This window comes from Lentzea sp. NPDC004789, from assembly GCF_053601075.1.
This window is the reverse complement of record NZ_JBSGBE010000026.1, coordinates 57,672-113,665: the sequence shown is the minus strand read 5'-3', so window position 1 is coordinate 113,665 and position 55,994 is coordinate 57,672. Positions and strand designations below refer to the sequence as shown.

Genomic DNA, 55,994 nt, shown 5'->3' with positions numbered 1-55,994 from the left:
CTCCCATTGGGAAGCGCCCTTTTCGCGGAACTGCGTCTAGCGGTTCGGCCATTCCCAGCGGATGCCGAACACACCCGGACCGAAGCCCAGGGCCACGGCGTGCACGCCGCCCCCCGAGTCCAGGGTCAGGTTGCGCCGTCGCGACGGGGTCTCGTCGCCCGCGGGCACGCTGTACTGCTGCACGCGGGACGGGAGGTTGGCCTCGTCGAAGCGGACCTCGATCACGTACTCGCGGACCGGCAGCCGGAACTTGCGCGCGAACGTGTTGTTGCCCTTGGGGGCGTGGCCCTCCGGGAACACCAGCTGGTATTCCATGATGAGGGTCTCGCCTCGGGTCAACGGGCGTTCGAACATCATCTCCGCGACCATGATGTTGGCTTCGTGGTCGCGGGCGATGCGGCCCAGGTGGCAGTTGCGCACGTTCACGATCTCGGGGAGGACGTCGCTCTCCTCGGTCTCGAACACGAGCGCCCAGCGGTCCGGGCCGTCCTGCTCCGCGCGGAGGATCTGGCGCACCCACACGGATTTCTGCCCGCCGTCGGCAGAGATCTCGATGCGGTCGTGCTGACTGATCCTGCCGAGCTTCAGGTCCGACGACGTGTCGACCTTCGAGAGCAGGTTCGCGACCCGCTCACGACGCGCCCAGAGGGCGTCGATCGGCATCATCGTGGTCGGGCGGCAACGGCGGCCTCGCGGACGAGGTGGGCCGAGCAGCGCCGACAGACCCGACGCAGGCACGCCCAGGACCGACTCGAGGTGCCGCAGCGCCTCCAGTGATTCAGGGCGTTCAGGCCTTCGCCGTCCTGACTGCCAGTAGCTGAGCGTCGCGACGCTGATGGTCACGCCGCGCAGTGCCAACCGGTGCTGGATGCGGTCGAGGCTGAGACGGCTCGCCTTGATCGCGGCCCTCAACGCCTCCGGGAACGGTCCCGTGGTCAAGAGCTGCGTAAGGCTGCCGTGGCCCGTTGAGTCAGTGTCGTCAACGGTCAGTGTTGGTCGACCGGCAGCAGTGGTCATGGTGACTCCCCGCTGTCATAAGATCACGCCCCAGTGACCCTACCCGTCCGTGAACATCGCTGGTCGAGACCGGATGGAGTCAATGGTTAATCCATACGGTTGACGAGTTCACGCTTTCGAGACTCATCTGTCAAGCGTTTCGAACCGATCAGTAACATAGACGTGCAGTTCACGCCTCGTATCGAGATGGCTCTAGTGTGTGCACGGTGAACGACCTCGACGTGCTGACGTCGGTGGCCGGCGCGGTGCTCGGACCCGGTTCGCACGCGGTGGTCGACCTGCTCGACGTGGTTCCCGGCGTCCAGGTGGACGCGGTGCGGGCCACGGACGACCTGCTGCCGCGGCTCGCGCACGAGGAGTCCCTCGAGAACATCCTCACACTCGCCCACGCGTCACTGCGGCCCGGCGGGGTGTTGGTGGCGGCCGTTCCCGAGCTCGACCGGCTCGGCGCGCTGCGGCCCACCGCCCCTCCGCCGAGGGTGCACGGCGACCGGGTCACGGTGCAGCTCTGGGACTGGGCTCCTGACGGCCTGTCGTACGGCCTGGAGGTCGTAACGCTCCTCCGGGGTACCTCGGGGTGGGAAATCGCCGGAACGGCCTCCACGCGCCACAGGGTCCTCTCCGCGGCCGAGATCCAGCAGGCGCTCGGCGTCGCCGGGTTCATGAGCGTCCAACGACTCGCGCCGGGGGAGAGCGGCTACCGCGTGCCCGTGTGGGTGGCGGTCGCGTGAGCCGGGTGCGGCCGGTTCCGGGTGGACGGGCCGTCGAGGTCGAGCCCGAGCGGATCGCGGGGTGGATCGGCAGGTTCGCCGACCGGCACGGCGCCGTCGAGACCCGCGTCGAACCCGGTGCGGTCACCATCACGGCGGCGGACGGCGCCACGGCCTCGTTCGCCACGCGCGGTGGCGCGTCGATGGAAGAAGTGATCGAAGGTCTGACGACCCCGCGGCGCATCGGCCTGATCCTCGTGCGGCTCGGCGGGCACAGCGTCGGCGTGGCGTTCGGCGGCAAGGTCGAGGTGTCCGCCACCGACCGCAAGCAGGTGCACGGGCGCATCCGGGCGGGCGGCTGGTCGCAGCAGCGGTTCGCCCGGCGCCGTGAGGGGCAGGCCCGCGTCGCGCTGCAGGCCGCCGCGGACGACGTGGCCCGGGTGATCGTGCCGAGACTTGCCCAGCTGGACGGCGTCGTGCTCGGCGGCGACTGGCAGGCGCTGGACGTCCTGCGCAACGACCGCAGGCTCACGGACGTCTTCAGCAAGGCCGAGGACCGGGTGCTGGACGTCCCCGAACCGCGGCGCGCGGTCCTCGACGAGGCCGCGGAACGGGCCAGATGCGTCGAGATCGTGATCCAGGACACAGGGGCAACCGGACTTGAGGCCGACCGCATGGATACGGGTGAGGGTGCCTGACCGAGGCACCACCGAACCTGCTGGAGTCGCAAGTGCGCAAACGAATGGTGATCGTGGCGGGAGCCGTGGCCCTCGGGACCATCGGCATCGCGGTGCCCGCGCTGGCGCTGAGCGGCGGCGGCAACCCCACCCCGCCCACGACCTCGGCTCCGCAACCGCCGGCGACCACGGTGACGACGTCGCCAGGAGCACCGTCGACGACGGTGGCCACCTCGCCGGGCGTGCCGTCGACGACCACGGTCACGACGTCGCCGGGAGCGCCGTCGACGACGACGGTGACCACGTCGCCGGGGGCGCCGTCGCCGACGACGTCGATCCTGCCGACGCCGCTGCCGACCCAGTCGCCGACGACCTGGACCCCGCCGGTGCAGACGAGCCCGCCGCTGCCCACGACGCCGCCGATCCCGACGACGCCCGCGCGGTAGGGAGTCACCGCTGAACTGGGAGGCCGAGTTCACCGACTGCTTCGACCGGTGCGCCGACTCGATGCGCTTCACCGCGTTCTTGTTGTGCGGCAACTGGCACGAGGCGGAAGACGTGATGCAGTCGGCGTTCTTGAAGCTGTACCTGGCCGGGCCGAAGCTCAGCGACCGGTCGGGACTCGAACCGTACCTGCGTCAGATCGTCGTGCGGACGTTCCTCGCCGAACGCCGGAAAGTGCGCTGGCGCAGGGAGAAGCTGACTGACACACCCCCAGAGGGCCTGTCCTCCGTCGCAGCGGCGGAGGACAGGCTCGTGGTGTGGCAGGCGCTCACCGCCGTGCCCGCACGGCAGCGCGCTGTCCTCGTGCTGCGCTTTTGGCACGATCTCAGCGTCGAGGAGACGGCCGCCGCGCTGAACTGCTCGACCGGCACGGTCAAGTCGCAGAGCAGCAAGGGCCTGGAGACGTTGCGGCGCAAGCTGGGGCCGGAGTTCGATCATCTGAGGCTGGAGGTGTGATGGTTCGCGAAGACGACCTGCGGGCGACTTTCTCCGCTTTGCACGCGGAGGAGGCGCCGGCGCGTGCCGTCACGGCCGCCGACCTGATCCAGCGCGGCCGGGCCGTGCGGACCCGGCGGCGCACCATCGCCGTCGTCGGCACCGGGCTCGCGACCGTGGGCGTCGTGGCCGTGGCACTGGCGGTGCTGCCGGGCGCGAAGCCGCCGGAACCGCTGATGCCGGGCCCCTCCACGACGACCACGACGGTCCCGGCGCCGCAGTCGAGCCCGGCCGTGCCGCCCACGGCACCGCAGACCACGGCCACGTCGCCGGGCTCGGTCCAGCCGCCGGCGCGGTCGACGACGTCACCCGGTTCGCCGCCGACACCGGGCACACCGGAGACCTCCATCAACCCCACCTCGACGACGACCAGCACGGAGTCGGTGCTGCCGACGTCGAGGTGAGGCCGTTCAGCTCCGGCTGGACGCGACCGTGAAGTGCCGGTCCGCGCCCGGTTCGGTGAGCTCGTCGACGACGGCCGCGGCGAGGTCCTCGGCCGAGATCGAGGAAGGTCCGGTGAGCAGCACGTCCGTGCCACGCCGGTAGGTGCCGGTGCGCTCGCCGGGTTCGAGCAGCGCGGGCGGGCTGAGGTAGACCCAGTCCGCCGGGTGCGCCCGGCACACCTCCAGCTGCCGCACGCTCGCCGCCGCGATGGGACGGATGTGCGCCGGCACGTAGCGGTCGTCGTCGAGCACGAGGCCGCCGTTCGGTGATCGCAGCGGTGCGGCACCGCCCACGACGAGGATTCTGGTCCGCGTGGCGTGCGCGGCGTCGAGCAACGCCCGCGTGGCGGGTTCGGCGGTGTGCTCCTCGCCGGGGCGTGGCCGGGTCGCGGCCACGACACCGTCCACTCCGGACAGCAGGTGGTCCATCAGCTCCCGGTCGGTCGCGTCACCGCGCACCCCTTGCCGTCCTTCGGGAACCTCGCCGCGGAACACCGCCGTCACGTCGTGCCCGCGGCGCAGGGCCTCGGTCACCACTCGCGACCCGACCATGCCGGCGGCACCGATCACCGCGATCTTCACCGCAGAACTCCCCTGGTGAGCACGGGTGCCGGCCGCTGGCTCGCGACGATCGCGGCGAGAGCGAGGGCGAAACCGGTGAGCTGGACGGGATCGAGCGTCTGGCCGAGCACCACCACGCCGAGCAGTGCGGCGACCATCGGCGAGAGCAGGCCGAGCATCGAGACCGACGTGACCGGCAGTGTCGTGATCGCGCGGAACCACAGGACGTAGGCGAGCAGACCGCCGACGCCGCCGAGCCACAGGTAGCCGATCAGGGCGCCGCCGCCGATCGCGGGCGGTGCTCCCTCGAACAGGAACGTCACCGGCACCAGGAACAGCCCACCCGCGGTCAGCTGCCAGCCCGCGAACGCCATCGGGCTCACGCCGGACGGGCGGCCCCACTTCTTCGTCAGCGTCACGCCGAGCGCCATGGTCGCGGCGCCGCCCAGCCCGGCCAGCACGCCGATCAGATCGAACCCGGCGGCCGGGCCCAGCACCACCAGCCCGACGCCGACCATGCCGAGCACGCCCCACGCGAACCGCCACGCGGACGGGCTTTCCTTGAGCACGCCCACGGCCAGCAGCGCCACCACGAGCGGTTGCGCGGCGCCGAGGGTCGCCGCGACGCCACCCGGCAGGCGTTCGGCGGCGATGAACAGGAACGGGAAGAACAGGCCGATGTTGAGCACACCGAGCGTGGCGGCCCGCCGCCACCAGGAACCGTGCGGCAGCGTCCTGGTCAGCGCCAGGGCGACCAGCCCGGCGGGCAGGGCGCGCATCAGTCCGGCGAACAGCGGGTGCCCGGCGGGCAGCAGCTCGGTGGTGACGACGTAGGTCGAGCCCCAGACCACCGGCGCGAACGCGGCGAGCGCGAGGCGAAGTCGGTTTCTCACGTCGTCCAGTCTTGGACGGCGCGATCAATGAGTCCAACACATGCTTTTCATGTGATCTATCGTGATTCGCGATGGAACTTCAACAGATGCGGTACGTGGTGGCGGTCGCCGAGACCGGCAGTTTCACGCAGGCGGCCAGGCGGTGCCTCGTCGTGCAGTCGGCCCTGAGCCACCAGATCGCCCGTCTCGAACGCGAACTGGGCGCGCGGCTGTTCGACCGCACCAGCCGCAGCGTCCGGCTGACCCCGGCGGGCGCGGCGTTCCTGCCGTCCGCCCGGCAGTGCCTCGACTTCGCGGAACGGGCGGCGGCCGAGGTCGCGGCGGCCGTGGGGGAGGTGCGCGGCCGGGTCGTGATCGGGGTGATTCCCACCGTCGCCGCCGTGGACCTGCCGGCCGCGCTGAAGGTGTTCCGCGAGAGGTATCCGCAGGTGCGGGTCGCGTTGCGGATGGCGCCCAGCCACGAGCTCGTCACGCAGATCCGCGGCGGTGTCCTCGACCTCGCGTTCCTCGGCCTGCCGCCCGGCGTGAAACCGGAGGGCGTGCGCGGGCACGAACTGGCGCGCGACGAGCACGTCGCCGTGGTCGCGCCCGCGCATCCCCTTGCGCGGCAAGCGGAAACGGATCTCGAGACGCTCGCGGGGGAGCTGTTCGTCGACTTCCCCTCCGGCTCGCCCGGACGCACCCAGGCCGACCAGGCGTTCGCCGCGGCCGGGGTGCACCGGGAGGTCGCGTTCGAGGTGACGACGGCCGAGCTGATGGCGGGGCTCATCCGGGAACGGCTCGGCGTCGCCGTGCTGCCCTCGCGGTACACGCCGCAGCTCAACGGGGTGGTGACCCTGCCGATCACGAACGGGCCGTCCCGGGTGGAGCACCTGGTGTGGAGCACGGCCGGTCTGACACCGGCCGCCGCGGCGTTCCTCGACGTGCTCGGGGTGCCCCAGCAGTAGCGCTCAGAGCCCGGAACCGCCGGTCGCGTCGATCACCCGGCCGGTCACCCAGCGGGCGTCGTCGGAGGCGAGGAACGCCACGACGCCCGCCACGTCCTCCGGCTGCCCGACCCTGCCCAGCGCGGCCACGGCCGCCGCCCGGGCCTGCGCCTCCGGATTTCCGCGCAACCACCCCGCGTTGACGTCCGTGTCGACGATGCCGGGAGCCACCGAGTTCACGGTGATGCCTCGCGGCCCCAGTTCCTTGGCGAGGTTGAGGGTGAACGTGTCGAGCGCGCCCTTGGTGGCGCCGTAAGCGATGATCTCCGGCATGGCGAGGCGGGCCGCGCCGCTGGAGATGTTGATGATCCGCCCGCCGTCGCGCAGCCGCTTCAACCCTTGCTGCACGATGAAGAACGGCGCGCGCACGTTCACCGCGAAGACCTCGTCGAAGTCGTCCTCGGTCAGCGAGTCCAGTGCGGAGCTGCGGCCGATGCCGGCGTTGTTGACGATGATGTCGACGCCTTCGCCGGGCGCGTGGGCGTCGAAGACGGCCCACAGCGCGGCCGCGTCACCGTGCCGTCCCAGTTCCGCGCGCAGGGCGAAGGCCAGGCCGCCGTCCTCGCGGATGCGCCTGACGACCTCGTCCGCCGCCGTCTCGTCGCGGGCGTAGGCGACGGCGACGGTCGCGCCGTCCCGGCCGAGACGGCGCGCGATGGCACTGCCGATGCCGCGGCTGCCGCCGGTGACCAGGGCGATCTTTCCTTCGAGCGTGCGTGTGCCCATGTCTCCTCGATTTGTTGGTCGGACACTCAACAAATAAGCTAGCACGGGTTCTTGAGCGAACGCTCTAAAATTGGTGACGTGACTGACACGCGCGCCAAGCGGGGGCGGCCGAGGACGTTCGACCGCGCCGCCGCACTGACCGCGGCCACCCGGCTGTTCTGGGAACGCGGCTACGAAGCCACGTCGGTCGGCGAGCTGACCGAGGCGATGGGCATCAGGCCCGGCAGCCTGTACGCGGCCTTCGGGGACAAGAAGTCCCTGTTCAAGGAAGTGGTGGACACCTACGGGCGCTCACCCGTGGGCGCCTTCGTCGGCGTTGCCCTGGAGGAGGAACCCACGGCCTTCGCCGCGTTCGCCCGCATCCTGCGCGAAGCGGCGGTCATCTATCCCGACCCCGCCCACCCGGCCGGGTGCCTGACGATCAGCGCGGCCACCAACGTCGCCGCGCAGGACGCCGACATGGAGGCGTTCCTGCGCGATCTGCGCAACGGCAACCTGGCCGTCTTCGAAGCCCGCCTGCGGACGGCACAGCGGGCCGGGGAGCTGCCGGAGGCGGCCAGTCCTCGTGCACTGGCCGCCTACTTCGGCGCGGTCATCCAGGGCATGTCGCAACGCGCCCGGGACGGGGCCACCGCGGCCGAGCTCAGCGAGACCGCCGAACTCGCACTGGCCGCGTGGCCCGCGTGATCGTCAGCCCGCGGTGCCGGTCGCGAGCAGGCCGCCGTCGACGCGCACGGTCTCGCCCGTGATCCACGAAGCGCTGTCCGAGCAGAGGAACGCCACGAGCGCGGCGACGTCCTCCGGCGTGCCGAGGCGCTTCATCGGGTACTGCTGCGCGGCTTCGTCTTCGCGGCCGACGTAGAGCGCCTCGGCGAACTTCGTCTTCACCACGGCGGGCGCGACGGCGTTCACGCGCACCTTCGGGCCGAGCTGCCACGCCAGTTCCTCGGTGAGGCGGATCAGAGCCGCCTTGGACGCCCCGTACGCGCCGATCACGCCGGTGGACCGGATGCCGCCGATCGACGCGACGTTCACCACCGCGCCGCCGTGCTCGCCCATCCACGCCTTCCACGCGAGCTGCGTGAAACCGAGCGCTGCCACCACGTTCACGTCGAAGATCTTCCGCACGGCGTCGAGGTCGGCGTCCATCAGGAACCCGAACTGCGGGTTGATGCCGGTGTTGTTCACGAGCACGTCGAGGCTGCCGAACTCCTCCACCGTGCGCGCCACGACCTCCTGGCGCGACGCGTCGTCGCCCGCGTTGCCCTGGATCGTGAGCACCTTGCCGCCGAGTTGTGCGGCGGCCTCGGCGAGCTGGTCGGCCTTGCGGCCGGTGATCGTGACCGAGGCGCCGCGGGAGAGCAGCTCGCGCGCGATGCCCAGGCCGATACCGCGGGACGCGCCGGTGACCAGCGCCGTCTTGCCGGTGAAGTCTTCGTTCATGGCCGGCAATCTATGCGTCTGGCCACAGGTGGGAAATTCGGTGGTCGTGAGGCCGTAGACTGAACGCGTGATCCTCCTGGAGTAGGCCGAGTACGCGCCGCCCTTTGCCGTACCCGAAACCATCTGCTCGGAGTTTCTCTTGATCACCGCAACCGACATGGAGTTGCGCGCGGGCTCACGCATTCTCGTGAGCGGCGCCAACCTGCGCGTTCAGCCCGGCGACCGCATCGGCCTCGTGGGCCGCAACGGTGCCGGCAAGACCACCTCGCTGCGCGTCCTCGCGGGCGAAGGCCAGCCCTACGGCGGTGCCGTCACGCGCAAGGGCGAGCTCGGCTACCTGCCGCAGGACCCGCGTGAGGGCGACCTGTCCGTCATCGCCAAGGATCGCGTGCTGTCCGCGCGCGGCCTCGACCAGCTGCTGCGCGACATGGAGAAGGCGCAGTCGAAGATGGCCGAGCTGGTCGACCCGGACGAGCTCGAAACCGCCGTCACCAAGTACGGCAAGCTCGAAGAGCGTTTCGCGGCACTGGGTGGTTATGCCGCCGAGTCCGAGGCCGCCCGCATCTGCTCGAACCTCGGCCTGCCGGACCGCGTCCTCGAGCAGCAGCTCAAGACGCTCTCCGGTGGTCAGCGCCGTCGCGTGGAGCTGGCGCGCATCCTGTTCGCCGCGTCCGAGGCTGGCATCGGTGCGAAGTCGAGCACGGTCCTGCTGATCGACGAGCCGACCAACCACCTCGACGCCGACTCCATCATGTGGCTGCGAGGGTTCCTCAAGTCCCACGACGGCGGGCTCGTCGTGATCTCGCACGACGTGGAGCTGCTCGACGACGTCGTGAACAAGGTGTGGTTCCTCGACGCCACGCGCGGCGAGGTCGACATCTACAACCTCGGCTGGAAGAAGTACCTCGAAGCCCGTGCGACGGACGAGAAGCGCCGTCGTCGTGAGCGTGCGAACGCCGAGAAGAAGGCCGGCGCGCTGATGACGCAGGCCGCCAAGATGGGCGCGAAGGCCACGAAGGCCGTTGCGGCGCAGAACATGGCGAAGCGCGCGCAGAAGCTGCTCGACGGCCTGGACGAGGTGCGCCAGAGCGACAAGGTAGCGAAGATCAGCTTCCCGGCGCCCGCCCCGTGCGGCAAAACCCCTTTGACCGCAGAGGGACTGAGCAAGTCCTACGGTTCGCTGGAGATCTTCACCGGCGTGGACCTGGCCATCGACAAGGGTTCCCGGGTCGTCGTGCTCGGCCTCAACGGTGCCGGCAAGACGACGCTGCTGAAGTTGCTGGGCGGGTCCGAGAAGGCCGACGCGGGTTCGGTCGTGCCCGGCCACGGGCTGAAGATCGGCTACTTCGCGCAGGAGCACGAGACGCTCGACCACGGCGCCTCGGTGTGGGAGAACATCCGGCACATGGCGCCGGACGAGCAGGAGCAGCGGCTGCGGTCGTTGCTCGGCACGTTCCTGTTCTCCGGTGAGCAGCTCGACCAGCCCGCGGGCACGTTGTCCGGTGGCGAGAAGACGCGGCTGGCGCTCGCCGGTCTGGTGTCGTCGGCCGCGAACGTGCTGCTGCTGGACGAGCCGACCAACAACCTCGACCCGGCCTCGCGCGAGCAGGTGCTCGACGCGTTGCGGCGCTACGAGGGCGCGGTCGTGCTCGTGACGCACGACCCCGGTGCGGTCGAGGCGCTGGAGCCGGAACGCGTGATCCTGTTGCCCGACGGCACGGAGGATCACTGGTCCTCCGATTACCTCGAACTCGTGCAGTTGGCGTGATCTCCACCCGTCAAAGGACTACCGAGCGCACCCTGTGATCAACTGAGTGTGATCGAATCGACCGTTCGGCGATCTCTTTGCTTGATCACCTGGCGTTCTGCCGGTTCCTGTTCGATCATTGCGACGACAGGGGCCGTCGAACGGCCCGACCTGCTCGTACGGAAGGCGGGACAAGGTGGCTGACCTGAAGAAGGGTGCCCGGATCACCGGCGCCACGCGGGACAAGCTGGCCGCTGACCTGAAGAAGAAGTACGAAAAGGGCGCGAGCATCCGGGCTTTGGCCGAAAGCACCGGGCGTTCCTACGGCTTCGTGCACCGGGTTCTGTCGGAATCCGGCGTCACGCTGCGCGGTCGCGGTGGCGCCACCCGGACGAAGAAGAAGTAACCACAACTCAGACTGCTACTCTCCGGTAACTAGCTTCTAGTCCGCCGGAGGTAATGACCATGCCAGTGCCCGCCATCGACGCTGGCGTGCTCGAGCGCGGTGGCGTTCGGCTCGCACTCTCCGGGCCGCTCGCGACCATCACGCTCGATCGTCCCGACGTGCTCAACGCACAGACGCCCGCCACCTGGCAGGCGTTGCGGCACATCGGCGAACAGCTGGACCCGGACGTCCGCGTCGTGGTCGTCCGGGGTTCCGGTCGCGCCTTCTCGGCCGGCCTGGACCGGCGCATGTTCACCGGTGAACCCGTCGACGGCGAACCCGGTGGTCTCGGGGCGATGTTGTCGCTGCCCGCTGCGGAGGCGGACGCGAAGATCGCCTCGTACCAGGCCGCGTTCACGTGGTTGAGCGACCCGGCACGGGTGACGATCGCCGCGGTGCAGGGGCATGCCATCGGCGCGGGTTTCCAGCTGGCGCTGGCGTGCGACTTCCGCGTGCTCACCGAGGACGCGCAGTTCTGCATGGCCGAGACCGGGCTGGGCTTGGTGCCCGATCTCGGCGGAACGCTGCCCCTGGTGCGTCTCGTGGGGTACTCGCGCGCGGCCGAGCTGTGCGTGACCTCCCGCCGGGTTCCGGCTGCGGAGGCGGTGCGGATCGGCCTCGCGAACTCCGTCGTGCCCGCCTCCGGTCTGGACAAGGCGGTCGAGGACCTGGTCGCCGCCGTGCTGAAGCCGTTGCCGGGTGCGGTGACCGAGACGCTGGCCCTGATCGCCTCCGCGGCGACCGGCCCGTCCCTCGACGAGCAGCTGGCGCTGGAGCGCGCCGCCCAGCTGCGCCGGCTGTCGTCGCTCGCCGCCGCGATGTCCGCCCAGGGCTGAATCCTCCCAGGTCACGGAATTGTCAGACCCGTGTGCTGTTCTATAGGGCGTGGACGGTTACAGCTCCTGGCGATTCATGATGGGGGTGACCTCGGACGCGCCTGCCAAGGTGCGCCGGGGAACCTTCCGTCGCGTGCTGGCCTTCGCCCGGCCGCATCGGGCGAAGCTCGTGTTCTTCCTGTTGCTGACGGTCATCTCGTCGGTTCTCGCGGTGACGACCCCGCTGCTGGCCGGCCGGGTGGTCGACGCGATCGTCCGCGGCTCCGCGCCGTCGGTCGTGGTGTGGCTGGCGGTGGTCATCGCGGTGGTCGCGGTGGTGGACGCCGGCCTCGGCGTGGTCGAGCGGTGGCAGTCGGCCCGCATCGGTGAGGGGCTGATCTACGACCTGCGCCGCGCCGTGTTCGGGCACGTGCAGAAGATGCCCGTCGCGTTCTTCACCCGCACCCGCACCGGTGCGCTGGTGTCGCGCCTGAACAACGACGTGATCGGTGCCCAGCGCGCGTTCACCTCGACGCTGTCGGGCTTCGTCACGAACGTCATCCAGCTCGCGTTGTCGCTCGGCGTGATGTTCACGTTGTCGTGGCAGGTCACCGCTTTGGCGTTGGTGCTGCTGCCGGTCTTCGTGCTGCCCGCCAAGCGGATGGGGCGGCGGATGGCCGACATGCAGCGCGAGGCCTCGGCCCTGAACGCCTCGATGGTCACGCAGTCGACGGAGCGCTTCTCCGCGCCCGGCGCGACTCTGGTGAAGCTGTTCGGCCGTCCCGACCGCGAGGAGGTCGAGTTCTCCGACAAGGCGGCGAAGGTCCGCGACATCGGCATCCGGACCGCCATGGCCACCCGGTGGTTCATGACCGGGCTGACGCTGGTGTCGGCGCTGGCTCAGGCACTGGTCTACGGGCTGGGCGGCTACCTGGCGCTGACCGGGCACCTGGCCGCGGGCACCGTGGTCTCGCTGGCGTTGCTGCTGACTCGGCTGTACGCGCCGCTGACCGCTCTGGCCAACGCTCGCGTCGACGTCATGACGGCGTTGGTGTCGTTCGAGCGGGTGTTCGAGGTTCTGGACCTCGAACCGATGATCCAGGAGCGACCCGGCGCTCGCGCCGTGCCTGCCGGGCCTGTCTCGGTCGAGTTCGACGACGTGCGGTTCGCCTACCCGGCCGCGGACAAGGTGTCGCTGGCCTCGCTGGAGTCGGTGGCCACTTTGGACACCCGTGGCGGTGAGGAAGTGTTGCACGGCATCAGCTTCAAGGCCGAGGCCGGTCAGCTGGTGGCGCTGGTCGGGTCGTCGGGGGCCGGGAAGTCGACGCTGGCCTCGCTGGTGCCCCGGCTGTACGACGTGGACTCCGGGTCCGTGCGACTGTCCGATGTGGACGTTCGCGATCTGACGTTCGAGTCGTTGCGTTCCACGGTCGGGGTGGTGACGCAGGACGGGCACCTGTTCCACGACACGATTCGGGCGAACCTGGAGTACGCGGCGCCAGGGGCTTCCGACGACGAGCTGTGGGACTCGTTGCGGCGGGCCCGGTTGCTGGAGCTGGTCGCGTCGTTGCCGGATCAGTTGGACACGGTCGTTGGTGAGCGCGGGTATCGGTTGTCGGGTGGGGAGCGGCAGCGGTTGACGATCGCCCGGTTGCTGCTGGCCCGGCCGCGGGTGGTGATCTTGGACGAGGCGACCGCGCATCTGGACTCGGAGTCGGAGGCTGCGGTGCAGGAGGCGTTGACCGAGGCGTTGGAGGGGCGGACTTCGCTGGTGATCGCGCACCGGTTGTCGACCATTCGGGCTGCTGATCAGATTCTGGTGTTGGAGCACGGGGAGGTTGTTGAGCGGGGGACGCATGGTGAGCTGATGGCTGCTGATGGGCGGTATGCCGATCTTTACAACACCCAGTTCGCTGAGCCCGTTGAGGTTGGGCCTGGGTACTGAGCTGTTGGTGGGTGCGTTGACACCGGACGTTCCTGTTTGGAGATTTCGGGGCTCCGCCCCGGACCCCGCCAATCTGATCAAGGATCGGCCAGCGCCGCACGCGGGTTGATGGCACGCCGGTTGCATTGGGCGGCCGCCGGTTCCGTAGTTGGGTTGCCGTGTGGGGTGGTCCCGTCACGAGTCGCGCCAGGCGCGGCAAGAGCTGTGGCACGACTCGTGACGGGACCACCCCACCGGGTCCTTGTGGAAAGACGGGCTCGGCTTCGCCTTCGCGGGTGGTCAGGCCTCGCCTCTTTCTATCCCCTCAGGAAGGCTGCGGTTGTGGTCAGTGCGCTTTGGGATGAGCCTGCGTTTTCCACGAAGACTGCGAACGCCACGTTGCCCTGGTAGCCGACGAACCAGCCGTGTGCGGTACCGCCGCCCGCTTCTGCGGTGCCGGTTTTGCCTGCCAGATTCGGGATTCCCGCCAGTTGCTTGGCGGTGCCGGTGGTGACCACTTCGCGCATCATGTTGCGGAGTGGCTGCAGGACTGCTGCCGGTGGTGGGGCGGCCACGTCGTTCGGGACTGAGGGCTTGCCGCGCATGAGGGTTGGGGTCGGGGTTCTGCCTGAGGCCGCGGTGGCGGCTACCAGGGCCATGCCGAAGGGGCTGGCTACGACGTTGCCTTGGCCGAAGCTGTTTTCGACCTGTTGGTCGCCGGTGGCGGGCGGGACTTTGCCGGTGTTCGTGTCGGCGCCCTGGATGGTCCAGTCGGCGCCGAGGCCGAAGCGCTTGGCCATGTCCGGGAGGGCGTTCGGAGGGAGTTTGGAGCCCAGCTCGCCGAAGGTCGTGTTGCACGAGTAGGCGAACGCGCTGTGGAACGGGATGGAGTCGTAGCCGAAGCCGGCGTTCTTGATGGTGCGGGTGCCGATGGTGGCGGTGGCCGGGCAGCCGACTGCGGTGTTGGGCTGGGCCAGACCCGCGTTCAGGACGGCGGCGCCGGTCACGATCTTCATCGTTGAGCCCGGGGCGTAGCGGCCGATGAACGGGTTGGTGTTCGAGAGCGATTTGTTCTGGGCCACGGCCAGGATTTCGGTGGTGCTCGCGTCGATGGCCACGATGGCGGCGCCCTGTGGGAGGGCGTCCACTGCGGCTTGGGCGGCTGCTTGGCGGGCCGGGTCGATGGTGACGGTGATCTTTTCACCGGACTGCGGCTTTTTGCCGTCCAGGGCGGTGAAGGTGGTGCCTGCGGTGATACCGACTTCCCAGCCGTCGGTGCCCTTCAGGTCGCCTGCTTGGCTTGTGATCGCCTTGTAGAGGCCGTCCGGCAGGGTGCTTTGGACCAGGGGCTTGCCGTCGCGGCCCAGCAGGGCGCCGTCGGCCAGGGCCGTGCGGTAGGTGAGGGAGGCGCCCTCGGTCAGCTGCGGGTGGATGATCGTCGGGGTCCAGTGGACCAGCCAGCGGTTGCCGGACTTCTGCATCGGGATCTTGATGTCGTACTTCAGGAAGCTGGAGCTCGGCATCGTCCACGTCACGGAGGCGGCGATCTCCGCGGTGGTGGCGTCGGGCGGTGGCGGTGTGGCCTCTGCCAGGCGGGCTTGGTAGGCGGAGGTGCCCATGCCCGTCTTGGTCGCCCTGATCGCCGTGGTGGCGGCGTCTGACGCGTCGGTCATGTTGGCCGCCATGGTGGCGTCCGAGCTGAACAGTGCGTTCACGAATGTCTGGGCCACGTCGGCCGGGCGTTGTTCAGCGGGGCGTTCGGCCTGGCCGCTGGGTTTTGGCGCGTTCGTTTCCGAGATGACCGGGTCCGGGCTCCAGAGCAGGACGCCCGCCACGCCGATGATGGCGGCTGTGGCGGTGGCGCCGCTGATCAGGATCCATCTACGGGTTTTCTGCTCCACAGGTGAAGTCCCCCCAGGTAAGTGCTTTCCCCGGTGGGAGACTAACGGCCGCTTGCTGAGAAGTGCGTGAGTATTGCTACTCAACCGAGCTGCGGGATGCGGGTCTGGTAGTGCCTGAGCAGGTCGGCGTTGGCCGCGTCGCCGCCTTCGACGTTGGCGCTGCGCCAGAGCGGGAGTTGCACGCCGGTCTCGGTCGCCTTGTCGACGAGGCGGACCATCAGCAGGTTCCACAGGAACGTGGTGGCCAGGGTCGAGACGGCGGCGGTGACCGGGGCGTGTTCCGGGTAGGTGGAGTCGCCGGTCGGGACCAGGTTGTCGAGGACGACGGTGGCCACCTCGGCCAGGGTGACGCCGGCTCGGCGCGGGGCCTGGGCGCTGGCGGCCACGGAGGTGACGGCGACGACCGGGCAGCCCGCGTTGGCGGCTTCCTGGGCCAGTTCCACTGGGTAGTGGTTCACGCCCGAGGTGGAGAAGACGAAGAGGACGTCGTGCGGGGCGAGGCCCGCTTCGCGCAGGACCTCGCCCGCGAGGCCCGAGCGGCGTTCGGCCGAGGTGCTGCTGATCGCGCCGTGCATCGGGAGCAGTTCCGGGTGGTAGATCGGTCGGACGCAGGCCAGGCCGCCTGCCCGGTAGAAGGTTTCGGCGACCGCTGCCAGGGAGTGGCCGGCGCCCGCGGTGAGGATCGTGCCGTCGGCCTGCACGGCGGCCAGCACGAGCTCGGCCACGTCGTCGAGCGCCGCCGCGTTGTGCTGTTCGACGCGCGTCAGGTGCGTGCGCACGAGGTTGCCGTAGTCGGAGCCGGTCACGGTGTCGGTCGTCATGCGGGTCAGTAGTACCGGATCGTCGATGACCCCACCAGTAACCCGCGCACCACAAAGCTCGATACGTTGCGGTAAAGGGCGTGGTGACTCCTGCGGACGGGGGTGGGTTGGATCAGGCGGTACTTCTACTTCTGGGTCGTGCTGGCGGCGGTCTTCACGGCTGCGGGGGCCACGAACATCGCGCTGGCGATCACCTACTCCGAGCTGTGGCCGGTGTGGGTGGCGTCCGGGTTGCTCGTCGTCGCCGGCGGGTGCGCGCGGGCGGCGGTGCACGTGCGGCCTTAGGCCAGCAGCTCCACGCCGAGAGCCGAGGCGGTGTGCAGCACGGAGTTGCGGTGCCGTTGCGCCACGGCGAGGCCCGCGTCGCGCAGCACCGTCGCATGTGCGCTGGCCGAGGCGGCGGAGATGCCGAGCCTGCGGGCCAGTTCCGTGGTGGTGCAGCCGCCCGCGATGACCTCCAGCGCCGCGGCTCGGGTGCGGCCGAGCAGGGCTTCGAGGGCGCGTTTGCCGGTGCCGGTGACCTGCGGTTCGCGGGTGATCGGGTAGACGAGGACCGGGTCGTGGCGCTGGTCGCGGAGCATGATCGGGCGTTGCTGGCAGAAGTACGACGGGACGAGCACCAGGCCCTGGCCGTGCAGGTGGACGTCGCGCCGCGGGAAGCGGGACTCGATCGACAGCACCGGCCGTGACCACGAGATCGTCGGGTGCAGGGTCGCGAGCACGCCCTCGCAGCCGTTGTCCAGAAAGGAACGGGCGCGCACCGCGCGGTCGGCGTCGACGACGGCGCGGACCTCGGCCCAGATCGGGGCCAGCGCGTGGCGGTGGTAGGCGCGCAGCGCGTCGCCGAGGAAGTCCAAAGTGGCCGTGTCACCGCCGGCCAGCAGGTGGGTGCGCGGGTCGAGGCGTTGCTGGCAGCCCAGCTGGGCCAGATCGGCGCGCAACGCTTCGACCGGTGTGGACAGAACGGCGTCGATGCCCGCGTCGAGGGCGCAGGAACCCGCGGTGGGCGTCAGGAAGTCGGGGGAGTAACCGACGGGCGGTGCGAGCTGCATGAGCCAGCGGGCCTCGTCGGGCAGGCTCGCCCGGACGTTCGCGCGCCACCTGCCGAACGCCGGGGTGGCCGAACGCTGCCGCAGCACGTGCAGGCTGAGCAGGATCTCCCACATCGGGTCGGGACCGGGAGCGACGCGCACCCTCGCGAGGTCCTCCGCCGTGAAGTGGACACGCAGCACGGCAAGGAGAGTGGCACAGCGCTGCACGGCTCCGTACCGGAATCGGGACGACTCAGCCGAACGGTCCATTCCGCCCACGCAGAGTGGCCGCCGACGGGCCGTTGAGCACCTCCACCTGCGTTTTTAGGGCTTGGCCGAATGTGGTGGCGCGGCGTCGCGGCCTGCCAGCAAGCTTTCGCCGAGCGCCGTGCCGGGGGTTCGGCGCCACCACTGAGGGGACTGAACATGAAGCTTGCGAAGATCACTGGGGCGATCGCCGCGGCCGGCGTCGCGCTGACCGTCCTCACCGCGCCGGTCGCGCTGGCCGCGCCCGGCGAGACCGTCATCCCGGCCGCCGCCGAGCTCGGCATCCAGGGCGAAGGCGTTCTGCCGTACGAGTTCCAGGTGCAGAAGACCGGCTACTGGTGCTCCGCTGCCGCCGCCCGCATCGCCCTGACCGCGCGCGGCAAGTACGTCGAGCAGTCGACGCTCGCGTCCTACATGAAGGTCACGACCAACGGCCTGCCGAACATCAAGAACCTCGAAAGCGCCCTCGACCACTACACCGGCTCGAACTACTACCAGGTCAAGCAGTGGTCGACGGACACGCAGCTGCTGCAGAGGCTCAAGGAAGACGTGATCTACAACGCCAACAAGGGCCACGCCGTCGTGATCAACGTGATCCGGCTGAACGGCCGCAACTACTCCGGCGGCCACTACGCCACGATCGTCGGCTACCGCGCCGGCGGCAACGAGTTCGCCGTGGCCGACCCGGCCTACGCGGGCGGCCGGCTGGCGTGGGTGAGCGCGTCCAACGTGTCGTCGGGCATCAAGCTCCGCCGGTACGTCGCCTGAGGTCCTCTGGTCGATCGATGTCCGCACCGTCCGCCACGTCAGCGCATTCGACGTGGCGGACGGTGTTGGCCTTGAGGTAGTCGCGCGCGCCCTGGTCGCCCGCCGCCGAGGCCATCACGCCCGCGAAGTGGTCCGAGCCGATCAGGACCGGGTGCCCGATCTCGCCGTGGTACACCGCGCGGGCCAGCGCTTCCGGTTCGGCGAGGTTCATCAGGCGGTGCAGGGCGGCGACGGTGACGCCGGGTGTGTCCACGGGGAGCACCACGACGGCGTCGGCGATGCCGATCGCGTGCAGGCCCGTGCGCAGCGACGAACCCATCCCCGTTTCCCAGTGCGGGTTGTCGACGACGGTCACGCCGTCCAAAGAGGCCTTCGCGCGCACCTCGTCCGCCTCGGCGCCCAGCACCACGACGACCGGCTCGCACCCGGCGGCTCTGAGCAGCTCGGCCGCCGAGTCGACGAAGAGCTTGCCGTCCAGCGGGACGAGAGCCTTCGGGGTGCCGAACCGGCGGCCGGCCCCCGCGGCTAGCAGGAGGCCGGCCACGCGCATACCCGCGAACCTACCGCCTCTGGAACTGCTCGTTCATGATCAGGAACGCGCCGATGCCGTGCAGGTCGTTCACCGCCCGCGGTCGCGCCAGGTAGAACGGCAGGTCACCGACGTTCGTGCCGATGCAGATCTCGGAGATCTCGGTGTTGCCGGCCGCGTTGACCGTCACCCGGTCCAGCACGCCGCGGTAGCCCCGCCGGGCCACGACGTCGTACTTGCGCGACACGTAACCACGTTCCACGGCCCGTGAGATGGCCATCGAGTACATGGACGAGCACGACGTCTCGGTCCAGTTCTGCGGGTTGGAGCCCTTGTCCACCACCTGGAACCAGCGTCCCGTCTCGCGGTCCTGGTACTTCGCGAGCGCCGCGATCAGCCTGCCGAGGATCGCGATCAGCTTCGGCCGGTCAGGGTGGGTGCGCGGCAGGTCCTCCAGCACGTCGCACACCGTGATGGCGTACCAGCCCATCGCGCGGCCCCAGAACTCCGGCGACACACCGGTGACCGGGTCGGCCCAGCCGACCGTGCGAGACTCGTCGTAGGCGTGGTGGAACAGGCCGCTCCCGTGCTGCAGGTTCTTCGCGTAGACGAGGAGCTGCTTCACGGCCTCCGCGTTCGCCCACTCCTTCTCGGCGAACGTGTGGCCGTGCCGCATGATGAACGGTACGACCATGTAGACGCCGTCCGACCAGTTCTGCCAGTCGCGGGTGCCGCCCTCGGCGTGCCAGAAGCCGCCTTCCTTCGTGCGGGCGTAGGTGTTGAGGCGCTCGCGGATCTGCGTCGACGCGGTGCGGTACCGCACGTCGCCGGTCGCGGTGTAGAGCAACGGCAGCAGCTGGCCCGCGCGCATCGCGTCCAGGTTGGTGAAGGTGCGGTTCATCCTGCCGTCCGGCCCGACGAACCGGTCGACCCAAGCCTTGATGAAGTCGAAGTACTTCTTGTTCTTCGTGCGCTGGAAGACGAGCCACTGGCCCCACAGGTACAGGCCGCGCGTGTAACCCCAGCCGCCGAGCGTCTCCGGCGTGTACTGCCGCATCGTCGACTCGACGACCTCGACGGACCAGTCGGCGCACTCCTTCGCGGACGCGGTGCCTGTTCCGAGAGCGAGACCGCCGGCGAGTGCGCCGAGCTTGACGAAGTCACGCCTGGACGTGGTCATGCGTGTTCCCTCCAAGGGGATGCCTTGGCGGCGGCACGCACAGACCTACCAGTCGTAAAGCTCCGATGTCCAGGGTCAATGGGTGATGCGGGCGAGGTGGAAGCCGAGCGCCATCCGTGACCGAGTGCCGTAGCGCTGTTGCAGCTGGGCCACCACCGCGCGCACGGTGCGGCTGCTCATGCCGAGACGGGTGGCGACCTGGTGGTCGGTGGCGCCGTCCAGTAAAAGTCCGATGACTTCGGTTTCCCGGCTCGTCAGACCCCTGTCGCCGGGCGTGCCGTCCGGTGTGCGGGCGTCCGACCACATCAGCTCGAAGAGCTCGCCGTACGCACCGGCGAGCGGGCTGCGCAGCAGCACGGCGCCCACGTTCAGGTCTCCGGCGGCCAGCGGCAGCACGGCGACGCGGTCGTCGAAGACGAGCATGTGCCTGGCGGGCTTGGTGAGCAGGCGGATCGACACCTGGTGCCTCGGTTCGACGTGTCGCGCGAGGGCCGCGTCGAGCAACAGGCGTCCGCGTTCGACCGCGGTGGTCAGGTCGAGCAGGGTGCTGTCGATGCCGGCCTGGCTCGACAGCACGCCGCGAACCGATGCCGAGCGCACCACGAGGTTCTCCAGCACGCGGATGGCGGAGGAGCGGTCGTGCAGAAGCTCGACGAATTCGGTGCGGACTGCTGGAGATCGTCGCAACACGACTCGCCTTTCTCCCCGTATTCTCACCGGCGTAGTCATGTTGGCATTCGTCGTAGCGGTTTCTCTACCCCCATCCAGGGGATATTTCGGCCTCGAATGACTTTGCGCTCTCGACGAGGTCGCCGGCCGTGAGCCTGCCATAGAAATCATTAATGGCGAGCAACTCGTCGTGCGTGCCGTGGGCGACCACTTCGCCCGCGTGCAATACCACGACCTGGTCGGCCTCGCGAATTGTCGACAACCGGTGCGCGATGACCAGCAATGCGCACTCCTTCGCGGCACGGTGAATCGCCCGGTGCAGCGCCCGCTCGTTCACCGGGTCGAGGTGTGCCGTCGGTTCGTCGAGAAGTAGCAGTTCAGGGCGGGTAAGGAGGGCTCTGGCCAGTGCGATGCGCTGGCGTTCACCGCCGGACAACGCTCGGCCGCGTTCGCCGAGCGGGGTGTCCAGGCCGGCGGGAAGCCGTGCCACGAGTTCGCCGAGATTTGCGACTTCCAGTACTTCGTGAAGATCGAGATCGGAGGCGTCCGGTACCGAGTAGCGAAGATTGTCGCGGAGCGTGCCGTTCAGCACCGGCGAGTCCTGGTCGACCAGTGCGATTCGGCCGCGCCATTGATGGCGGGAGAATTCCCGGATGTCCGTGCCGTTTGCCAGCAGTGCACCCGAGGTCGGCTCGTAGAACCGTTCGATCAGCGAGAACAGCGTCGACTTGCCGGCGCCGGACAGTCCGGCCACCGCGACGTGTGAGTGCGGCTCGACGGTGAACGACACGCCGCGCAACACCGGGCGATCGCGGTAGTGGAACCAGACATCGCGGAATTCGAGTGCGATTCCGGCCCGCTTCGGCAACGCGCCGCCGGAGGCGTCCTCCACCGGCAGCGACTGCACCTCCGCGACCCTGCCGAGCGCGCCCATCCCCTTCTGCAGCAGGCCGATGCCCTGCAGCACCGAGGTGAACGGGATCACCAGGTAGGTCGCGTAGAGCAGGAACGCCATCAGGTCGCCCACCGAGGCCGCGTCCCGCGCCACCCGCGTGCCACCGATCAGCAGCACGACCAGCAACGACCCGCGCATCGCCAGCTCGACGGCCGGGCTCATCACCGACGTGATCCGCGCGGCCCGCACTCCCGCGGCGCACGCCTGCTCGGCCCGGCGCCCGATCAGTTCCTCCTCGCGTTCCTCGGCACGGCACGCGCGCACTGTGCGCAACGCGCCGAGCGCGCGCTCCAGGTCAGCCGTCATGTCACCGACGCCGCGCTGCATCTGCTCGCCCGCGGCCCGCAGCCGCCCGACGAGCGAGTAGACGACCACCGCCGCGACCACGACCGTCGCCAGCACCCACAGGAACAGCACCGGGTCGATCAACAGCATCAGCACGACGGTGCCCACCCCGGTGAGCGTGCCGGTGACCAGCTGGACGGAGGCGGTGGAGACCACCTCGCGCAGCACCGTCGTGTCGGTGCCGACCCGTGACATCAGGTCGCCCACCCGGTGCTCGTCGAACTCCTTCATGCGCAACCGCAGCAGCCGCGCGACCAACCGCCGGCGCACACCGAGCACGACGCGTTCTCCGGTGCGCTCCAACAGGAACAGCCCGATCCCGTCAACGCACGCCTGCGCCGCGAACAACGCCGCCATCGCCACCAGCAGCTGCCACGGCACGGATGCCGTCGCGGCCGCGTCGACGGCCCGGCGCAGCAACTGGGGCTGCAGCAGGCCCAGCCCGGACGCCACCAGGGTCGCCGCCACGGCCAGCGCGAGCGGGCGGAAGTGCCCGGAGGCCAGGCGGAAGAGGTCCGGCGTCCTCATACCGTCATCAGCGGACGGAAGTACCGCGGCGGCACGTTCTCGCCGACCGGAACACCGTCCGCCTCGACCCACGCGTGCGCACCGAACGGCGGCATGACCCGCACACCCGCGCACCACGTCGGCCAGCTCCCGGACATCCGGCACAGCAGCGCCACGGCCACCGATCGCGGCAGACATCCTTGCGGGCCAAGGCAACGCAGGCTCACCGCCAGCACCGCGTCCCGCGCGTTCGCGGCCGTGTCGTAGGCCGCGGGCCGGGCTCCGCGGCGAACCGCGGCGAGCACCTTGCGCAGCGTGCGCGGCTTGAGCTTCGTCAGCGGGGTGGCCGCGGCAACGGCGATCCGTGCGGCGATCCTGCGGCCGAACGGGACACCGGTCGGGCGGCTGAGCGCGCTCGGGGTCGTCACGCCGTCACCAGCCCGGCGTTGCGCAACCCGGTCACGAGCGCCGACACGTCCTGTCGCGCCCGTGTCTCGTCCACCTCGTAGGTGGAGATCAGCGCGCTGACGGCCGCGTTCTCATCGGCCCCGTCGAGCAACGCCCGCACCACGACCACACCGGTCGGGTTGAGCTGCCAGTAGTGCCCGGTGCGCTCGTCGAGCAGCACCTGCCCGTAGTCGGTGTCCGCCACCGAGATGTCATCGCGCAGCCGCACGGTCCGCTCCCTGGTCCAGGCTGCGCAGCCACACCTCGCAGCCGATCGTCGAGTACAAGATCGCCGAGCGGAGCTCGGGGGTGTCCGGCCGCAGCGCGAGGTCGGTGAGCCGCCGCCGGTCGACCAGCCCGAGGTCGGCGAGTTTCGAGCTCTGCCACAGCTCCACGAGGTCGCCGCGGTGCCTGCGCAGTCCCGCGGAGGCCTCCAGCGACGCCTGCGCCTTGTTGGTGCGCGCCAGGCACTCGTCCGGCACGATGCCGCGCATCGCCTCGGTGAGCACCGGTTTGTAGCGCCACGGCGTGACGCGTTCCTCCGGCCGCACCGAGAAGCACGCCTCGATCACGCGGTCGTCCAGGAACGGCGACTGGATGGGCAGCCCTGCCCGTGCGCTCATCTGCTCCCACTGCCGGATGATGCGCGAGCAGGACAGGATCGGTTCGAGGTCGGCGTGCTCGCCTCTGGTGCGCCCCAACGGTTCCGCCGTCGCCGCGGCTTCCCGCAGCGCGTCGCGGGCGAGCGCGTGCGCGTCGGGCGTGACCCAGTCGAACAGGCGTGGCCCGCTGCCCCAGCCGAGCGTTCCCGTCACGTTCGGTTCCCGCGCGGCGCACAGGTCGTCCGCCTGGTCCGCGAGCCACGCGCGGTAGGACCGCGAGTCGGCCAGCGCCGCGATCATCGGCCGCAGCGGCCAGTGGAACAACGCCCGGAACGCGCGCAGCTGCCGGATCGCGAACCACGGCCGCCTGCGCAGCAACGAGTGGTAGTGCGCCTCCGAGCACCAGGCGACGTGATCACCGCCGATACCGGTGAGCCGGACCCGGCACCCCATGTCCGCCAGGCCGTGCAGGTCTTCGAGCAACCGCTGGCGGTCCATCACCCCGATGGTCGGCTCGTCCATCGGGTCGTCGACGCCCAGCAGGTTCTCGTACACCAGCGGAATGCGTTCGGGCGGCCACACGACGTGCTCGACCGCGGGCAGGTGCGCCGCGGCCCGCCGCGCCCACGCCACGTCCTCGTCGAGCGGGTCGAGTGAAGGCCAGGTGCTGGCGACGACCCGCGCCGATGAGCGGGCGGCGAGGAACGTGATGGACGTGGAGTCGAGCCCGCCGGACAGGTCGCACGCGACGGTGCCGCCCGCTCGCGTGCGCACGTCGACCGCCTGCACCAGGGCGTCTCTGATCAGCGGAGCTGACTCGGCGATGCCGCGCACCGGTTCCGGGGGCTGCCACCACCGGGTGATCCGGGACCGGTCGCCGTCCATCAGCAGGGCGCTGCCGGGCGGCACGCAGTCCACCCCGCGCCACATCGTCCGTTCCAGCAACGGGTGGGGCGTGGGGAACAGCAGGCGCACGGCGAGGCTCCGCTCGTCGAGCTCCGCGTCACCGAGCACGTCGGCCCGATCGGCCGCGACCACGACGCCGTCGACGCGGCGGTGGAACACCAGCCGCAGGCCCGAGGCGGTGCCCTGGACCCGGCACCGTCCGCCGAGCGAGGCGACGAGGTGGAAGCTGCCGGGCAGTCTCCTCGCGAGCTCGTCCAGCGCAGCCAGGTCGCGCAACGCGAAGGCCGCGCGCTCCAGCTCCACGACGCTGATCGGGCACCATCCGATCACCGCCAGCCGGACGTCACCCCTCGCCGCGACGGTGATCTCGTCGTCGCGCCACCGCCCGACGAGCCACGGGCGTCCCGACGCGTGGGTGAGCGTTCTCGGCGCCGCACAGCGACGGGCCACGGCGAGCGCGGCCTCGTGGTCGGGAAGGACCACGAAGTGCGACTCGCCGTGACCCCGCGAGCCCTGTTCAGGCATTCGCGGTGGTGTCGCGTCAGTTCTTGCTGAGGATCAGCCGGTCGTTGCCGTGGGCCCCGAGCAGGCCCGTCTGCTCTTCGAAGGAACCGAGGTCGATCAGCTGCGGGGTCTCGTACATGGTTCGCACCTCTCCTCGTGGGGATCTTCGGTTCAGCGCGCGCCAACCGAACGTAACGAGAGGCTTGAGCAGCCGACCAGGCGGAACGACTGCCGCTTCCGGCAGTTGCCGCAAGCGGAAATCCAGGTTTAGGAGAGGTGCTCCAGGAGCAGGGAGCTCGCCGCCTCCGGGATCTCCTCCGGGATCCAGTGGCTCACGTCCTCGACCATCTCGAACCGGTACCCGCCGGTGCACCACTTCTCGGTCTCGAACGCGGCCACCGACCCGAACGCCACGTCCTCGGTGCTCCACACGTACATCGTCCTGACGCCGATCTTGTCGGCGGCGCCGGACGGCTTGCCCGCCCGGTACCAGTTGAGCGCCGCGGTGAGCGCGCCCGGTTCGCTGAGCCGCTGCAGGTACTCGTCGAGGTGCGAGGGCCGGATCTTCCACTCGAACATCTGCTTGAGCGCCTGGGCGTTGTTCTCCAGCATCCGCCGCTCGGTGCTGCGCTCCCGCCAGTCGAGCATGTACTGCGACCGCAGCCGCTGGTCCTCGTCGGTCTGCAACGCGACCTTGAGCGCGCCGGGGTGCGGCGTCGAGAACACCGAAAGCGTGCGCAGACGCTCGGGGTGGTCGATCGCCGTCCACCACGCGACCGCGCCACCCCAGTCGTGGCCGACCAGGTCGAACGTGCCCCAGCCCAGCGCGTCCGCCATGGCGATCACGTCACCGACCAGGTGCGTGACGGTGTACTCGCTCGCCTGCTCCGGTCGCACGCCGGGGGAGTAGCCGCGCTGGTCGGGGGCGACCGCGCGGAACCCGTTCGCGCCCAGCACCGCGACCTGGTGCTCCCACTCGATGGCGGCCTCGGGGAAGCCGTGCAGCAGCAGGACCGGGCGGCCGTCCTCGGGGCCGGACGCGATGGCGTCGAAGGTGCCTGCCTCGGTCTCGATGCCGATGTGGTCGATCACAGGTTCGAACACTACCGGTGTGACCTGGCTCTCAAGGTCCGAGCCGAAAGACGTGGTCGCTCGAACGTCGGGCGTGCATCCGCATGTCGACGTGCTGACCTCACCGACCGATACGAACGCTGTTGTGCTCGTGCTGCACGGCGGCCGCGAACACGGCCAGGAACCCGTCCGGCGGTACAACCTCGCCTACCTGAGGATGGTGCCGCTGGCCAGAGCGCTGCGCGCGCCTGGTGTCGAGGTCTGGCTGCTGCGGTATCGCAAGAGGGGCTGGAACGCACCGAGCCTCGACCCCGTCGAGGACGCGGAGTGGACGCTGCGGAGGATCACCGAGCTGCATCCCGGCAAGCCGGTCGTGCTCGTCGGGCACTCGATGGGCGGCCGGACGGCGCTGCGGGTCGCCGGGCATCCGAGCGTGGTGGCCGTGTGCGCGTTGGCGCCGTGGATCGAGCCGGGGGAGCCGTTCGCGCAGCTCAAAGGCAAGTCGTTGCTGATCGCGCACGGCGATCGGGAGCGGATGACGGACCCCGCCAGGTCGCTGTGGTTCGCCCGGCAGGCCAAGACGGTCACCGACCGGGTCGCGCGGTTCACCGTCGAGGGCGACGGGCACGCCATGCTCCGGCGGGCGCGGGACTGGACCAGGCTCGTCGTCGACTTCGTGCGCGGTGAGCTCGGGCTCGAACCGGTGGCACGGGACATCGCGAACGCCATGCGGGAGGTCTCGCCGCGGGGCCTCGACGTGCCCCTGGGAGGTTCGCGTGGGTGAGGTCGCCGTCATCGGAGCAGGGGTGGCCGGGCTCACCGCCGCCCATGTGCTGCAGCGCAAGCACAACGTCACGTTGTTCGAGGCCGACGACCGGCTCGGCGGCCACGCGCACACGCACGATATCGGCGGGGTGGCCGTCGACAGCGGGTTCATCGTCCACAACGAACGGACGTACCCGAACCTGATCCGGCTCTTCCGCGAGCTGGGGGTGTCCACTCAGGACGCCGAGATGTCGATGAGCGTGCGGTGCGACGGCTGCGGGCTGGAGTACGCGGGCGCGAAGAAGCTGCCGGGGCTGTTCGCGCGGCCGGACAACCTGGTCAACGTGCGCTTCGTCCGGATGCTCGCCGAGGTCACGCGGTTCTACCGGCACGCCCAGCGCGTTCTCGACCACGAGGAGGCGCACGACGTCACGCTCGGCGCGTTCCTCGCGATCGGCGGCTACTCGCGGTACTTCGTCGACCACTTCATCGTCCCGCTGGTCAGCGCGGTGTGGTCGGCCGGAGCGGCGCTGAGCATGAGGTACCCGGCCTGGTACCTGTTCGAGTTCCTCGGCAACCACGGCATGCTGTCGATCGGTGGCACGCCGCAGTGGAAGACCGTCGTCGGCGGCTCCCGCACGTACGTCGACCGTGTGGTGAAGGGGCTGCACGCCGTCCACGTGAGCACCCCGATCCGGGCCGTGACGCGCACCGGCGACGGCGTGGAGATCCGCGACGACGACAACGTGCTGCACACCGCGGACCACGTCGTCATCGCCACGCACCCGGACCAGGCGCTCGGCCTGCTCGCCGACCCGACGCGCGAGGAGAAGGAGGTGCTGGGCGCGTTCCAGTACTCGCGCAACGAGACGTGGCTGCACACCGACGCCTCGATCCTGCCGCGCGCGAGCGGGGCGAAGGCGTCGTGGAACCTCTACAAGCGGGCGTGCGTCGAGGCCGGCGACCAGGTGCTCGTCAGCTACCACATGAACCGGCTGATGCGGCTCAACGACCCGCGCGACTTCGTGGTCACGTTGAACCCGCACGCCGTGAACCCGGACCGGGTGCTCGCGCGAATGACCTACGAACACCCGATCTACACGCCCGAATCCGTTGCGGCGCAACGACGTCTGCCCCAGATCAACAGTGCCGCCACCGCGTACGCCGGCGCGTACCACGGGTGGGGCTTCCACGAGGACGGCTGCGCGTCGGGGGTGCGCGCGGCCCGGCACTTCGGAGTCGAGTGGTGATCTACGACGTCGTCATCACGCACACGCGTCGTGAGCTGATCGAGCGGACGTTCAGCCACCGCGCGTACATGTGGCTCGTCGACCTCGACGAGCTGCCGCGCCTGCCCCGGTGGGCCCGGCCGTTCGCGCGCTTCGAGGCCCGGGACCACTCGTTCGGTACTGCCGGCTCGGCCGGCGTCAGGTCTCCACATCGGAGCATCCGGGAGAACCTCGACGAGTGGCTCGCCGGTCACGGGATCGGGCTCGGCGGCGGGCAGGTCCTGATGCTCGCCAACGCCCGCGTGCTCGGCCACGTCTTCAACCCGCTGTCCGTCTACTGGTGCCACGACGCGTCCGGAGCGCTCGTGTGCGTGGTCGCGGAGGTGCACAACACCTACGGGGGACGGCACTGCTATCTGCTGCGCACCGACGACCAGGGCCGGGCGTCGGTCGGCAAGGAGTTCTACGTCTCCCCGTTCCTGCGGGTCGACGGCCACTACGTGATGAAGCTGCCGAAACCGGGAAACCGGCTGTCGGCGACCATCGCGTTGCGGCAGAACGGGAAGACGACCTTCAGCGCCACGATGAAGGGCACGCGCAGCACGGGGCTGCGCCTGCTCCTCACCCGGCCGCTGATGCCCCAGCGCGTGTCCGCGCTGATCCGCCGCCACGGCATCGCCCTCCATCTGAGGCGCCTGCCGATCGTTCCCAGGAGTGAGTAGATGAGCACGCTGTCGTTGCCCCGGCCGAACCAGGGCATCTGGCCCGGCCTGTTCACCGCGCCGCGATCGCCCCTGCGCGCCCGGATCGCCGAGTCGCTGTTCCGCAACGCCGTGCGCACGCTGCCGGTGACCGTCCGGCTGCCGGGCGGTACGACCTGGGGTGCCGGCGGACCGGTGATGCGGCTGGTGCGGCCCGCCGAGTTCTTCCACCGGCTCGGTGCCGACGCCAAGATCGGCTTCGGCGAGGCCTACATGGTGGGCGACTGGGCGTCCGACGAACTCGCGGACGTGCTGTCGGCGTTCGCGGCCCGGCTCACCACGCTGATCCCGCCCGGTCTGCAGCGGCTGCGGCGGTGGGCGGAGCGGGGGCACCCCTCGTCCGACACCAACGACGTGGCGGGCTCGCGGCAGAACGTCCACCGGCACTACGACCTGTCCAACGAGCTGTTCGCGGCGTTCCTGGACGAGACGATGACCTACTCGTCGGCGTTGTTCGAGAACCCCGGCGTCGATCTGCGCACCGCACAGCTCCGCAAGATCGACGGCGTGCTCGACTACGCGGGCGTGCGCGCCGGATCACGGGTGCTGGAGATCGGCACCGGGTGGGGCGCGCTGGCCATCCGGGCCGCCGAGCGGGGTGCCGCGGTCACGTCACTGACCATCTCCGCGGAACAGCGGAAGCTGGCGCTGGACCGGGTGAGGGACGCGGGCCTCCACGATCGAGTGACGGTGCACCTGCGGGACTACCGAGAGGAGCGCGGTCGGTACGACGCGGTCGTCAGCGTCGAGATGATCGAGGCAGTGGGTGCCGAATACTGGCCCGAGTACTTCTCGGTGCTCGACCGCGTGCTCGCGCCGGGTGGCCGGTTGGGACTGCAGGCGATCACCATGCCGCACGACCGCATGATCGCGAGCAGGGCCAGCTACACCTGGATCCACAAGTACATCTTCCCCGGCGGCCTCATCCCGTCGGTGCGGTCGATCGAGGAGTCCGTGCGCGACCACACCCGGCTGCGGATCGTCGAGACCCGCTCGTTCGGGGACGACTACGCCGAGACGCTGAGGCGATGGCGCGACACGTTCCTCACCCGATGGGACGAGGTGAAGCAGCTCGGCTTCGACGACACGTTCCGCCGGATGTGGGAGTTCTACCTGGCCTACTCGGAGGCCGGTTTCCGGGTCGGCCACCTCGGTGTCCAGCAGTTCGCCATGGCCGAAAGACTGGGCCATTAGGACCACCTTCTGCCCCAATTGGGTGCTGCTCGCCCCACCCGGCTGGACTTCGTGGTCAGCTTTGAAGCAGGCGGTATCAATCGGCTCGCTGCGCTCTCTTCTTCAGTGAAGCCCCTAGTGTCGCTGTAGAGGAGGTCGCCGGGATGGTCCAACCCACAGCCGTGCGGACCGATGACGGTGCCGGCCTCGCTGCAGTGTTGACAGCGGAGACCTGGAACCAGCCAACGGTGCCCATGCGCCGGCGGGTGCGCCAGGCACCGGTCTCCAACCAGTGGCTCGCCGAAGCCGAGTTCACCGACCTCGTCGACGCCGCTCTATCGGGAGACAGACGCGCGGTCGAGCACCTGCTCGGCCGGATCCAGCCGCTGATCGTGCGCTACTGCCGCGCACGGGTCGGCGGCCGCGAACGCACCCTGGTCTCGGCCGAGGACATCGCGCAGGAGGTCTGCGTGGCGGTGCTCGGCGCGCTGTCCAAGTACCGCTACGAACCCGGCTCGTTCCTGGCCTTCGTCTACGGCATCGCCGCCCACAAGGTCGCCGACGCCCGCCGCCGTGCCGTCCGCAACCGCGCCGAGGTGGTGCCGGAACTGCCCGACTGCCCTTCCCTGGAGGACGGGCCGGAGCAGCACGCGGTCAACGGCGAGATGATGGCCCAGGTCACCCGCCTGCTGCACAAGCTGCCGTCACGCCAGCGCGAGATCCTCGTGCTGCGGGTGGCGGTGGGCCTCTCGGCCGAGGAGGTCGCACTGGCGGTGGAGTCGACGCCGGGCGCCGTGCGGGTGGCCCAGCACCGCGCCCTCACCCGGATGCGGGAGATGATCGCCGAGGAGGGCTGAGCTCTCAGGTCGGCGGTCATAGGGTCGTGGCATGACCCGCTTCGAGGTGACGACCCGCGTCGCCGCGCCCGTGCAGCTCGTGTTCGACCTCAGCCTGGACGTCGGCGTGCACACCGCGTCAATGGCGCACTCCGGCGAACGGATCGTCGGCGGCGTCACCTCCGGCCGGATGCGGCTGGACGACACGGTCACCTGGCGGGCCAGGCACTTCGGCGTGCCGTGGCGGATGACCTCGCGGATCAGCGCGCTCGACGCGCCGCGGTTCTTCGTGGACGAGCAGGTCAGGGGACCGTTCCGGCGGTGGCGGCACGAGCACCACTTCGAACCGGACGGCCGCGGCGGCACGGTCATGCGCGACGTCGTCGAGTTCGTGGCGCCGATCGGCCATTTCGTGCTCGACCGGTACATGCCCCGGCTCATCCTGCAACGCAACGAGCACCTCAGGAGAGTCGCTGAGGCGTCCTGAGGTCGCTGAAGGCCGCGACCAGGGCGGTCAGCAGGATCAACGCGCCGAACGTCATCAGCGCGACCGCGCCACCGACGACGTCAGCGGCGAACGCGCCGAGCACCGGGGCGAGCGGGGTGAGCGCGCGCGAGGCAACGGTCAGGATCGCGTCCAACCGTCCCATCAGGTCGTCAGGCACCATCGCCGTGAAGACCGCGCTCACCGAGACGTTGAGCAACGGTGTCGCGACCGCGGTGACCATCAACGGCACGAACGGCCACCACGCGCCGAACGGCAGTGCCATCGCCAGGTTGCTCACGCCGAAGACCACGAGCACCGCGACGACGATCCGTTCGTGCGGCACGGTGACCTTCGGCGAGACCAGCGCTCCGAGCACACCGCCGACACCGACACCGGTCAGCACCAGGCCGACGAGCCAGTCGGCGCCACCGCGTTCCTTGACCAGCGCGACGACCGGGAGCATCGAGGCCACCCCGAGCAGGTTGAGCGCCAGGAAGATCGCGACGACGTTGCGCATCCCGCGCTGGTGCCACAGCCAGCTCCACGCCTCGCGGAGGTCCTGGTGCATGCGCTGACGCGGCCGCTGCTCGGTGCGCGCCGGGATCTTGGCGAACCAGGCGCAGACCGCGGCGACGAGGAACGAGATCGCGTCCGCGACGAACGGCACCGCGCGGCCGAACCCGTAGAGCAGCGCGCCGAGCGACGGGCCGGCGAGCCAGGCGACGTGGCCGCGCGCCTCCTCCTGCGCGAAGGCGGTCCTGAGCTGTTCCGGCGCCACCACGGCCTTGACCGCGGTGGAGCGGGCGGGGCCGGCGAACGCGGTGCAGACGCCGTCCACCGCGGCCAGCACGAGGAAGACCGGGATCGAGTGGACGCCGGTGACGACGTTGGCCGCCATCGCCGCGACGGCGACGGCCTGCGTGGTCTGGCTGCGGACCAGGACCCTGCCGCGGTCCCAGCGGTCCACCCACACGCCCGCGGGCATCTGGGCGAGGACCAGCGTGGTGGCGCGCACGCCCGCGATCACGCCCGCCCAGAAGAACGACCCGGTGACGGCGAGGATCAGCAACGGCATGGCGTACGTGGTGAGCTGCGTGCCCAGTTGCGAGACGGCACCGCCGAACCACAGCAGCTGGAACTGAACGTTCTTCCTGAGCGGAACCCCCATGGAGGACGTTTCTAGCGCATGATCGCCGGGGTCGGATGGCATGGTTTGTGCATGGCTGATCCGGACTACGACGTGCTGCTCACCGGCACGGTCTTCCTCGACATCATCTTCACCGGCCTGCCCCGCCCACCGGCCGCGGGGACAGAGGTGTGGGCCGAGGGCCTGGGGTCGTGTCCTGGTGGCATCGCGAACCTCGCGGTGGCGTTGCGCCGGCTGGAGCTCAAGACCGCGCTGGCGGCGGCGTTCGGCGAGGACGCGTACGGCGACTTCTGCTGGGACGTGCTGGCCGACCAGGAGGGCGTCGACCTCTCGTACTGCCGCCGGTTCTACGGGTGGCACTCGCCGGTGACGGTGTCCATGGCGATGGAGCGCGACCGGTCGATGGTCACGCACGGGCACAAGGCACCGGTCATTGCGGACGATCTGTTCTGCCCGCCCCCGTCGACGCGGGCCTGCTTCGTGCACATCCAGGGGGAGGACGAGCAGTGGGTGCGCACGGCGAAGGAGAACGGCGCGCTGCTGTTCGCCGACATCGGCTGGGACCGCACCGGGGCGTGGTCACCGGAGCTGCTGCGCCGCCTCGAAGGTTACGACGTGTTCCTGCCCAACCACGTGGAGGCACAGGGGTACACGCGCACCGACTCGCCGGAGGCCGCGGCGCGCAAGCTCGCCGAGCACGTGCCGGTGGTGGTCGTCACCCGCGGGGGAGCCGGTGCGGTCGCGGTCGACAGCGCCACCGGCGAGTGCGTGGAGGTGCCGGGCCTCAACGTCGCCCAACTCGACCCGACCGGGGCCGGTGACGTGTTCGGCGCCGGGTTCGTGATGGGCACTCTCGCCGGGTGGCCGCTGGAGCACCGGGTCCGGTTCGCGAACCTGTGCGCCGCGCTGTCCGTGCAACATTTCGGCGGGTCGCTGTCGGCTCCCGGCTGGGGCGACATCGCGGTCTGGTGGCGGACGGTGAGCAGGAGGCCGGACGAGGAGCTGACGCGGTACGGGTTCCTCGACGACCTGCTGCCCGACCACGCGGGCGTGGAGGTGCGGAGGGCCAGTCCGACGATCGGCCTGCGGCTGCTCCGGTAGGTGTGCCGTCACGAACTGGCGCGTCCTCGCCCGAGTCCGCGCCAGTCCTGTGTGAACGACGAACTGTCCTGATCGGACAGCGGCACCGGAGCCGCCGTTGGTCAGCAGTGGTTGACGTGAGCCTTCAGGTCCGCCGCGGAGCCGGTGCCGACGTAGTAGTCGGTGACGTACTGGGAGGCTTCGTTGACCTGGATCCAGAGGTTGTCACCGTTGATCGACTGGCCCTCGGTGTAGCAGATCAGCGCGACGTCGCTGCCCTTGGGAATGACGAAGGACGACGGGTAGCCGGTGCCGGGCCCCGAGCGGACGTTGAGGTCCGCGAGCGCGGGCGAGCACCAGATCCCCGGGTAGCTGCCGATGCAGTGGTAGTAGGCGCCGGCCGCGACGGCGGTGCCACCGGTGACCAACGTGATCGCCGCCGCGATCGCGGTCATCAGCATGAGCTTCGTGCGCATTGTTCCCCCAGGGATGAGTGAGCCGTGCCTGATTCGCAGTCGGTCACGTGAGGGGAGGATGAACACGCGGGTGTTGCCTCCAGGGCAATGCGCGTCCGTTGATGCGCCATCGTCCCCCCAGCGTCCGGCGTGAGCCGAATTCTTCGGATCACGCGGCTCTGACGTCAAGCGGTGGTGGGCAACTGAGCACTCGGCCGGAAGTCGTGCGGTTACCGATCAGGCGTTTCGGGTATGCAGCGCCAGTCCGACGATCGGCCGGCGACTCCGGTAGGTTGAAACCAATCGATCAGCAGACGCAACCTCACGGGGTCGCCGCGCGCCTTAATACGCAGGGATCCCTGAGTTCGGTTCGGAAGGAGTTGCGGGTTGTTCGCCGCACGCGCGTCAGGCTTGGTCAAGTTGCTGGGGTTGTGCCTGACGGCGGGCGTGCTCCTCGCCGCGATGGTGTTCCCGTTCGTCGGAGGTCTCGGGCTCGCGTCCAACCGCGCGGCCGACGAGGTCGACAAGACGTCCGGTGATCTCGCGAAGGCGGAGCTTCCGCTCGTCACGACCATCGAGGACATGAACGGCGACCCGATCGCCTACCTGTACGACCAGTACCGGATCCCGCTGGCGTCCAGCGACATCGCGGACACCATGAAGCTCGCGATCCTCGCGATCGAGGACAAGCGGTTCTACGCCCACCGCGGCGTCGACTGGCAGGGCATCGCCCGTGCCGCCGCGAAGGCCGGTGTGGACGGTGGGGCGACGCAGGGCGCCTCGACGCTCACCCAGCAGTACGTGAAGAACTACATGGCGTTCGTGCTCGGCGCCGACAACGAGCAGGAGGCCTGGGAGAAGGCCACCGAGGCGACCGTCGGCCGCAAGCTCCGCGAGGCCCGCATCGCGTTGCAGCTCGAGCAGGAGGTGTCGAAGGACGACATCCTCGCCGGTTACCTGAACATCGTGCCGCTGGGCAACCAGACCTACGGCGTCGGTGCCGCGGCCAAGGCCTACTTCAACACGACCGCCGACAAGCTGACCGTCCCGCAGGCCGCGCTGCTGGCCGCGATCGCGAACCGCCCGTCGTCGCTCAACCCCGGTTCGTCCCCGGACAAGGCGCTGGAGCGCCGCAACATCGTCATCGACAAGATGCGCGAGAACGGCGCGTTCGGCACCGACCAGGCCGAGGCCCAGAAGAAGGCCGACGAGTTCAAGGCCGCCCCGCTGGGCGTGGTCGACGACCTGAAGATCCTTCCGAAGGGCTGCGTCGGCGCCGGTGACGGCCCGATCTACGGCTTCTTCTGCTCCTACCTGCTCGACTACCTGCGCGAAGCGGGCATCACGAACAAGCAGCTGCAGCGCGGCGGCCTCACCATCCGCACCACGATGGACCCGAAGGCCACCAAGGCGGCGAAGCAGGCGGCCGAGCAGCAGGTCCCGAAGACCCTGAACGGCATCTCGAACGTCATGTCGGTCGTCGAGCCCGGCAAGGACAAGCACAAGGTGCGCGCCCTGGTCGCCTCCCGCGACTACGGCAACAACGCCGAGCTCGGCCAGGTCGCCCGCCCGGTGCCGGCCGAGGTCCTCCCGTTCGGTCCAGGCTCGGTCAACAAGATCTTCACCGCCGCCGCCGCGCTCGAGAACGGCAAGATCGGCATCGACAAGGAGATGTCGGTGCCCAACACCTACTACTCCAAGGTCTACCCCAACGGCGGCTCGCCCTGGAAGATCGAGAACGCCGCCAAGTACAGCGACAAGATGTCGCTGACCCAGGCCCTCGCGACCTCCCCGAACACGGGCTTCGTGATCCTGGAGGAGCAGACCGGCCTCGACAAGGTCGTGGACATGGCCTACCGCATGGGCATGCGCGAAACCCTCCAGGGCGTCAACCGCAACGGTGAGCCGCTCAAGGAGGACAAGTCCAACGGCCCGTCCCAGGGCGACTGGACGAAGCAGAACAACGCGGGCTCCTTCACCCTCGGCCCCGGCGCCACCAGCGTCCTGGAACTGGCCAACGTCGCCGCCACCATCGTCTCCGGCGGCACCTGGTGCCCGCCGACCCCGGTGGAGAAGGTCACCGACCGCTACGGCAAGGAGATCCCGCTGAAGGAAAAGCCCTGCGAGCAGGCCGTGAACACCGACCTGGCCAACTCCCTCGCCCAGGCCATGTCGCACGACGTCGTCGGCGGCGGCACCGCCGCGGCCGCCGCGAGCGCCTCCGGCTGGACCCGCCCGACCATCGCCAAGACCGGTACCACCGAGGAGCACAAGTCGGTCGCCTTCCTGGCCGCCACCCCGCAGTACGCGGGCGCGGTCATGACCTACGCCGACGGCAACCGCCCCGAGGTGATCTGCGCGAACCCGATCCGCTTCTGCCCTGGCGCCACGACGGGTGTCTTCGGTGGCCAGGTGGCGGCTCCGACCTGGTTCAACGCGATGAAGGTGATCCACGAGGGCCTGCCCGTGGCGCAGCTGCCACCCGCTGCGGCCCGGTACAAGTAGGGCTTGCTCGGCCGAAGGGGCCGTCGGACGCGAGATGCGTCCGACGGCCCTTTGCTTTGGGCGCGGCCGGGGGTGGGGCTGGGCTGCGAGCACACCGCTGGGCTGCCGGTGGGCACGGTTCGGGCCGGTGTGGTCGTTGACCCCGCGGTCCGCGGATAGCCGCTGACGAACTGCCCGCTCGCGAGACGCGACCAGAGCCCGTCATCGGCCCTAAAACGCCCCCCAACGCAGCGTGACCCGCGTACCCCCCAAAGACCGCCACTCAACCACGCCACTGATCTTTCACGATAAAGCGACTGACCAGTACAAACACCAAGACGAGGATTGGTCCAAAGCACGGTGACCAACCCCAAAAGCGGACGAACACGCTGAGTGACGCCCCGTGGGCCTCGTCACCCAAACCCCCACATGGCTTGCCCGGGTCGGTGACGCGAGGTTACGTTCACCGCCGCATGTCACGGTTCGATAACCGCCAGGACACGGATCAGCCCCCGAAACGGTCCAGTCCAGAAGCCGGCGGTCACCGGACTCCCCCGAGTGCATGGAGGCAAGTCTTGGCACGGCATCGAGCGAAGGGTCAGCTGGTCGACGTACTGGCCAGAGTCGATCTGGACCGCAAGAAGGCCGTAGCGGCCGTGGTGGCCGCGGGTGCCCTGGCGGGCGCCGGCTTCGCCCAGGCGATGACCACGGTCGCGCCCGTCGACCGCATCGTCCCGGTCGCGGCGACGAAGGACCTCGCGGCGGCTATGACCGGGCAGCAGCAGCCGGAGAGCATCCGCACGATCCACTCGGTGGACTCCACCTCCGAGACGCGCAAGCTGCTGCAGGCCGAGCAGATCCAGGTGCAGTTCACCGTCCGCGAGGCGCTCAAGTCCGCCGAGGCCGGCTACGCGAAGCGCCAGGAGGCCCTCCAGACCGAGCAGGCTCGTCTCAAGGCCGAGGAGGAGGCTCGCCGTCCGAAGTGCGTGCGGCCCGCGCAGGGGACGTTCACGTCCGGCTTCGGCGCGCGCTGGGGTACCAGTCACAACGGGGTCGACATCGCCAACGCCATCGGCACGCCGATCGTGGCCGCGATGGACGGCACGGTGATCGAGGCCGGGCCCGCGTCCGGGTTCGGGTTGTGGGTCCGGATTCAGCACGAGGACGGGACGATCACCGTCTACGGGCACATGAACACGATCGACGTGCCGCAGGGTGCGAAAGTCAAGGCGGGGCAGCAGATCGCGACGATCGGCAACCGCGGTCAGTCGACCGGGCCGCACCTTCACTTCGAGGTGTGGGTCGACGGCGGGCAGAAGATCAACCCGCTGCCCTGGCTGGCGGAGCGCGGCGTCACGCTCTGACCGGCCTTCGTGGACGGACGACTGCGCCCGATCGGGTGAGGTGTCCAGGGCCTTCGTGGTGACGCAAGGCGACGTCGCGGCCGGGAGCCGGCGGCGGTGGGGGTGGCGCCTTTTCCGGCGGTGCGCCAGGTTGAGCTTCGTGGCAGAGACACCGAAGTCGTTCTCCGGCAAGGCCCTGCGCGTGCTCGTCACCGGCGGCGCCAAGGAGCTGGGGCGGGCGTTCAGCGAAGTCCTTGGCGCGCAAGGGCATCGGCTCGTGATCACCGGACGCGACGAGAAAGCGCTCGACACCGCGGAGGCCGAGCTCAGGGCCAAGGGGGTCGACGTCGAGGCGCACGTCGCGGACCTCGGCGACCCCGGCGCGACGCCCAAGCTCATCGAGAGCCTCGGCGGCATCGACGTGCTGGTCAACAACGGCGCGCTCGGCGGGCCGGTCGGGCCCACCTGGCAGGTCGACGAGAACGAGTGGTGGCGCACGTTCGAGGTGAACCTGCGCGGCACCGCGTTCGCCGCGAACGCCGCCATTCGCACGATGGCGAGCGGGCGGATCATCAACGTGGTCAGCAACGCCGGTGTGCACAGGTGGCCTTACGTCACGGCGTACTCGGTGTCGAAGGCGGCCGTGATCAAGCTGACCGAGAACCTCGCGGTGGAGCTGAAACGACGGCCGATCGCGGTGCTGAGCTACGACCCCGGCATGGTCGGCATCGGGCTGATGGGCCGCGGCTGCGAGCACGACTCCGATGATCCGGACCAGCAGCGGATCGCGCGGTGGGCAAGATCTCAGCGCGACAGCGGCAGGTTCACCCCGGTGGAGCAGTCCGCCGGTCTTTTGGCCCGAATCGTGAGCGGAGAGTTCGATCACCGGTCGGGTGGACTCGTCACGCAGAACGACGCGTGAGCACGACTGCACTGTCAACCGGCAACAGCTTGCGTCGCACGCGTGAACGAGGAACCTGTAGTTCTTCGTGTAGAGCGTTTAGGCCCTTCCTCGCCGACAGGTCAACGGGGATCGTCGCGAGAGGCTCCCCGAAAATCCGTCCACAGGAGGCGTCGTGCCTGTCGGAACATCCTCCGCTGCCGTCAACCTGGCCGCGGCCCTCGAACCCGCGCACCTCGAGCTCGCGCGCGATCCGCTGCACGTCGAACTGCCCGACGAGGTGAGAGAACGGGTCGCGCGCTGCCGCGAGTTCGTGCTCGACATCAGCGGCTCCGGTCGCGCGATCTACGGTGTCACAACGGGTTTCGGCCCGCTCGTGGAGTTCGAGGGCCGCGCGGACAGTGCCGGTCAGAGCGACAACACGATCATCCACCACATCGTCGGCCACGGCGAGCCGATGCCACCCGCCGTCGCCCGCGCCGCCGTGCTGGCGCGGCTGTTCTCGTTGGCGCAGGGGCGATCCGGCGTGTCGGAGCAGGTCGTCACGGCACTGATCGCCGTGCTGGGCACGGAGTTCGCCCCCGCGGTGCCGCGGCTCGGCTCGGTCGGGGCGAGCGGTGATCTCCAGCCGCTCGCGTACGTCGCGCATGCGTTGCGGGGCAACGGGAATGCGTTTTTCCAGGGCAGGCTCATGCCCGCGGTGGACGCGCTCGGCCTCGCCGGGCTCGCGCCGCTGCGGCTGGACGGGCGGGACGCGCTCGCGTTGGTCAACGGCATTTCGGTGACCGCCGCAGCACTCGGACTCGCTGTCGCGCAGGCGGACCGCGCGCGCCGGACCGCGGAGCTGTTGTCCGCCTTGCTGACCGACGTCCTCGGGTGCGGCACCGAATTCACGTCGGTCGGCCTGCTCGCCGCGTTCGGCCACCCGGACGTCGCGGACACCGGCGCCGCCATCAGGACCTGGCTCGAAGGCAGCACGCCGTCCGGCGAACGCCCGTTGCAGGAGGCCTACAGCATCCGCTGCGCGCCCCAGCTGATCGGCGCGGCCGGCACGAGCGTGCGGCACGCGGGCGAGGTGGTGCGCCGCGACCTCAACGGCGTGAGCGACAACCCGTTGTTCTTCCCGGAGAGCGGGGAGGTGGTGCACGGCGGCAACTTCTTCGGCCAGCCCAGCGCCTTCGCGGCCGACCAGCTGAACGTCGCGCTCGTGCAGCTGGGCAACCTGGCGGAACGCCAGCTCGACCTGTTGGTCGACCCCCACCGCACCAGCGGTCTGCCGCCGATGCTGAGCCCGGTGCCCGGCCAGCACCACGCGTTGCAGGGCGTGCAGCTGTGCACGACGGCGACAGTCGCCGCGATGCGCAGGGCCGCCGTCCCCGCCTCGATGCAGAGCCTGCCGACGAACCTGCACAACCAGGACGTCGTCCCGTTCGGCACCCAGGCCGCGTTCACCGCGCTCGACCAGGCGGGCCTGCTGCGGTACCTGCACGCGGCGCTCGCGATCGGGCTGCGCCAGGCCGTGCACGTCGGGGCGCGACCGCCGAAGTCACCGCGGCTCGCGGCGGTGTTCGACCGGGTCGCCGAGGAGGTGCCGCCGATCGTGGCGGACCGGCCGCTGGACACGACCCTCGGCCGGGTCGCGGATCTGCTCGACGTCCTCGTTTCCGAAGTGGAGGGCGTGCGATGAGCGCTCCGGTCTGCGCGCCCGTCCGCGACCGCACGTCGGTCGATCTGCCGGTTCTGCGCCTGCCGATGCCGGGAGCGGAATTGATTCCGTGCGGCACCGGCTGCTATCAGATCCCGGTCGTGATCAACACCCCCGAGGACCCGGTGGATCGTGCCGTTCACCGGTGGTTTCTCGGCCATCACGGCGCATTTCTGGTCTGGAGGTTTCTTTCGGCTTCACTCGATCGGTTGATACGCGAGCCTGATTCGCAACTAGTCCGCCTCGCTGCGCTTGGATATGACGCGTACTCGGTGATGCTCGCCTATTCGGGCAGTTGTTCCCGTGAGGTGTACGAGGACGTCATCCGGCCGATGATGATGGCGTTCGACCCGGCGTTCAGCGGGCGGTGGGCACGTGACTACGAGCCCCTGCCCGGCCTGCTGCGCCGGGCCCGTACCGCACTGGGGCCCGTGGCGGCCGCACCGCTCTCCTCCGCGAGCAAGGCGAACCTGTTGGCACACATGGAGGTCATGCGCAGACTCGTGCCGGGCGGCAACTCGCTGCTGCGCGAGTCCGGGCGCACGCACGTGCCCACCACCGACGCCGAGCGCGACCGGTTCGACGAGTTCTTCCTCGTCAGCCGGGAGAACGTGTGCGTGAGCCGCTATCGCGCGCACAGCTCCGCCGTCCTGTCCGCCATCGGCCACGACCTCGCGAGGCACCCGCTGCGGCCCGAGTACGCCACCACACTCAGGACGCTCGCCACCCGACTATGAGAGAAGGCCGCGCGTGAACGACTTCAAGACCGTGGTCATGACCCCGCAGATCTACCAGTACGTGCGCAAACAGGCAGGCCAGCCCACCGCGGTGCAGGAGAAGCTGATCGCGAGGACGCTGGAGCTCGGCGACTCGGCCGAGATGCAGATCCCGCACGAGCAGGCGGTCCTGCTGTCCCTGCTGGTCCGGCTCACCGGCGCGCAGACCGTCGTCGAGGTCGGCACGTACACCGGGTACTCCACGCTCGCGTTCGCGCAGGCGCTTCCCCCGCACGGCAGGATCATCACCTGCGACATCTCCGTCGAGTGGACCGCGATCGCCGAGGAGGCGTGGCAGGCGGCGGGCGTGCGCGACCGGATCGACCTGCGGCTCGGCCCGGCCGCGCAGACGCTCGCCGAGCTGCCGGACGAACCGGTCGTCGACCTGGTGTTCATCGACGCGGACAAGGTCGGCTACGTGCACTACTGGGACCTGCTGGTGCCGCGGGTGCGTCAGGGCGGCCTGCTGCTCGCGGACAACACGCTCTACTACGGCGAGGCGGCCGACGAGCAGCCGGAGGGCAACGCCGCGGCCATCGACGCGTTCAACAAGTTCGTGCTGAACGACCCGCGCGTGGAGTCGGTGCTGGTGCCGATCGCGGACGGGCTGACGTTCGCTCGCAAGAGGTGACGCGGACCCTGCCGGCCGGTTGTGGGCATACCGACCGGTCGGTAGGGTGGGGGCCAGGTCGCTACTTGGAGGCGTTCATGGCTCGTTGGGGAATCACGCTGCCGCTGATCGGTGTGCCGGTGCTGGAGCACCGCGCTCTGGTGTCCGAGCTCGCCGGGCTCGGTTACACGGACGTGTGGTCGGCCGAGACGACCGGCACGGACGCGTTCACGCCGCTCGCGCTCGCCGCCCAGTGGTCCTCCGAGCTGCGCTTCGGTCCGGCGATCGCGCCCGTCTACACGCGTGGACCGGCCACGCTCGCGATGACCGCGGCGACGCTCGCCGAGGTGACCGGTGACCGGTTCGTGCTGGGCATCGGTTCGTCGTCGCCCGCGATCGTGCAGCGCTGGAACGCGATCCCGTTCGAGGAGCCGTTCAAGCGCACCCGCGACACCCTGCGCTTCCTCAAGGCCGCGCTGGCCGGCGAGAAGGTCACCGCCGAGTACGACACGTTCTCGGTGTCGGGCTTCAAGCTGGAGCGCCCGCCGGCGCAGAAGGTGCCGATCATGCTCGCGGCGCTGCGGCCGAACATGCTGCGGCTGGCCGGTCGTGAGGCCGACGGCGCGATCACGAACTGGCTGGCCGCCACCGACGTCGCGCAGGTGCGGGAGGAGCTCGGCGACTCCGAGCTGGCCGCGCGGATCTTCGTGTGCCCGACCGAGGACGCCGACGCGGCGCGCGCGTTGGGGCGCATGCTGATCAGCACGTACCTGACCGTGCCCGCCTACGCCGCGTTCCACGACTGGCTGGGCCGCGGCGAGGCGCTGCGCCCGATGCACGAGGCGTGGGCGGCCGGTGACCGCAAGGCCGCGTCGAAGGCCATCCCGGACGAGGTGGTCGACGCGCTGATCGTGCACGGTTCGCTGGACGAGTGCCGTGCGCGCGTCGCCGAGTACCAGACCGCCGGTGTCGACACCCCGATCATCGCGCTGCTCCCGACCGGCGGCGACCAGATCGCGCAGGTGCGCGCGCTGGCACCGCGGGCCTAGCCGTGCCCACCGCGACCGAGCAGAAGATCATCGACGCGGCCGTGCGCCTGTTCGCGTCGCAGGGCTACGACGCGACCTCGGTGCAGGAGATCGTCACGGCCGCGGAGGTGACCAAAGGCGCGCTGTACCACTACTTCCGCGCGAAGGACGACCTGCTCTTCGAGATCTACCGGCTGCTGATCACGTCCCAGTCCGCCGACATGGACCGGATCATCGGGCTCGGGTTGCCGTCCGCCGAGACGGTCAGGGAGATCCTCGTGTCGCTGGTCGTCTCGACGGCGGAACGGGTCGACGAGACCGCGGTGTTCGTGCGGGAGCTGCACCGGCTCGGCGAGGAGCGGATGACCGAGTTCCGCGCCGAGCGCCGCCGCTACCACGAGACGTTCCTCGCGGTGGTCGAGAAGGGGCAGGCGGACGGGGAGTTCAGCTCTCTCGTGCCCGCCGACACCGTGGTGCGCATCGCGTTGGGCGTCGTGAACCAGCTGCCCATGTGGTACCGGCCGGACGGCGCGAAACCCCCGGCCGTGCTGGCCGGGGAGATCGCGGACTTCGTGCTGGCCGGGCTGGCTCCGGCGCGTTAGCCGAAGACGGGTCAGGCGCGGTTCCTGAGCGCCGCCAGCGCCTTGTCGGCGTGGCTGTTCATGGAGAACTCGCTCTTGATCACCTCGATGATCCGGCGGTCCGTGTCGATCACGAACGTGTGCCGCTTGACCGGGATCGGCCCGAACCGCCGCTTCACCCCGAACTGCTCCGCGACCTCACCGTCGACGTCGGACAGCAGCGGGTAGTCGAAGTTGTTCAGCTCCGCGAACTGCTTCTGCTTCGCGACGTCGTCGGTGGAGATCCCGACGCGCTGCGCCTTCGCCTCGGTGAACTCGGCGGCGAGGTCGCGGAAGTGGCAGCTCTGCGCGGTGCACCCGGCCGTCATCGCGGCGGGGTAGAAGAAGAGCACGACAGGGCCGTTCGCGAGCAGGTCGGAGAGCTTGCGCTCGGTGCCGTCCTGGTCGGGCAGGGCGAAGTCGGGGGCGAGGTCGCCGGGCTTCATGGATCTCCAATACGCTCGGTGCCGTGACCAGCATGTCCGATGTGGCCAAGGCTGCAGGGGTGTCCGCTGCGACGGTATCGCGGGCCCTGCGCGGGGAACCGGGCGTGTCCGAGGCGACGCGGCAGCACGTGAGCGAGGTCGCACGCCGGATGAAGTACGCCATCGCGCGCGACGCCTCGTCGTTGGCCGGTGGCCGCCGGTACGCGATAGCGGTGCTGACGTCCGAGGTGAGCCCGGTGCTCGCGGGCGCGGAGGGCGCGCTGCGGCAGGCCGGTTACGACGTGCTGCTCTACGTGCTCGGCGACGCGTCCTCGCGGGAGAAGTTCTTCGACGAGCTGCCGCTGGGCCGCCGCGTGGACGGGGTGCTGCTGCTGTCCATGGCCCTGACCGAGGCCGAACACGCCGCGCTGGAGTCGCTGGAGGTCCCGCACATCACGGTCGACGACGCCGACCTCCGGCACGCCCTGCGGACCGCCGTCGCGCACCTGCTCGCGCTCGGGCATCGCGACGTGGCGCTGGTGCTGTCCGACGGGGTGGACGAGTCGTACGACGAGATCCTGGTCGAGGCCGGGCTCACCGTCCGTCCCGAGTGGACGGTCTGGTGCTCGCCGACCGTCGACGGCGGCGAGCAGGTGGTCGACGTGCTGCTCGACGGCGAACGCCTGCCGACCGCCGTGATCAGCTCGAACGGCGCGGCGGCGTTGGGCATCTACCTGCGCATGCAGCGCGACGGGCGTGCGGTGCCGGACGAGCTGTCGATCGTGTCGCTCGACGGGCAGGAGCTGACCCGTGTGGTCGGGCTGACCGCGGTGGAGGGCGCGGCGAAGGAGCAGGGGGAGCGGGCGGTCGCGGACCTGTTCACGTTGATCAGGGGCGGCGAGATCGAACCGGCCGAGCACCACGTGCGGCTGGTCGTGCGCAACTCGAGCGGACCGGTCGCCTGAGTACTGTGACGCCATGCCCGCCCAAGAGCGTCTGACCGAACTGCCCGGCCTGCCCACCACGCCCGGCTACGCCCACGCGGTGACGGCCACCGGCAAGCTCGGCTTCGTCTCCGGCCAGGTCGCCATCGACGCCACCGGCTGCGTCGTCGGGGTCGACGACCTGGGCGCCCAGACGCGGCAGGCGTTGAGCAATCTTCATCACGTGATCAGAAACCTCGGCGCCGACTGGTCGGATGTCATCAAGTTCACCTGGTACGTGCTTGATGCGTCTGAGGTTCAGACCATTCGTGATGTCCGTGACGAGATGCTGCGGCCCGCGCTGGGAGATGTGCCGAACCCGGCCAGCACGCTGGTTCAGGTCGCGGCGTTGTTCGGGCCCGATTTTCTCGTTGAAGTCGAGGCCGTGGTCGCGATTCCGGATGAAGCATCGGATGTTTGACCAAATGCATCTGTGTGTATGTGTCTCGATCGGTCTGCACCCTTTGGGTGACCAGGGACCATTTGCTCTGGTAATGCGGCCCGAGCTGTGACATAGCTTGTAGTTGTGGAGGAGTTGGTGGCGCGACTGGCGGACGCCTGGGGCGTTGCCACTCGGTACGAGAACGCGGACCAGCAAGAGGTCACCGTCGACACCGAGGTCGTCGTCAAGGTCCTCGCCCAGTTCGGCGTCGACGCGTCCACTGAGGACTCCGTCGCCCGCGAGCTCGCACTGGTCGAGCAGCGCCGCGCGGAACGCGTCCTGCCGCCCACGATCGTCATCCGCGAGTACGAGACGTACGACCTGCGTGGACCCGCCACGGTTTTCCTGGAGGACGGCAGCTCTTTCGGTGTCGAACGGCACCTGCCGGACTCGTTGCCGCTCGGCTGGCACCGCGTCGTGACCGACAAGCAGACGATCACCCTGGCCGTCGCGCCCAGGACGTTGCCGGACGTGCCGCGCACGTGGGGCTGGATGCTGCAGCTGTACGCGGCGCGGTCGAAGGAGTCGTGGGGGATGGGCGACTTCGCCGACCTCGCCACGATCGCGCGCCGCAGCAGCCTGGAACTGGACGCGGGCGTGGTGCTGGTCAACCCGGTGCAGGCGCCGTCGCTCACGCATCCCGTCGAGCGCTCGCCGTACTCGCCGACCAGCCGCCGGTTCGCGAACCCGCTGTACCTGCGGATCACCGACACCGCGGAGTTCCTGCAGGCCTGCCCGCGCACCCGGCAGCTCATCCGCGACCTGCGGCCCGACCACCAGGACCTGATCGACTACGACGCCATCTGGGACGCCAAGCGGCAGGCGCTGGAGCTGCTGTTCCCCGGCGGCGAGATCGAGATGGACGACGACCTGCGAGCGTTCGCCACCTACTGCGCGCTGGCCGAGATCCACGGCAAGGACTGGCGCGAGTGGCCGGAGGACCGGGAGGAGGCACCAGCGGAACGGGTGGCGTTCCACGCGTGGCTGCAGCACCTCTGCACCCGCCAGCTCCAGGACGTCCGGCTCGCCGCGCACGAGGCCGGCATGGCCGTCGGTGTCATCCACGACCTGCCGGTCGGCGTCTCGCCCGGCGGCGCGGACACCTTCGCGGACCCGGACGTCTTCGCCATCGACGTCACGGTCGGTGCGCCGCCCGACGCGTTCAGCGCGGACGGCCAGGGCTGGGGCCTGCCGCCGTGGCGCCCCGACAAGCTCGCCGAGACCGGCTACCGGCCGTTCCGCCAGGTCCTGCGCAGCGTCCTGAAGCACGCCGACGGCATCCGCATCGACCACGTCGCCGGGCTGTGGCGGCTCTGGTGGATCCCGCCGGGCGAGCCGCCGTCACGCGGCACCTACGTCCACTACGACGCCGACGCGATGCTCGGCGTGCTGGCCCTGGAGGCCTACCGCGCCGGTGCCGTCGTGGTCGGCGAGGACCTCGGCACGGTCGAGCCGGTCGTCACGAAGACGTTGCAGGAGAACGGCATGCTCACCAGTGCCGTCCTCTACTTCCAGCGCGACTACTACGCCGACGGCCACCCGCTGATCCCGCCGTCGCAGTGGAACCCGAACCAGATGGCCAGCATCTCCACCCACGACCTGCCGACCGCCGCGACGTTCTTCGCCGGTCCCGACGGCCCGGACTTCGACGAGCTCATGCGCCAGGAGGGCATCGACCCCAGCGACCGGGTCGCCGGCGCCCACGAGCTGCTCGCGCAGGCCCCCTGCGCGTTGGTCCTGACTTCACCTCAGGACGCTCTGCGGGACACCCGGCAGCCCAACGTGCCGGGCACGATCGACGAGCACCCGAACTGGAGAATCCCCCTGCCGGTCGCGTTGGACGACTTCTTCCCGCGAGTCAGGGACATCACCCGTCCGCTGCGCAGCCGGGATAGATGAAACTTCCACGTAACGGCAGGTCACGTGCCTGCGGAGTACTGTAAGGCCGTCACCCGACGGCGGACGACGAACGTTTTGGAGGTGGCGTACCAGATGAGCTCAGCCGTGAGCACGCGGACACCAACCGGCGTGCTTGAACTGGCCGTCGAGCAGGTCCTCGCTTCGGTGAGGCCGGCGGCACTCGGCGACCCGGTGGTCGGGGCACGGCGCGCGGAGGCATCCCTGCGTGACGCGCTGCGGGACGCAGGACCCGTGGACGACAACATCGCTTTGCAGGCCGCGCTGGCGTGCGCGGAGGCCGCCTGCGAGCACCTGAAGTACGCGGAGATCCAGGAAGCACGCACGTTGCTCACGGCGGCACGTGGGCAGCTGGTGCTGGCACACGAAAGGGCGTGATGCCGGACCGGTGTTAGGCGGATAGGGTCGTTGGGTAGCCGCCGCTTGTGACGAGGAGCATCGTGCGACCCTGGCCTGGAAGGCCCTACCCGCTGGGCGCCGGATATGACGGCGTAGGCACCAATTTCGCCCTGTTCTCCGAGGTCGCGGAGTACGTCGAACTCTGCCTCTTCGACGACGACGGCACCGAGACCCGCGTGAGGCTGCCGGAGGTGGACGGCTTCGTCCACCACGGCTACCTGCTGGGCGTCGGACCTGGCCAGAAGTACGGATACCGCGTGCACGGTCCGCACGACCCGGCGCGCGGACTCCGCTGCAATCCGAACAAGCTGCTGATCGACCCGTACGCGAAGGCCATCTCCAACGGCCTGTCGTGGGACGAGGCGTTGTACGGGTACAAGTTCGGGGCGCCGGACGAGCGCAACGACGCCGACTCCGCGCCGCACGTGCCCAAGTCGGTCGTGGTCAACCCGTTCTTCGACTGGACGAACGACCGGTTGCCGAAGACGCCGTACAACGAGAGCGTCATCTACGAGGCGCACGTGCGCGGCCTCACCATCGACCACCCCGAGATCCCGCCGCGGCTGCGCGGGACCTACGCGGGCCTGGCGCACCCCGTGATGATCGACCACCTCATCAAGCTGGGCATCACGGCGGTCGAGCTGATGCCGGTGCACCAGTTCATCAGCGATCACACGCTGGCGGAGCGCAGGCTCAGCAACTACTGGGGCTACAACACGATCGGCTTCTTCGCGCCGCACGACGGCTACTCCGCGTTGCCGTTGAACCAGGTGCAGGAGTTCAAGGGCATGGTGCGGGCGCTGCACCAGGCCGGGATCGAGGTCATCCTCGACGTCGTCTACAACCACACGGCGGAGGGCAACCACCTCGGGCCGACGTTGTCGATGCGCGGGATCGACAACGAGTCGTACTACCGGCTGGTGGAGGACGACCCCAAGTTCTACATGGACTACACGGGCACGGGTAACTCGCTGAACGTGCGGTCGCCGCACACGTTGCAGCTGATCATGGACTCGCTGCGGTACTGGGTCACCGAGATGCACGTGGACGGGTTCCGGTTCGACCTCGCGGCGACGCTGGCCCGCGAGTTCTACGACGTCGACCGGCTGGCGACCTTCTTCGAGGTCGTGCAGCAGGACCCGGTGGTGTCGCAGGTCAAGCTGATCGCGGAGCCGTGGGACGTCGGGCCCGGTGGCTACCAGGTCGGCAACTTCCCTCCGCTGTGGACGGAGTGGAACGGCAAGTTCCGGGACACCGTGCGGGACTTCTGGCGGGGTGAGCAGGCGACGCTGGGCGAGTTCGCGTCGCGCATCACCGGCAGCAGCGATCTCTACCAGGACGACGGGCGCCGGCCGTACGCGTCGATCAACTTCGTGACGGCGCACGACGGGTTCACGCTCAACGACCTGGTGACGTACAACGACAAGCACAACGAGGCCAACGGCGAGGACAACCAGGACGGCGAGAGCCACAACCGGTCGTGGAACTGCGGGGTCGAGGGACCGACGGACGACCGGGAGGTCCTCGAACTGCGGGCGCGGCAGCGGCGGAACCTGATGGCGACCATGCTCCTCTCGCAGGGTGTGCCGATGATCCTGCACGGCGACGAGTTCGGGCGCACGCAGCACGGCAACAACAACGCGTACTGCCAGGACAACGAGGTCTCGTGGGTCGACTGGTCGTTGCTGGAGACCAATGCCGAGCTGGTCGAGTTCACCGCGGCGCTGGCGAAGTTCCGCAAGGCGCACCCGGTGTTCCGGCGCCGGCGGTTCTTCGCGGGACGGCCGATCCGCAAGGGCGAGGAGTTGCGCGACATCGCGTGGTTCACGCCCTCGGGCGAGGAGATGACCGAGCAGAACTGGGAGGACGACTTCGGCAAGTGCATCGTCATCTTCCTCAACGGCGAGGGCATCCCGGACCTCGACGCGCGCGGCATGCGGGTGGTCGACGACTCGTTCCTGATGGCGTTCAACGCGCACTTCGAGGACATCGAGATCACGCTGCCCGAGGCCGAGTACGGTCCTGAGTGGACGGTGGTGGTCGACACCACGACGGGACGGGTCGGCGACGGGGAGAAGCCGGTCGTCGCCGGTGGGCAGCTGACGCTGACCGCGCGGTCGCTCGTCGTGCTGCAGCGGGTGGGCTGATGGGCGCGCCTTCCTCCACCTACCGCGTCCAGTTCACCCCCGGCTTCACCTTCGCCGACGCCGCCGGTATCGCGGACTACCTGGCGCGCCTGGGCATCGGCGCGTTGTACGCGTCGCCGATGCTCGACGCACGCGAGGGGTCCACGCACGGCTACGACGTCGTGGACCCGACGCGTGCGCGGCCCGAGCTGGGCGGTGACGAGGGCCGCAGGGCGTTGCAGCAGAGCCTGCGGCGGCACGACCTCGGGCTCGTGGTCGACATCGTGCCCAACCACATGGTCGTGCCGAACCCGTGGTGGGACGACGTCCTGCGGAACGGCCGGGAATCCAGGTACGCGCGGTACTTCGACATCGACTGGTCGTCGGGCAAGGTCCTGCTGCCGGTCCTCGCGGAGGGCTCGCCGGACGAACCGGGCGAGCACTTCGTGAAGGTCGACTGGCGGCGCGGCAACAGCGAGCTCAACTACCGGCGGTTCTTCGACATCACCGAACTGGCGGCGATCAGGGTCGAGGACCCCGAGGTGTTCGAGGCGACCCACCGCGAGGTCCTGTCGTGGGGCGTCACGGGGTTGCGCGTCGACCACCCGGACGGCCTGGCCGATCCCGGCGGTTACTTCCGGCGGTTGCGCGAGCACTTCGACGGCTGGCTGGTCGTGGAGAAGATCCTCGGGCCGGACGAGTCGCTGCCGCAGAGCTGGCCGGTCGACGGCACCACCGGCTACGACGCGTTGCGCGAGGTCTGCGGTGTGTTCATCGCGCCGACCGAGAGGTTCGGCGGCGGCTTCGGTGAGGTCGAGCACGCGTCCCGGCAGCAGGTCGCCGACTCGATCCTGGTGGCCGAGGTGCGCCGGATCGCCCGGCTGGTGCAGGGCGTGCCGTTCGAGGACGCCTGTCAGGCCGTCGCCGAGGTGATGGTCAACTTCCCGGTGTACCGGTCGTACCTGCCGGAGGGTTCACGGTACTGGGAGACCGCGGTTCAACGGGCCGAGTCGCCCGCTGTGCGCGCGCTCGACGAGCAGGTGCGCGCCGACCCGCACGGCGAGCTCGCGACCAGGATCCAGCAGACGTCCGGCATGGTCGTCGCGAAGGGCACCGAGGACACCGCGTTCTACCGGTACACGAACTTCGTGGCGCTGAACGAGGTCGGTGGCTCGCCGGACCGGTTCGGCCTGTCCGTCGACGAGTTCCACCAGCGCGCGGCGGCCCGGGAGGCGCAGACGCCCCAGGCCATGACCGCACTGTCCACGCACGACACCAAGCGGTCCGAGGACGTCCGGGCGCGGCTCGCGGTGCTGGCCGAGATCCCGGACGACTACCTGGCGTTCGAGGCCGCGATGTCCGGCAAGCACGGCATCTCGGAACCGACGCTGAACCGGCTCGCGTGGCAGTCGCTCGTCGGCGCCTTCCCGATCACCGAGGAGCGGCTCGGCCAGTACCTGGAGAAGGCGTCCAGGGAAGCCAAGATCAGGACTTCGTGGGTCGACCGGAACGCCGAGTTCGACGCCGAGGTGGCCGCGTGGCCCGCGAAGGTGCTCGACGAGCCGGAGGTCGCCGCGTTCGCCGACCGGATCAGGGCGCCCGGCTGGTCGAACTCGTTGGGGCAGAAGCTGGTCCAGCTCACCGCGCCCGGCGTGCCCGACCTCTACCAGGGCACCGAGCTGTGGGACTTCTCGCTGGTCGACCCGGACAACCGCCGCCCGGTGGACTACGCGGTCCGCCGGGAGCTGCTGGCGCGCATCGAGGACGGCTGGCTGCCGGAGGTCGACGACTCAGGCGCCGCGAAGCTCCTGGTCGTGCAGAAGGCCCTGCACGTGCGGAAACGAGGTCTGCACGGCTACCGGCCGCTCACGGCCGAGGGGCCCGCCGCAGACCACGTGCTGGCGTTCGAACGATCCGGCGTGATCACGGTGGCCACCAGGTTGCCGGTCGCGCTGGCGCGCAAGGGCTGGCAGGACACCGTTCTGCCGTTGCCGAGCGGTCCGGAGTGGACGGACGTGCTCACCGGGCGGCCGGCGGCGGAGGACCTGGCGAGCCTGCTCGACCGCTATCCGGTGGCGCTGCTCGTACGAGGGGGATGAGTGAGCTTCTCTGTCTGGGCCCCGACGCCCGAGTCGGTGCACGTGCGCGTCGACGGCGTCGACCACGAGATGAAGCGCGACGGCGACTGGTGGCACTCGGAGGCCGAAGGGACGGACTACGCGTTCGTCATCGACGGCCAGGCGTATCCGGACCCGCGGTCGCTGTGGCAGCCGCGCGGTGTGCACGAGGCGTCCCGCGTGTACCGGCACGACTTCGAGTGGACCGACCAGAGCTGGACGGGCCGCGCGTTGCCCGGCGGCGTGCTCTACGAGCTGCACATCGGCACGTTCACGCCGGAAGGGACGTTCGATGCGGCCATCGCCAAGCTCGACCACCTGGTGGACCTCGGCATCACGTTCGTCGAGGTCATGCCGGTCAACAGCTTCGACGGCGTGGAGGGCTGGGGCTACGACGGTGTCCTGTGGGGCGCGGTGCACGAACCGTACGGCGGCCCGGACGGGTTCAAGCGGTTCGTCGACGCCTGCCACGCGCGCGGCCTCGCCGTGCTGCTCGACGTGGTCTACAACCACCTGGGACCGTCCGGCGCGTACCTCGACAGGTTCGGGCCGTACTTCGCCGGTCGCAACGACTGGGGTCCGGGCCTCAACCTGGACGGGCCGAACTCCGACGAGGTCCGCCGGTACGTGATCGACAACGCCCTGCAGTGGCTCGGGGACTTCCACGTGGACGGTCTGCGGCTCGACGCCGTGCACGCGCTGGCCGACCAGCGCGCGGTGCACGTCCTCGAAGAGCTGGCGGTCGAGGTGGACGCGCTCTCCACGCGGGTCGGCCGCCCGCTGACGCTGATCGCCGAGTCCGACCTCAACGACGCGAAGCTCGTGACCGCACGCGAAGGCGGCGGGTACGGCCTGCACGCGCAGTGGTCCGACGATCTCCACCACTGCCTGCACGTCGCGCTGACCGGCGAGACGTTCGGCTACTACGAGGACTTCGCGGCACCGGGAGCGTTGAAGAACACGCTGGAGAAGGTGTTCTTCCACGCGGGCACCTGGTCGTCGTTCCGGGAGAAGCACCACGGCAAGCCGGTCGACACGGCGCTGATCCCCGGCCACCGGTTCCTGGCCTACACCCAGAACCACGACCAGATCGGCAACCGCGCCACCGGCGACCGGCTGCCCGCGACGGTCTCGACCGGGAAGTTGTTGTGCGCGGCGGCGATCGTGCTCTGCTCGCCCTACACGCCCATGATCTTCATGGGGGAGGAGTGGGCGGCGAGCACGCCGTGGCAGTTCTTCGCGTCCTTCCCGGACCCGCAGCTGGCCGAGGCCGTGCGGACGGGCCGGCGACGTGAGTTCGCGCGGCACGGCTGGGGCGAATCCGACGTTCCGGACCCGATGTCGCCGCAGACCGTGGAGAACTCGAGGCTGAAGTGGGACGAGGTCACGACCGGCGAGCACGCGAAGGTGCTGCGGACGTACCGGGCGTTGATCGCGTTGCGCCGCTCCCGGCCTGAGCTCGCCGATCCGCGGCTGGACAGGTTCGTGGTGGAGCAGGACGGGCTGTGCTTCGTGCTGCACCGCGCAACGACCCGCGTGGTGGTCAACCTCGGCACGACGCCCGTCCCGCTGCCTCAGGGCGAGGTGCTGCTGACCTCCTCGGCGAATCCGTCGTCGCTTTCGCCCGAGTCGTTCGCGGTCGTCGCGTCGACGTGATCCCACAGCGCCTGGTCGGCCGGCCTGACCGGCTGGCCGAGGTGGGCGTGCACGAACGCCGCCACCAGCCGGTCGGCGGCGACGTGCAGCTTGATGTTGTGGTGCTGGGAGATGTGCACCAGCAGCCCGAACGCCTGCTGGGGTGTGCAGGGCTTGCGTGCGGCGATCAGGCCCGTGGCCTGCCCGATGACGGTCCGGGACACCAGAGCCTTGCGCAGCCCCGCCACCTCGGCCTCGAGGGCGGTGATTCTCGCGGACGACACCGCCGGCTCCTTTCACGTCGTCATGGTCACAGCGGCATGCCGGTGAGACGACGGGCTCGGGAGCGCTCGAAAAGGCGGGACACACCCAGAGCAAGCCGTCTCATCGGCTTGCGGCTGGGTTCTCAACCGCGAGTGATCACCTTATCAACTGTTTCGGACCGTGCTCGCCGGGTAACCGATCCATGTAGCTGACCACGTACTGAAGGAGCCTGATCCATGGGTGCCGACGACAAGCTCAGCAACAAGGCCGAGGAGATGAAGGGCCGCGCGAAGGAAGCGGTAGGCGACGCCACCGACAACGAGCAGTGGCAGGCCGAGGGCCGTGGCGAGCGCGTCAAGGCCGACATCAAGCAGGCCGGCGAGAAGGTCAAGGATGCCTTCCGCTCGGACAAGTAAGAAGTCCGCCGGCGCCGCCCAGTTCGTCCCGGAGGGGAAGGACTGGGCGGCGCTGCGTTCTGCGTCGTGCGAGTGCCGCGGCTGTGACCTCTACCGGGACGCCTCCCAGACCGTGTTCGGCGAGGGACCGGTGCCGGCGCCGCTGATGATGGTGGGAGAGCAGCCCGGTGACCGCGAGGACGTCGAGGGCCACGTGTTCGTCGGCCCGGCCGGACGGTTGCTGGACCGGGCGCTGGCCGCCGCGGGGATCGACCGGCAGGCCGCGTACCTGACGAACGCGGTGAAGCACTTCAAGTTCGTCGAGCGCGGCAAGCGCAGGATCCACCAGCAGCCCCGGCGGGGCGAGGTGGTGGCGTGCTTCCCGTGGCTGCGCGAGGAGATCCGGGTCGTGCGGCCGCGGTTGGTCGTGTGTCTGGGGGCCGTGGCGGCGAAGGCGCTGCTCGGGGCTTCCTTCACGTTGACCGCGCACCGCGGTGAGGTGCTGGAGCAGGACGGGTTGCGGGTCGGGGTGACCGTGCACCCGTCGGCGGTGCTGCGGGCCGAGAACCGGGACGAGGCCTACGAGGCGTTCGTGGCCGATCTCAAGGCCCTGAAGAAGTCCCTGTAACGGGACAACCCCCGGACGACTCCCGCGCTAGCGGGCCGAGCGGGACCAGCGCTCGAAGTCCGGGGGCCGGGTGGCTGCCTGGTATTCGCCAGGGTCACCGAGGGCTGGTCCTAGCGGACAGCCACCTCACGAGTCCTGTAGCTATACAACTTCGGACCACCTCCTCTCTTGTGTACGACGAACCTATGTCGTGATCGGCTGGCGTCGCAACGGAGTTTTGCGGCAGTCGCTGACTTGCACGTTTCGCGTAGAATCCGCAGACATGGTGCGCATTCCCCTGACCTCGACGGAGCGGGAGCGCGGCAGGCGGCTCGGACAGTTGCTGCGGGACGCCCGCGGCGAGGAGAGCATGGTCGAGATCGCGGCTCGCGCCGGGTTGTCGGCCGAGACCGTGCGCAAGATCGAGACCGGACGTGCTCCCACGCCGTCGTTCTTCACGATCGCCGCGCTCGCGGGCGCGCTGGGCATCTCGCTGGACGCCATCAACGAGCTGCTGGCGCCGCAGAGCCGCTCGGCCTAGCGCTCACCAGGTGACCCGCAGCGCGAGCGGTCCGCGCATCGCCATGCCGGTCCGCCACCGCACGTCCTCGGCCAGCCGCAGTCCGGGGAACCGCGTGAGGATCGCCGTCAGCGCGACCTGGACGTCCATTCGCGCCAGCTGGGCGCCGATGCAGTGGTGCGGCCCGTGCCCGAACGTCAGGTGCCCCTTGGCGTCGCGCGTCACGTCGAACCGGTCCGGGTCGGGGAACCGGCGCGGATCGCGGTTGGCGGCGTGCTTGGCGAGCAGGACCGGTTCGCCCGCCCGCACGATGCCGCCGCTCAGCTCCACGTCCTCCAGCGCGTACCTGGGCAGGATGTCCGAGATCTCCTGGGTGGGGATCCAGCGAAGCAGCTCCTCGACCGCGCCCGGCATGAGGCCGGGGTCGGCGCGCAGCAGGTCGGCCTGGTCGGGGAACTGCAGCAACGTGTACACGGAGTTGGCGATGTGCGCGGCGGTGGAGTCGTAGCCCGCGCCGAGGAGCAACACGGTGAGCTGCACCAGCTCCTCGGCGGTGAGCCGGTCGCCTTCCTCCTGCGCCACCACCAGGGCGCTGATGAGGTCGTCCTCCTGGTGCTCACGCCGTTGCTCGGCGAGTCCGCCGAGGTAGCCCGCCAGTTCGCCGAGGCGGGCCATCCGCTCGTCCTGGGTCAGCGCGGTGATCGACATGAACGCGGCGGCCAGGTCCTGGAAGTGGTCGCGGTCCTCGTACGGCACGCCCAGCAGGTCGCAGATCATCAGTCCTGGCAACGGAACCGCGTACGTGGTGAGGAGGTCGGCCGGCGGGCCGGCCTTCTCCACGTCGTCCAGCAGCTCGCCGGCGAGCCGTTCGGCGT

At 69.8% G+C, this 55,994-nt stretch carries 60 protein-coding genes (1 of these 60 only partly in view); 38 read left to right on the top strand and 22 right to left on the bottom strand.

Annotation, left to right across the window (positions count from 1 at the left end):
- Positions 1–36 precede the first annotated feature (36 nt).
- The gene (locus ACWEIJ_RS40190; RefSeq protein ID WP_449842528.1) at positions 37–939 is read right to left on the bottom strand and encodes a hypothetical protein; all 903 of its coding nucleotides are present in this window, start codon (positions 937–939) and stop codon (positions 37–39) included.
- A gap of 284 nt (positions 940–1,223) precedes the next feature.
- Between ACWEIJ_RS40190 and ACWEIJ_RS40185 the strand changes: the two genes are divergently transcribed.
- Genes ACWEIJ_RS40185 through ACWEIJ_RS40165 form a run of 5 tightly spaced genes read left to right on the top strand, consistent with a single transcriptional unit; the run spans position 1,224 to position 3,807 of the window.
- The gene (locus ACWEIJ_RS40185) at positions 1,224–1,748 is read left to right on the top strand and encodes a hypothetical protein (protein WP_449842527.1); all 525 of its coding nucleotides are present in this window, start codon (positions 1,224–1,226) and stop codon (positions 1,746–1,748) included.
- On the top strand, positions 1,745–2,425 hold the full coding sequence (locus tag ACWEIJ_RS40180) for an acVLRF1 family peptidyl-tRNA hydrolase (protein WP_449842526.1): 681 nt from the start codon (positions 1,745–1,747) through the stop codon (positions 2,423–2,425). Before ACWEIJ_RS40185 ends, ACWEIJ_RS40180 begins: the two co-directional genes overlap by 4 nt.
- A 32-nt stretch (positions 2,426–2,457) precedes the next feature.
- A complete protein-coding gene (locus ACWEIJ_RS40175; RefSeq protein ID WP_449842525.1) occupies positions 2,458–2,850 on the top strand; it encodes a hypothetical protein in 393 nt (130 codons plus the stop codon).
- A gap of 10 nt (positions 2,851–2,860) precedes the next feature.
- A complete protein-coding gene (locus ACWEIJ_RS40170; RefSeq protein WP_449842535.1) occupies positions 2,861–3,364 on the top strand; it encodes a SigE family RNA polymerase sigma factor in 504 nt (167 codons plus the stop codon).
- Positions 3,364–3,807, top strand: a complete 444-nt coding sequence (locus ACWEIJ_RS40165) for a hypothetical protein (RefSeq protein ID WP_449842524.1) — start codon at positions 3,364–3,366, stop codon at positions 3,805–3,807. The genes ACWEIJ_RS40170 and ACWEIJ_RS40165 overlap by 1 nt, the downstream gene beginning before the upstream one ends.
- Before the next feature lie 6 nt (positions 3,808–3,813).
- Here ACWEIJ_RS40165 and ACWEIJ_RS40160 read toward each other — a convergent pair whose 3' ends face one another.
- Positions 3,814–4,428 (bottom strand): NAD(P)-dependent oxidoreductase, encoded by a 615-nt coding sequence (locus ACWEIJ_RS40160; RefSeq protein WP_449842523.1) that lies wholly within the window; start codon positions 4,426–4,428, stop codon positions 3,814–3,816.
- A complete protein-coding gene (locus tag ACWEIJ_RS40155) occupies positions 4,425–5,300 on the bottom strand; it encodes an EamA family transporter (RefSeq protein ID WP_449842522.1) in 876 nt (291 codons plus the stop codon). Before ACWEIJ_RS40155 ends, ACWEIJ_RS40160 begins: the two co-directional genes overlap by 4 nt.
- A 71-nt stretch (positions 5,301–5,371) precedes the next feature.
- On the opposite strand from ACWEIJ_RS40155, the gene ACWEIJ_RS40150 reads away from it, so the two are divergent.
- The gene (locus tag ACWEIJ_RS40150; protein WP_449842521.1) at positions 5,372–6,247 is read left to right on the top strand and encodes a LysR family transcriptional regulator; all 876 of its coding nucleotides are present in this window, start codon (positions 5,372–5,374) and stop codon (positions 6,245–6,247) included.
- 3 nt (positions 6,248–6,250) lie between these two features.
- Here the strand turns inward: ACWEIJ_RS40150 and ACWEIJ_RS40145 are convergent, their stop codons facing one another.
- Complete coding sequence (locus ACWEIJ_RS40145; RefSeq protein WP_449842520.1) at positions 6,251–7,012, bottom strand: SDR family oxidoreductase; 762 nt, start codon at positions 7,010–7,012, stop codon at positions 6,251–6,253.
- Between the two features lie 78 nt (positions 7,013–7,090).
- On the opposite strand from ACWEIJ_RS40145, the gene ACWEIJ_RS40140 reads away from it, so the two are divergent.
- Positions 7,091–7,699, top strand: a complete 609-nt coding sequence (locus ACWEIJ_RS40140) for a TetR/AcrR family transcriptional regulator (protein WP_449842519.1) — start codon at positions 7,091–7,093, stop codon at positions 7,697–7,699.
- Positions 7,700–7,702: 3 nt separating this feature from the next.
- Here ACWEIJ_RS40140 and ACWEIJ_RS40135 read toward each other — a convergent pair whose 3' ends face one another.
- Positions 7,703–8,455: an SDR family oxidoreductase gene (locus ACWEIJ_RS40135; protein WP_449842518.1), complete on the bottom strand. Its 753-nt coding sequence runs from the start codon at positions 8,453–8,455 to the stop codon at positions 7,703–7,705.
- 139 nt (positions 8,456–8,594) lie between these two features.
- Between ACWEIJ_RS40135 and ACWEIJ_RS40130 the strand changes: the two genes are divergently transcribed.
- The 4 genes from ACWEIJ_RS40130 to ACWEIJ_RS40115 all read left to right on the top strand — a co-directional run bounded on the left by ACWEIJ_RS40130 (position 8,595) and on the right by ACWEIJ_RS40115 (position 13,407).
- The gene (locus ACWEIJ_RS40130; protein WP_449842517.1) at positions 8,595–10,223 is read left to right on the top strand and encodes an ABC-F family ATP-binding cassette domain-containing protein; all 1,629 of its coding nucleotides are present in this window, start codon (positions 8,595–8,597) and stop codon (positions 10,221–10,223) included.
- A 175-nt stretch (positions 10,224–10,398) separates the two neighbouring features.
- Entirely contained in the window at positions 10,399–10,608 is a 210-nt protein-coding gene (locus tag ACWEIJ_RS40125) for a helix-turn-helix domain-containing protein (RefSeq protein ID WP_030473247.1), read from the top strand.
- Between the two features lie 59 nt (positions 10,609–10,667).
- Positions 10,668–11,483 (top strand): enoyl-CoA hydratase/isomerase family protein, encoded by an 816-nt coding sequence (locus ACWEIJ_RS40120; RefSeq protein WP_449842516.1) that lies wholly within the window; start codon positions 10,668–10,670, stop codon positions 11,481–11,483.
- Positions 11,484–11,559: 76 nt separating this feature from the next.
- Positions 11,560–13,407, top strand: coding sequence for an ABC transporter ATP-binding protein (locus tag ACWEIJ_RS40115; RefSeq protein ID WP_449842534.1), 1,848 nt, complete (start codon positions 11,560–11,562; stop codon positions 13,405–13,407).
- Between the two features lie 296 nt (positions 13,408–13,703).
- Here ACWEIJ_RS40115 and ACWEIJ_RS40110 read toward each other — a convergent pair whose 3' ends face one another.
- Together ACWEIJ_RS40110 and ACWEIJ_RS40105 are read right to left on the bottom strand one after the other, a co-directional pair.
- Positions 13,704–15,287 carry a penicillin-binding transpeptidase domain-containing protein gene (locus ACWEIJ_RS40110; protein WP_449842515.1) on the bottom strand — a complete coding sequence of 528 codons (1,584 nt, stop codon included), beginning with the start codon at positions 15,285–15,287 and terminating at the stop codon, positions 13,704–13,706.
- Positions 15,288–15,367: 80 nt separating this feature from the next.
- On the bottom strand, positions 15,368–16,108 hold the full coding sequence (locus ACWEIJ_RS40105) for an SIS domain-containing protein (RefSeq protein ID WP_449842514.1): 741 nt from the start codon (positions 16,106–16,108) through the stop codon (positions 15,368–15,370).
- 102 nt (positions 16,109–16,210) lie between these two features.
- Between ACWEIJ_RS40105 and ACWEIJ_RS40100 the strand changes: the two genes are divergently transcribed.
- Positions 16,211–16,393 (top strand): hypothetical protein, encoded by a 183-nt coding sequence (locus tag ACWEIJ_RS40100; protein ID WP_449842513.1) that lies wholly within the window; start codon positions 16,211–16,213, stop codon positions 16,391–16,393.
- Here ACWEIJ_RS40100 and ACWEIJ_RS40095 read toward each other — a convergent pair.
- Positions 16,390–17,340, bottom strand: a complete 951-nt coding sequence (locus tag ACWEIJ_RS40095; RefSeq protein ID WP_449842512.1) for an ArsR family transcriptional regulator — start codon at positions 17,338–17,340, stop codon at positions 16,390–16,392. The two genes, ACWEIJ_RS40100 and ACWEIJ_RS40095, sit on opposite strands and share 4 nt — an antisense overlap.
- Positions 17,341–17,565: 225 nt before the next feature.
- On the opposite strand from ACWEIJ_RS40095, the gene ACWEIJ_RS40090 reads away from it, so the two are divergent.
- A complete protein-coding gene (locus ACWEIJ_RS40090) occupies positions 17,566–18,174 on the top strand; it encodes a C39 family peptidase (protein ID WP_449842511.1) in 609 nt (202 codons plus the stop codon).
- Here ACWEIJ_RS40090 and ACWEIJ_RS40085 read toward each other — a convergent pair.
- From ACWEIJ_RS40085 to ACWEIJ_RS40045, 9 genes are all read right to left on the bottom strand, one after another.
- Positions 18,149–18,724 (bottom strand): nucleotidyltransferase family protein, encoded by a 576-nt coding sequence (locus ACWEIJ_RS40085; RefSeq protein WP_449842510.1) that lies wholly within the window; start codon positions 18,722–18,724, stop codon positions 18,149–18,151. The two genes, ACWEIJ_RS40090 and ACWEIJ_RS40085, sit on opposite strands and share 26 nt — an antisense overlap.
- Before the next feature lie 10 nt (positions 18,725–18,734).
- The gene (locus ACWEIJ_RS40080) at positions 18,735–19,883 is read right to left on the bottom strand and encodes a glycoside hydrolase family 88/105 protein (RefSeq protein ID WP_449842509.1); all 1,149 of its coding nucleotides are present in this window, start codon (positions 19,881–19,883) and stop codon (positions 18,735–18,737) included.
- Between the two features lie 75 nt (positions 19,884–19,958).
- The gene (locus ACWEIJ_RS40075; protein WP_449842508.1) at positions 19,959–20,573 is read right to left on the bottom strand and encodes a LuxR C-terminal-related transcriptional regulator; all 615 of its coding nucleotides are present in this window, start codon (positions 20,571–20,573) and stop codon (positions 19,959–19,961) included.
- Between the two features lie 64 nt (positions 20,574–20,637).
- On the bottom strand, positions 20,638–22,380 hold the full coding sequence (locus ACWEIJ_RS40070) for an ABC transporter ATP-binding protein (protein WP_449842507.1): 1,743 nt from the start codon (positions 22,378–22,380) through the stop codon (positions 20,638–20,640).
- A complete protein-coding gene (locus tag ACWEIJ_RS40065) occupies positions 22,377–22,787 on the bottom strand; it encodes a lasso peptide biosynthesis B2 protein (protein WP_449842506.1) in 411 nt (136 codons plus the stop codon). The genes ACWEIJ_RS40070 and ACWEIJ_RS40065 overlap by 4 nt, the downstream gene beginning before the upstream one ends.
- A complete protein-coding gene (locus tag ACWEIJ_RS40060) occupies positions 22,784–23,035 on the bottom strand; it encodes a lasso peptide biosynthesis PqqD family chaperone (protein ID WP_449842505.1) in 252 nt (83 codons plus the stop codon). Before ACWEIJ_RS40060 ends, ACWEIJ_RS40065 begins: the two co-directional genes overlap by 4 nt.
- Complete coding sequence (locus ACWEIJ_RS40055; RefSeq protein WP_449842504.1) at positions 23,019–24,839, bottom strand: lasso peptide isopeptide bond-forming cyclase; 1,821 nt, start codon at positions 24,837–24,839, stop codon at positions 23,019–23,021. Before ACWEIJ_RS40055 ends, ACWEIJ_RS40060 begins: the two co-directional genes overlap by 17 nt.
- Positions 24,840–24,855: 16 nt before the next feature.
- Positions 24,856–24,957, bottom strand: a complete 102-nt coding sequence (locus ACWEIJ_RS40050) for a keywimysin-related RiPP (RefSeq protein WP_449842503.1) — start codon at positions 24,955–24,957, stop codon at positions 24,856–24,858.
- A gap of 128 nt (positions 24,958–25,085) precedes the next feature.
- Entirely contained in the window at positions 25,086–25,910 is an 825-nt protein-coding gene (locus ACWEIJ_RS40045; RefSeq protein WP_449842502.1) for an alpha/beta fold hydrolase, read from the bottom strand.
- Between the two features lie 73 nt (positions 25,911–25,983).
- Between ACWEIJ_RS40045 and ACWEIJ_RS40040 the strand changes: the two genes are divergently transcribed.
- The 6 genes from ACWEIJ_RS40040 (at position 25,984) to ACWEIJ_RS40015 (ending at position 31,140) form a co-directional block, all read left to right on the top strand.
- The gene (locus ACWEIJ_RS40040) at positions 25,984–26,673 is read left to right on the top strand and encodes an alpha/beta hydrolase (protein ID WP_449842501.1); all 690 of its coding nucleotides are present in this window, start codon (positions 25,984–25,986) and stop codon (positions 26,671–26,673) included.
- Positions 26,666–27,904, top strand: coding sequence for an NAD(P)/FAD-dependent oxidoreductase (locus tag ACWEIJ_RS40035; RefSeq protein ID WP_449842500.1), 1,239 nt, complete (start codon positions 26,666–26,668; stop codon positions 27,902–27,904). Before ACWEIJ_RS40040 ends, ACWEIJ_RS40035 begins: the two co-directional genes overlap by 8 nt.
- Entirely contained in the window at positions 27,901–28,605 is a 705-nt protein-coding gene (locus ACWEIJ_RS40030) for a DUF1365 domain-containing protein (protein WP_449842499.1), read from the top strand. Before ACWEIJ_RS40035 ends, ACWEIJ_RS40030 begins: the two co-directional genes overlap by 4 nt.
- Positions 28,606–29,838 (top strand): class I SAM-dependent methyltransferase, encoded by a 1,233-nt coding sequence (locus ACWEIJ_RS40025; RefSeq protein WP_449842498.1) that lies wholly within the window; start codon positions 28,606–28,608, stop codon positions 29,836–29,838.
- 233 nt (positions 29,839–30,071) lie between these two features.
- On the top strand, positions 30,072–30,674 hold the full coding sequence (gene shbA / locus ACWEIJ_RS40020; protein WP_449842533.1) for an RNA polymerase sigma factor ShbA: 603 nt from the start codon (positions 30,072–30,074) through the stop codon (positions 30,672–30,674).
- A 31-nt stretch (positions 30,675–30,705) separates the two neighbouring features.
- Positions 30,706–31,140, top strand: a complete 435-nt coding sequence (locus ACWEIJ_RS40015) for an SRPBCC family protein (protein ID WP_449842497.1) — start codon at positions 30,706–30,708, stop codon at positions 31,138–31,140.
- On the opposite strand, the gene ACWEIJ_RS40010 is transcribed toward ACWEIJ_RS40015, so the two are convergent.
- On the bottom strand, positions 31,115–32,308 hold the full coding sequence (locus ACWEIJ_RS40010) for an MFS transporter (protein WP_449842496.1): 1,194 nt from the start codon (positions 32,306–32,308) through the stop codon (positions 31,115–31,117). The two genes, ACWEIJ_RS40015 and ACWEIJ_RS40010, sit on opposite strands and share 26 nt — an antisense overlap.
- 51 nt (positions 32,309–32,359) lie before the next feature.
- On the opposite strand from ACWEIJ_RS40010, the gene ACWEIJ_RS40005 reads away from it, so the two are divergent.
- Entirely contained in the window at positions 32,360–33,388 is a 1,029-nt protein-coding gene (locus ACWEIJ_RS40005) for a carbohydrate kinase family protein (protein ID WP_449842495.1), read from the top strand.
- A gap of 101 nt (positions 33,389–33,489) precedes the next feature.
- Here ACWEIJ_RS40005 and ACWEIJ_RS40000 read toward each other — a convergent pair whose 3' ends face one another.
- On the bottom strand, positions 33,490–33,843 hold the full coding sequence (locus ACWEIJ_RS40000) for an SH3 domain-containing protein (RefSeq protein ID WP_449842494.1): 354 nt from the start codon (positions 33,841–33,843) through the stop codon (positions 33,490–33,492).
- 366 nt (positions 33,844–34,209) lie between these two features.
- On the opposite strand from ACWEIJ_RS40000, the gene ACWEIJ_RS39995 reads away from it, so the two are divergent.
- From ACWEIJ_RS39995 to ACWEIJ_RS39960, 8 genes are all read left to right on the top strand, one after another.
- A complete protein-coding gene (locus ACWEIJ_RS39995; protein WP_449842493.1) occupies positions 34,210–36,327 on the top strand; it encodes a transglycosylase domain-containing protein in 2,118 nt (705 codons plus the stop codon).
- Positions 36,328–36,881: 554 nt separating this feature from the next.
- A complete protein-coding gene (locus tag ACWEIJ_RS39990; RefSeq protein WP_449842492.1) occupies positions 36,882–37,670 on the top strand; it encodes a M23 family metallopeptidase in 789 nt (262 codons plus the stop codon).
- A 139-nt stretch (positions 37,671–37,809) separates the two neighbouring features.
- Positions 37,810–38,571 carry an SDR family NAD(P)-dependent oxidoreductase gene (locus ACWEIJ_RS39985; RefSeq protein ID WP_449842491.1) on the top strand — a complete coding sequence of 254 codons (762 nt, stop codon included), beginning with the start codon at positions 37,810–37,812 and terminating at the stop codon, positions 38,569–38,571.
- A gap of 154 nt (positions 38,572–38,725) precedes the next feature.
- A complete protein-coding gene (locus tag ACWEIJ_RS39980) occupies positions 38,726–40,237 on the top strand; it encodes an HAL/PAL/TAL family ammonia-lyase (RefSeq protein WP_449842490.1) in 1,512 nt (503 codons plus the stop codon).
- Entirely contained in the window at positions 40,234–40,992 is a 759-nt protein-coding gene (locus tag ACWEIJ_RS39975; RefSeq protein ID WP_449842489.1) for an L-tyrosine 3-hydroxylase, read from the top strand. The genes ACWEIJ_RS39980 and ACWEIJ_RS39975 overlap by 4 nt, the downstream gene beginning before the upstream one ends.
- Before the next feature lie 13 nt (positions 40,993–41,005).
- Positions 41,006–41,662: an O-methyltransferase gene (locus ACWEIJ_RS39970; protein ID WP_449842488.1), complete on the top strand. Its 657-nt coding sequence runs from the start codon at positions 41,006–41,008 to the stop codon at positions 41,660–41,662.
- 77 nt (positions 41,663–41,739) lie between these two features.
- On the top strand, positions 41,740–42,690 hold the full coding sequence (locus tag ACWEIJ_RS39965) for an LLM class F420-dependent oxidoreductase (protein ID WP_449842487.1): 951 nt from the start codon (positions 41,740–41,742) through the stop codon (positions 42,688–42,690).
- A gap of 2 nt (positions 42,691–42,692) precedes the next feature.
- Positions 42,693–43,271, top strand: a complete 579-nt coding sequence (locus ACWEIJ_RS39960) for a TetR/AcrR family transcriptional regulator (RefSeq protein WP_449842486.1) — start codon at positions 42,693–42,695, stop codon at positions 43,269–43,271.
- 11 nt (positions 43,272–43,282) lie between these two features.
- Here the strand turns inward: ACWEIJ_RS39960 and ACWEIJ_RS39955 are convergent, their stop codons facing one another.
- Positions 43,283–43,735 carry a peroxiredoxin gene (locus tag ACWEIJ_RS39955; RefSeq protein ID WP_449842485.1) on the bottom strand — a complete coding sequence of 151 codons (453 nt, stop codon included), beginning with the start codon at positions 43,733–43,735 and terminating at the stop codon, positions 43,283–43,285.
- Between the two features lie 32 nt (positions 43,736–43,767).
- On the opposite strand from ACWEIJ_RS39955, the gene ACWEIJ_RS39950 reads away from it, so the two are divergent.
- The 7 genes from ACWEIJ_RS39950 to treZ all read left to right on the top strand — a co-directional run bounded on the left by ACWEIJ_RS39950 (position 43,768) and on the right by treZ (position 53,354).
- Entirely contained in the window at positions 43,768–44,679 is a 912-nt protein-coding gene (locus tag ACWEIJ_RS39950) for a LacI family DNA-binding transcriptional regulator (RefSeq protein ID WP_449842532.1), read from the top strand.
- A gap of 13 nt (positions 44,680–44,692) precedes the next feature.
- A complete protein-coding gene (locus ACWEIJ_RS39945) occupies positions 44,693–45,118 on the top strand; it encodes a RidA family protein (RefSeq protein ID WP_449842484.1) in 426 nt (141 codons plus the stop codon).
- 105 nt (positions 45,119–45,223) lie between these two features.
- A complete protein-coding gene (locus ACWEIJ_RS39940) occupies positions 45,224–47,038 on the top strand; it encodes a 4-alpha-glucanotransferase (RefSeq protein WP_449842483.1) in 1,815 nt (604 codons plus the stop codon).
- Positions 47,039–47,131: 93 nt separating this feature from the next.
- Positions 47,132–47,434: a hypothetical protein gene (locus ACWEIJ_RS39935; RefSeq protein WP_449842482.1), complete on the top strand. Its 303-nt coding sequence runs from the start codon at positions 47,132–47,134 to the stop codon at positions 47,432–47,434.
- 62 nt (positions 47,435–47,496) lie between these two features.
- Positions 47,497–49,602, top strand: coding sequence for a glycogen debranching protein GlgX (gene glgX / locus ACWEIJ_RS39930; RefSeq protein WP_449842481.1), 2,106 nt, complete (start codon positions 47,497–47,499; stop codon positions 49,600–49,602).
- Positions 49,602–51,680 carry a malto-oligosyltrehalose synthase gene (gene treY, locus ACWEIJ_RS39925; protein WP_449842480.1) on the top strand — a complete coding sequence of 693 codons (2,079 nt, stop codon included), beginning with the start codon at positions 49,602–49,604 and terminating at the stop codon, positions 51,678–51,680. The genes glgX and treY overlap by 1 nt, the downstream gene beginning before the upstream one ends.
- Positions 51,681–53,354: a malto-oligosyltrehalose trehalohydrolase gene (treZ, locus tag ACWEIJ_RS39920; RefSeq protein ID WP_449842479.1), complete on the top strand. Its 1,674-nt coding sequence runs from the start codon at positions 51,681–51,683 to the stop codon at positions 53,352–53,354. It begins immediately after the preceding gene.
- On the opposite strand, the gene ACWEIJ_RS39915 is transcribed toward treZ, so the two are convergent.
- The gene (locus ACWEIJ_RS39915) at positions 53,273–53,617 is read right to left on the bottom strand and encodes an ANTAR domain-containing protein (RefSeq protein ID WP_449842478.1); all 345 of its coding nucleotides are present in this window, start codon (positions 53,615–53,617) and stop codon (positions 53,273–53,275) included. The two genes, treZ and ACWEIJ_RS39915, sit on opposite strands and share 82 nt — an antisense overlap.
- Positions 53,618–53,833: 216 nt before the next feature.
- On the opposite strand from ACWEIJ_RS39915, the gene ACWEIJ_RS39910 reads away from it, so the two are divergent.
- The 3 genes from ACWEIJ_RS39910 to ACWEIJ_RS39900 all read left to right on the top strand — a co-directional run bounded on the left by ACWEIJ_RS39910 (position 53,834) and on the right by ACWEIJ_RS39900 (position 55,140).
- Entirely contained in the window at positions 53,834–54,013 is a 180-nt protein-coding gene (locus ACWEIJ_RS39910) for a CsbD family protein (RefSeq protein ID WP_449842477.1), read from the top strand.
- Complete coding sequence (locus ACWEIJ_RS39905) at positions 53,991–54,620, top strand: UdgX family uracil-DNA binding protein (RefSeq protein WP_449842476.1); 630 nt, start codon at positions 53,991–53,993, stop codon at positions 54,618–54,620. Before ACWEIJ_RS39910 ends, ACWEIJ_RS39905 begins: the two co-directional genes overlap by 23 nt.
- 262 nt (positions 54,621–54,882) lie before the next feature.
- Positions 54,883–55,140 (top strand): helix-turn-helix domain-containing protein, encoded by a 258-nt coding sequence (locus ACWEIJ_RS39900; RefSeq protein WP_355455039.1) that lies wholly within the window; start codon positions 54,883–54,885, stop codon positions 55,138–55,140.
- A 3-nt stretch (positions 55,141–55,143) separates the two neighbouring features.
- Here the strand turns inward: ACWEIJ_RS39900 and ACWEIJ_RS39895 are convergent, their stop codons facing one another.
- Positions 55,144–55,994: the 3' portion of a cytochrome P450 gene (locus tag ACWEIJ_RS39895; RefSeq protein ID WP_449842475.1), read on the bottom strand. It continues 328 nt past the right edge of the window; only the last 851 of its 1,179 coding nucleotides appear in the window; its start codon lies beyond the right edge, outside the window; its stop codon occupies positions 55,144–55,146.

Coding starts and splice junctions, on each gene's coding strand:
- ACWEIJ_RS40150 (WP_449842521.1), top strand. CDS start 5,372: ATGGAACTTCAACAGATGCGGTACGTGGTGGCGGTCGCCGAGACCGGC.
- ACWEIJ_RS39950 (WP_449842532.1), top strand. CDS start 43,768: ATGTCCGATGTGGCCAAGGCTGCAGGGGTGTCCGCTGCGACGGTATCG.
- ACWEIJ_RS39945 (WP_449842484.1), top strand. CDS start 44,693: ATGCCCGCCCAAGAGCGTCTGACCGAACTGCCCGGCCTGCCCACCACG.
- ACWEIJ_RS40120 (WP_449842516.1), top strand. CDS start 10,668: ATGCCAGTGCCCGCCATCGACGCTGGCGTGCTCGAGCGCGGTGGCGTT.
- ACWEIJ_RS40135 (WP_449842518.1), bottom strand. CDS start 8,455: ATGAACGAAGACTTCACCGGCAAGACGGCGCTGGTCACCGGCGCGTCC.
- ACWEIJ_RS40090 (WP_449842511.1), top strand. CDS start 17,566: ATGAAGCTTGCGAAGATCACTGGGGCGATCGCCGCGGCCGGCGTCGCG.
- ACWEIJ_RS40005 (WP_449842495.1), top strand. CDS start 32,360: ATGGCTGATCCGGACTACGACGTGCTGCTCACCGGCACGGTCTTCCTC.
- ACWEIJ_RS40055 (WP_449842504.1), bottom strand. CDS start 24,839: ATGCCTGAACAGGGCTCGCGGGGTCACGGCGAGTCGCACTTCGTGGTC.
- ACWEIJ_RS39910 (WP_449842477.1), top strand. CDS start 53,834: ATGGGTGCCGACGACAAGCTCAGCAACAAGGCCGAGGAGATGAAGGGC.
- shbA (WP_449842533.1), top strand. CDS start 30,072: ATGCGCCGGCGGGTGCGCCAGGCACCGGTCTCCAACCAGTGGCTCGCC.
- ACWEIJ_RS40115 (WP_449842534.1), top strand. CDS start 11,560: ATGATGGGGGTGACCTCGGACGCGCCTGCCAAGGTGCGCCGGGGAACC.
- treY (WP_449842480.1), top strand. CDS start 49,602: ATGGGCGCGCCTTCCTCCACCTACCGCGTCCAGTTCACCCCCGGCTTC.
- ACWEIJ_RS40010 (WP_449842496.1), bottom strand. CDS start 32,308: ATGGGGGTTCCGCTCAGGAAGAACGTTCAGTTCCAGCTGCTGTGGTTC.
- ACWEIJ_RS40145 (WP_449842520.1), bottom strand. CDS start 7,012: ATGGGCACACGCACGCTCGAAGGAAAGATCGCCCTGGTCACCGGCGGC.
- ACWEIJ_RS40015 (WP_449842497.1), top strand. CDS start 30,706: ATGACCCGCTTCGAGGTGACGACCCGCGTCGCCGCGCCCGTGCAGCTC.
- ACWEIJ_RS40165 (WP_449842524.1), top strand. CDS start 3,364: ATGGTTCGCGAAGACGACCTGCGGGCGACTTTCTCCGCTTTGCACGCG.
- ACWEIJ_RS40000 (WP_449842494.1), bottom strand. CDS start 33,843: ATGCGCACGAAGCTCATGCTGATGACCGCGATCGCGGCGGCGATCACG.
- ACWEIJ_RS39965 (WP_449842487.1), top strand. CDS start 41,740: ATGGCTCGTTGGGGAATCACGCTGCCGCTGATCGGTGTGCCGGTGCTG.
- ACWEIJ_RS39900 (WP_355455039.1), top strand. CDS start 54,883: ATGGTGCGCATTCCCCTGACCTCGACGGAGCGGGAGCGCGGCAGGCGG.
- ACWEIJ_RS39955 (WP_449842485.1), bottom strand. CDS start 43,735: ATGAAGCCCGGCGACCTCGCCCCCGACTTCGCCCTGCCCGACCAGGAC.
- ACWEIJ_RS40105 (WP_449842514.1), bottom strand. CDS start 16,108: ATGACGACCGACACCGTGACCGGCTCCGACTACGGCAACCTCGTGCGC.
- ACWEIJ_RS40025 (WP_449842498.1), top strand. CDS start 28,606: ATGAGCACGCTGTCGTTGCCCCGGCCGAACCAGGGCATCTGGCCCGGC.
- ACWEIJ_RS39975 (WP_449842489.1), top strand. CDS start 40,234: ATGAGCGCTCCGGTCTGCGCGCCCGTCCGCGACCGCACGTCGGTCGAT.
- ACWEIJ_RS40085 (WP_449842510.1), bottom strand. CDS start 18,724: ATGCGCGTGGCCGGCCTCCTGCTAGCCGCGGGGGCCGGCCGCCGGTTC.
- ACWEIJ_RS40050 (WP_449842503.1), bottom strand. CDS start 24,957: ATGTACGAGACCCCGCAGCTGATCGACCTCGGTTCCTTCGAAGAGCAG.
- ACWEIJ_RS40080 (WP_449842509.1), bottom strand. CDS start 19,883: ATGACCACGTCCAGGCGTGACTTCGTCAAGCTCGGCGCACTCGCCGGC.
- ACWEIJ_RS39935 (WP_449842482.1), top strand. CDS start 47,132: ATGAGCTCAGCCGTGAGCACGCGGACACCAACCGGCGTGCTTGAACTG.
- ACWEIJ_RS39905 (WP_449842476.1), top strand. CDS start 53,991: ATGCCTTCCGCTCGGACAAGTAAGAAGTCCGCCGGCGCCGCCCAGTTC.
- ACWEIJ_RS40070 (WP_449842507.1), bottom strand. CDS start 22,380: ATGAGGACGCCGGACCTCTTCCGCCTGGCCTCCGGGCACTTCCGCCCG.